The 56,486-nt window shown below is 67.4% G+C and carries 54 protein-coding genes, 1 tRNA gene and 2 riboswitches (1 of these 57 running past the window's edge); of the genes, 35 read left to right on the forward strand and 20 right to left on the reverse strand.

Translation table 11 applies throughout. The features are described from left to right. The coding region (locus tag AS031_RS17265) for an L-serine ammonia-lyase (protein ID WP_176716567.1) at positions 1–1,413 on the forward strand (1,413 nt) is incomplete at its 5' end. Positions 1,414–1,437: 24 nt separating this feature from the next. Here AS031_RS17265 and AS031_RS17270 read toward each other — a convergent pair. Continuing rightward, positions 1,438–1,983: a TspO/MBR family protein gene (locus AS031_RS17270; protein ID WP_058269403.1), complete on the reverse strand. Its 546-nt coding sequence runs from the start codon at positions 1,981–1,983 to the stop codon at positions 1,438–1,440. 206 nt (positions 1,984–2,189) lie between these two features. Here AS031_RS17270 and AS031_RS17275 point away from each other — a divergent pair, with 206 nt between their 5' ends. The 3 genes from AS031_RS17275 (at position 2,190) to AS031_RS17285 (ending at position 6,279) form a co-directional block, all read left to right on the forward strand. Continuing rightward, complete coding sequence (locus tag AS031_RS17275; RefSeq protein WP_058269404.1) at positions 2,190–3,263, forward strand: lipid II:glycine glycyltransferase FemX; 1,074 nt, start codon at positions 2,190–2,192, stop codon at positions 3,261–3,263. Between the two features lie 112 nt (positions 3,264–3,375). Then, entirely contained in the window at positions 3,376–4,689 is a 1,314-nt protein-coding gene (locus tag AS031_RS17280; RefSeq protein ID WP_058269405.1) for a peptidoglycan bridge formation glycyltransferase FemA/FemB family protein, read from the forward strand. A gap of 54 nt (positions 4,690–4,743) precedes the next feature. Beyond that, the gene (locus AS031_RS17285; RefSeq protein ID WP_058269406.1) at positions 4,744–6,279 is read left to right on the forward strand and encodes a threonine/serine exporter family protein; all 1,536 of its coding nucleotides are present in this window, start codon (positions 4,744–4,746) and stop codon (positions 6,277–6,279) included. 61 nt (positions 6,280–6,340) lie between these two features. Here AS031_RS17285 and AS031_RS17290 read toward each other — a convergent pair whose 3' ends face one another. Both AS031_RS17290 and AS031_RS17295 read right to left on the reverse strand, forming a co-directional pair. Further along, complete coding sequence (locus AS031_RS17290) at positions 6,341–7,177, reverse strand: siderophore-interacting protein (RefSeq protein ID WP_058269407.1); 837 nt, start codon at positions 7,175–7,177, stop codon at positions 6,341–6,343. Between the two features lie 9 nt (positions 7,178–7,186). Continuing rightward, positions 7,187–7,960 carry a uracil-DNA glycosylase gene (locus tag AS031_RS17295; protein ID WP_058269408.1) on the reverse strand — a complete coding sequence of 258 codons (774 nt, stop codon included), beginning with the start codon at positions 7,958–7,960 and terminating at the stop codon, positions 7,187–7,189. A gap of 141 nt (positions 7,961–8,101) precedes the next feature. Between AS031_RS17295 and AS031_RS17300 the strand changes: the two genes are divergently transcribed. The 5 genes from AS031_RS17300 (at position 8,102) to groL (ending at position 12,719) form a co-directional block, all read left to right on the forward strand. Continuing rightward, the gene (locus AS031_RS17300; RefSeq protein WP_058269409.1) at positions 8,102–8,455 is read left to right on the forward strand and encodes a DUF3263 domain-containing protein; all 354 of its coding nucleotides are present in this window, start codon (positions 8,102–8,104) and stop codon (positions 8,453–8,455) included. A gap of 45 nt (positions 8,456–8,500) precedes the next feature. After that, a complete protein-coding gene (locus tag AS031_RS17305) occupies positions 8,501–9,148 on the forward strand; it encodes a LytR C-terminal domain-containing protein (RefSeq protein WP_058269410.1) in 648 nt (215 codons plus the stop codon). Between the two features lie 165 nt (positions 9,149–9,313). After that, entirely contained in the window at positions 9,314–9,520 is a 207-nt protein-coding gene (locus AS031_RS17310; protein WP_141688859.1) for a cold-shock protein, read from the forward strand. Further along, positions 9,520–10,800 carry an ABC transporter substrate-binding protein gene (locus AS031_RS17315; RefSeq protein WP_058269412.1) on the forward strand — a complete coding sequence of 427 codons (1,281 nt, stop codon included), beginning with the start codon at positions 9,520–9,522 and terminating at the stop codon, positions 10,798–10,800. The genes AS031_RS17310 and AS031_RS17315 overlap by 1 nt, the downstream gene beginning before the upstream one ends. A 290-nt stretch (positions 10,801–11,090) precedes the next feature. Next, positions 11,091–12,719, forward strand: coding sequence for a chaperonin GroEL (gene groL / locus AS031_RS17320; RefSeq protein WP_058269413.1), 1,629 nt, complete (start codon positions 11,091–11,093; stop codon positions 12,717–12,719). Between the two features lie 105 nt (positions 12,720–12,824). Here the strand turns inward: groL and AS031_RS17325 are convergent, their stop codons facing one another. Further along, on the reverse strand, positions 12,825–14,135 hold the full coding sequence (locus tag AS031_RS17325) for an ABC transporter substrate-binding protein (RefSeq protein WP_058269414.1): 1,311 nt from the start codon (positions 14,133–14,135) through the stop codon (positions 12,825–12,827). Positions 14,136–14,351: 216 nt separating this feature from the next. On the opposite strand from AS031_RS17325, the gene AS031_RS17330 reads away from it, so the two are divergent. Beyond that, positions 14,352–15,395, forward strand: coding sequence for a ribonuclease HI family protein (locus AS031_RS17330; protein WP_058269415.1), 1,044 nt, complete (start codon positions 14,352–14,354; stop codon positions 15,393–15,395). Positions 15,396–15,413: 18 nt separating this feature from the next. Here AS031_RS17330 and AS031_RS17335 read toward each other — a convergent pair whose 3' ends face one another. From AS031_RS17335 to AS031_RS17345, 3 genes are all read right to left on the reverse strand, one after another. Next, positions 15,414–15,701, reverse strand: a complete 288-nt coding sequence (locus tag AS031_RS17335; RefSeq protein ID WP_058269416.1) for a WXG100 family type VII secretion target — start codon at positions 15,699–15,701, stop codon at positions 15,414–15,416. A 108-nt stretch (positions 15,702–15,809) separates the two neighbouring features. Beyond that, on the reverse strand, positions 15,810–17,285 hold the full coding sequence (locus AS031_RS17340) for a sensor histidine kinase (protein ID WP_058269417.1): 1,476 nt from the start codon (positions 17,283–17,285) through the stop codon (positions 15,810–15,812). Between the two features lie 2 nt (positions 17,286–17,287). Further along, positions 17,288–17,998 carry a response regulator transcription factor gene (locus AS031_RS17345; RefSeq protein ID WP_058269418.1) on the reverse strand — a complete coding sequence of 237 codons (711 nt, stop codon included), beginning with the start codon at positions 17,996–17,998 and terminating at the stop codon, positions 17,288–17,290. 323 nt (positions 17,999–18,321) lie between these two features. On the opposite strand from AS031_RS17345, the gene AS031_RS17350 reads away from it, so the two are divergent. Continuing rightward, positions 18,322–19,059, forward strand: coding sequence for a polysaccharide deacetylase family protein (locus AS031_RS17350; protein ID WP_058269419.1), 738 nt, complete (start codon positions 18,322–18,324; stop codon positions 19,057–19,059). Between the two features lies 1 nt (position 19,060). On the opposite strand, the gene AS031_RS17355 is transcribed toward AS031_RS17350, so the two are convergent. After that, a complete protein-coding gene (locus AS031_RS17355; RefSeq protein WP_058269420.1) occupies positions 19,061–19,561 on the reverse strand; it encodes a DUF427 domain-containing protein in 501 nt (166 codons plus the stop codon). A 231-nt stretch (positions 19,562–19,792) separates the two neighbouring features. Between AS031_RS17355 and AS031_RS17360 the strand changes: the two genes are divergently transcribed. Then, positions 19,793–20,050: a hypothetical protein gene (locus AS031_RS17360; RefSeq protein WP_058269421.1), complete on the forward strand. Its 258-nt coding sequence runs from the start codon at positions 19,793–19,795 to the stop codon at positions 20,048–20,050. Between the two features lie 5 nt (positions 20,051–20,055). Next, entirely contained in the window at positions 20,056–20,925 is an 870-nt protein-coding gene (locus AS031_RS17365) for an FHA domain-containing protein (protein ID WP_058269422.1), read from the forward strand. 19 nt (positions 20,926–20,944) lie between these two features. On the opposite strand, the gene AS031_RS17370 is transcribed toward AS031_RS17365, so the two are convergent. Genes AS031_RS17370 through AS031_RS17380 form a run of 3 tightly spaced genes read right to left on the reverse strand, consistent with a single transcriptional unit; the run spans position 20,945 to position 25,326 of the window. Continuing rightward, the gene (locus tag AS031_RS17370) at positions 20,945–22,591 is read right to left on the reverse strand and encodes a DNA repair helicase XPB (RefSeq protein WP_058269423.1); all 1,647 of its coding nucleotides are present in this window, start codon (positions 22,589–22,591) and stop codon (positions 20,945–20,947) included. Between the two features lie 13 nt (positions 22,592–22,604). Further along, positions 22,605–25,082 (reverse strand): helicase-associated domain-containing protein, encoded by a 2,478-nt coding sequence (locus tag AS031_RS17375; RefSeq protein WP_058269424.1) that lies wholly within the window; start codon positions 25,080–25,082, stop codon positions 22,605–22,607. Between the two features lie 10 nt (positions 25,083–25,092). Beyond that, positions 25,093–25,326 carry a hypothetical protein gene (locus AS031_RS17380; RefSeq protein ID WP_058269425.1) on the reverse strand — a complete coding sequence of 78 codons (234 nt, stop codon included), beginning with the start codon at positions 25,324–25,326 and terminating at the stop codon, positions 25,093–25,095. 203 nt (positions 25,327–25,529) lie between these two features. Between AS031_RS17380 and AS031_RS17385 the strand changes: the two genes are divergently transcribed. Both AS031_RS17385 and AS031_RS17390 read left to right on the forward strand, forming a co-directional pair. Then, the gene (locus AS031_RS17385; RefSeq protein WP_058269426.1) at positions 25,530–25,913 is read left to right on the forward strand and encodes a cold-shock protein; all 384 of its coding nucleotides are present in this window, start codon (positions 25,530–25,532) and stop codon (positions 25,911–25,913) included. A gap of 6 nt (positions 25,914–25,919) precedes the next feature. After that, a complete protein-coding gene (locus AS031_RS17390) occupies positions 25,920–26,609 on the forward strand; it encodes a DUF3027 domain-containing protein (protein ID WP_058269427.1) in 690 nt (229 codons plus the stop codon). A 164-nt stretch (positions 26,610–26,773) separates the two neighbouring features. Here the strand turns inward: AS031_RS17390 and serC are convergent, their stop codons facing one another. After that, positions 26,774–27,904 carry a phosphoserine transaminase gene (gene serC, locus AS031_RS17395; protein WP_058269428.1) on the reverse strand — a complete coding sequence of 377 codons (1,131 nt, stop codon included), beginning with the start codon at positions 27,902–27,904 and terminating at the stop codon, positions 26,774–26,776. A gap of 284 nt (positions 27,905–28,188) precedes the next feature. Here serC and AS031_RS17400 point away from each other — a divergent pair, with 284 nt between their 5' ends. The 10 genes from AS031_RS17400 to AS031_RS17445 all read left to right on the forward strand — a co-directional run bounded on the left by AS031_RS17400 (position 28,189) and on the right by AS031_RS17445 (position 39,347). Further along, entirely contained in the window at positions 28,189–28,884 is a 696-nt protein-coding gene (locus AS031_RS17400) for an iron-dependent transcriptional repressor DtxR (RefSeq protein ID WP_058269429.1), read from the forward strand. A gap of 159 nt (positions 28,885–29,043) precedes the next feature. Then, positions 29,044–29,255: riboswitch (cyclic di-AMP (ydaO/yuaA leader) on the forward strand. A gap of 10 nt (positions 29,256–29,265) precedes the next feature. Then, positions 29,266–30,096, forward strand: coding sequence for a M23 family metallopeptidase (locus tag AS031_RS17405; protein ID WP_058269549.1), 831 nt, complete (start codon positions 29,266–29,268; stop codon positions 30,094–30,096). Between the two features lie 128 nt (positions 30,097–30,224). Next, positions 30,225–30,404: riboswitch (cyclic di-AMP (ydaO/yuaA leader) on the forward strand. A gap of 70 nt (positions 30,405–30,474) precedes the next feature. After that, the gene (locus AS031_RS17410; RefSeq protein WP_058269430.1) at positions 30,475–31,143 is read left to right on the forward strand and encodes a C40 family peptidase; all 669 of its coding nucleotides are present in this window, start codon (positions 30,475–30,477) and stop codon (positions 31,141–31,143) included. Positions 31,144–31,297: 154 nt separating this feature from the next. Then, complete coding sequence (locus AS031_RS17415; RefSeq protein ID WP_058269431.1) at positions 31,298–32,068, forward strand: NlpC/P60 family protein; 771 nt, start codon at positions 31,298–31,300, stop codon at positions 32,066–32,068. 249 nt (positions 32,069–32,317) lie between these two features. Beyond that, on the forward strand, positions 32,318–32,818 hold the full coding sequence (locus tag AS031_RS17420) for an HNH endonuclease (RefSeq protein ID WP_058269432.1): 501 nt from the start codon (positions 32,318–32,320) through the stop codon (positions 32,816–32,818). Positions 32,819–32,869: 51 nt separating this feature from the next. Further along, the gene (mobA, locus tag AS031_RS17425; RefSeq protein ID WP_058269433.1) at positions 32,870–33,514 is read left to right on the forward strand and encodes a molybdenum cofactor guanylyltransferase; all 645 of its coding nucleotides are present in this window, start codon (positions 32,870–32,872) and stop codon (positions 33,512–33,514) included. Between the two features lie 34 nt (positions 33,515–33,548). Next, complete coding sequence (locus tag AS031_RS20220) at positions 33,549–33,842, forward strand: DUF6457 domain-containing protein (RefSeq protein ID WP_058269550.1); 294 nt, start codon at positions 33,549–33,551, stop codon at positions 33,840–33,842. After that, positions 33,839–35,221: a molybdopterin molybdotransferase MoeA gene (locus AS031_RS17435; protein ID WP_058269434.1), complete on the forward strand. Its 1,383-nt coding sequence runs from the start codon at positions 33,839–33,841 to the stop codon at positions 35,219–35,221. The genes AS031_RS20220 and AS031_RS17435 overlap by 4 nt, the downstream gene beginning before the upstream one ends. 93 nt (positions 35,222–35,314) lie before the next feature. Next, positions 35,315–36,193, forward strand: a complete 879-nt coding sequence (gene fdhD / locus AS031_RS17440) for a formate dehydrogenase accessory sulfurtransferase FdhD (RefSeq protein WP_058269435.1) — start codon at positions 35,315–35,317, stop codon at positions 36,191–36,193. A gap of 121 nt (positions 36,194–36,314) precedes the next feature. Further along, complete coding sequence (locus AS031_RS17445; RefSeq protein ID WP_058269436.1) at positions 36,315–39,347, forward strand: alpha-mannosidase; 3,033 nt, start codon at positions 36,315–36,317, stop codon at positions 39,345–39,347. A gap of 222 nt (positions 39,348–39,569) precedes the next feature. Here the strand turns inward: AS031_RS17445 and AS031_RS17450 are convergent, their stop codons facing one another. Then, positions 39,570–40,307, reverse strand: a complete 738-nt coding sequence (locus AS031_RS17450) for a hypothetical protein (RefSeq protein WP_058269437.1) — start codon at positions 40,305–40,307, stop codon at positions 39,570–39,572. Beyond that, positions 40,304–41,041 carry a hypothetical protein gene (locus AS031_RS17455; RefSeq protein WP_058269438.1) on the reverse strand — a complete coding sequence of 246 codons (738 nt, stop codon included), beginning with the start codon at positions 41,039–41,041 and terminating at the stop codon, positions 40,304–40,306. The genes AS031_RS17450 and AS031_RS17455 overlap by 4 nt, the downstream gene beginning before the upstream one ends. Positions 41,042–41,278: 237 nt before the next feature. On the opposite strand from AS031_RS17455, the gene AS031_RS17460 reads away from it, so the two are divergent. Further along, on the forward strand, positions 41,279–42,934 hold the full coding sequence (locus AS031_RS17460) for an ABC-F family ATP-binding cassette domain-containing protein (RefSeq protein WP_058269439.1): 1,656 nt from the start codon (positions 41,279–41,281) through the stop codon (positions 42,932–42,934). 33 nt (positions 42,935–42,967) lie between these two features. Then, on the forward strand, positions 42,968–44,881 hold the full coding sequence (locus AS031_RS17465; protein ID WP_058269440.1) for an ABC transporter ATP-binding protein: 1,914 nt from the start codon (positions 42,968–42,970) through the stop codon (positions 44,879–44,881). Positions 44,882–44,883: 2 nt separating this feature from the next. Here the strand turns inward: AS031_RS17465 and AS031_RS17470 are convergent, their stop codons facing one another. From AS031_RS17470 to AS031_RS17480, 3 genes are all read right to left on the reverse strand, one after another. Then, entirely contained in the window at positions 44,884–45,315 is a 432-nt protein-coding gene (locus AS031_RS17470; protein WP_058269441.1) for an NUDIX hydrolase, read from the reverse strand. Beyond that, positions 45,312–45,761, reverse strand: coding sequence for a DUF6314 family protein (locus AS031_RS17475; RefSeq protein ID WP_058269551.1), 450 nt, complete (start codon positions 45,759–45,761; stop codon positions 45,312–45,314). The genes AS031_RS17470 and AS031_RS17475 overlap by 4 nt, the downstream gene beginning before the upstream one ends. Position 45,762: 1 nt before the next feature. Next, positions 45,763–45,835 (reverse strand) — tRNA-Arg (locus AS031_RS17480). An 83-nt stretch (positions 45,836–45,918) separates the two neighbouring features. Between AS031_RS17480 and AS031_RS17485 the strand changes: the two genes are divergently transcribed. Beyond that, positions 45,919–46,677 (forward strand): DUF998 domain-containing protein, encoded by a 759-nt coding sequence (locus tag AS031_RS17485; RefSeq protein WP_058269442.1) that lies wholly within the window; start codon positions 45,919–45,921, stop codon positions 46,675–46,677. A 48-nt stretch (positions 46,678–46,725) separates the two neighbouring features. Here the strand turns inward: AS031_RS17485 and AS031_RS17490 are convergent, their stop codons facing one another. Next, entirely contained in the window at positions 46,726–47,370 is a 645-nt protein-coding gene (locus AS031_RS17490; protein ID WP_058269443.1) for a hypothetical protein, read from the reverse strand. A 32-nt stretch (positions 47,371–47,402) separates the two neighbouring features. Between AS031_RS17490 and AS031_RS17495 the strand changes: the two genes are divergently transcribed. The 5 genes from AS031_RS17495 (at position 47,403) to sucD (ending at position 53,941) form a co-directional block, all read left to right on the forward strand. Next, positions 47,403–48,233, forward strand: coding sequence for an inositol monophosphatase family protein (locus AS031_RS17495; protein ID WP_058269444.1), 831 nt, complete (start codon positions 47,403–47,405; stop codon positions 48,231–48,233). A gap of 83 nt (positions 48,234–48,316) precedes the next feature. Further along, the gene (gene pcrA / locus AS031_RS17500; RefSeq protein WP_371325998.1) at positions 48,317–50,821 is read left to right on the forward strand and encodes a DNA helicase PcrA; all 2,505 of its coding nucleotides are present in this window, start codon (positions 48,317–48,319) and stop codon (positions 50,819–50,821) included. A 95-nt stretch (positions 50,822–50,916) separates the two neighbouring features. After that, positions 50,917–51,633: a hypothetical protein gene (locus AS031_RS17505; RefSeq protein WP_228379665.1), complete on the forward strand. Its 717-nt coding sequence runs from the start codon at positions 50,917–50,919 to the stop codon at positions 51,631–51,633. 224 nt (positions 51,634–51,857) lie between these two features. Further along, positions 51,858–53,027 (forward strand): ADP-forming succinate--CoA ligase subunit beta, encoded by a 1,170-nt coding sequence (sucC, locus tag AS031_RS17510; RefSeq protein ID WP_058269447.1) that lies wholly within the window; start codon positions 51,858–51,860, stop codon positions 53,025–53,027. 11 nt (positions 53,028–53,038) lie between these two features. Beyond that, positions 53,039–53,941, forward strand: coding sequence for a succinate--CoA ligase subunit alpha (sucD, locus tag AS031_RS17515; protein ID WP_058269448.1), 903 nt, complete (start codon positions 53,039–53,041; stop codon positions 53,939–53,941). Positions 53,942–54,117: 176 nt separating this feature from the next. Here sucD and AS031_RS17520 read toward each other — a convergent pair whose 3' ends face one another. After that, positions 54,118–54,600 (reverse strand): SRPBCC family protein, encoded by a 483-nt coding sequence (locus AS031_RS17520; protein ID WP_058269449.1) that lies wholly within the window; start codon positions 54,598–54,600, stop codon positions 54,118–54,120. Beyond that, positions 54,597–54,956, reverse strand: coding sequence for an ArsR/SmtB family transcription factor (locus tag AS031_RS17525; protein ID WP_058269450.1), 360 nt, complete (start codon positions 54,954–54,956; stop codon positions 54,597–54,599). The genes AS031_RS17520 and AS031_RS17525 overlap by 4 nt, the downstream gene beginning before the upstream one ends. 172 nt (positions 54,957–55,128) lie before the next feature. Between AS031_RS17525 and AS031_RS17530 the strand changes: the two genes are divergently transcribed. Both AS031_RS17530 and iolC read left to right on the forward strand, forming a co-directional pair. Continuing rightward, entirely contained in the window at positions 55,129–55,533 is a 405-nt protein-coding gene (locus AS031_RS17530) for a tautomerase family protein (RefSeq protein WP_058269451.1), read from the forward strand. Between the two features lie 174 nt (positions 55,534–55,707). Further along, positions 55,708–56,486, forward strand: the 5' portion of a protein-coding gene (gene iolC, locus AS031_RS17535; protein ID WP_058269452.1) for a 5-dehydro-2-deoxygluconokinase. Its footprint extends 250 nt past the window's final position; the window shows 779 of its 1,029 coding nt (coding positions 1–779); it begins with the start codon at positions 55,708–55,710; its stop codon lies beyond the right edge, outside the window.

Genomic DNA, 56,486 nt, shown 5'->3' on the forward strand with positions numbered 1-56,486 from the left:
TCTCATACGGTGGGGCCGATGCGGGCTGCTGCTGTGTTTGCGGGGGAGCTCAAGAGCCTTGGCGTCCTGGCCGGGGTGGCGTCGTTGCGGGTGGATTTGTATGGGTCGTTGGCGGCGACGGGGCATGGGCACGGGACGATGACCGCGGTGCTGTTGGGGTTGGAGGGGTTCCATCCGGAGTTGATCCTGCCCGAGGAGGTGGAGGAACGCCTCACCGCGATCGCGGACACCGGGACCCTGAACCTGGCCGGCGCGGTGGAGGGTTCCGGCGGCGGTGTGGCGCTGCCGTACGGGGTGGGGGACATGGTGTTGCGGCCGTTGACGGTGCTGCCCCGGCACACCAACGGCATGACCTTCACCGTCACCGACGACGCGGGTGAGGTGTTGCATGCGGCGACGTTCTTCTCCGTTGGAGGCGGGTTCATCGTCCGTGAGGGTGAAGAGGACGCCGCGCAGCAGGAACTGGAGGCGTCCAAGAAGGACCTGCCGTTCCCGTTCCGGACCGCCGCGGAGCTGCTGGAACACTGCCGGGACACCGGGCTGGGCATCGCGGACATCATGTCCGCCAATGAGAAGGCGTCCCGGGACGAGGAACAGATCCGGGCCGGGTTGCTGCACATCTGGTCCGTGATGGAGAACTGCGTGGCCACCAGCCTGAAGCGGACCGGGGTGTTGCCGGGCGGGTTGAAGGTCCGCCGCCGCGCCCCGGACTGGTTCGACCGGTTGAAGAAGGAATGCGCCCGCCCCGGCGACAACAGCCAGGACCTGGACTTCATGGAGTGGGATTTCCATGACCCGAAGTACTGGCAGGAGTGGGTGAACCTGGTGGCGTTGGCGGTGAACGAGGAGAACGCCTCCGGCGGCCGGGTGGTCACCGCGCCCACGAACGGGGCGGCCGGGATCATCCCGGCGGTGCTGTACTACGCCCTGCATTTCGCCCCGGGCATGGACACCGCCACCGCGGAGGACCGCGACGCGGTGGTGGTGCGGTTCCTGCTCGCCGCCGGCGCCGTCGGGGTGCTTTACAAGGAACAGGCCTCGATCTCCGGGGCCGAGGTCGGCTGCCAGGGCGAGGTCGGGTCGGCGTCATCGATGGCCGCCGCGGGCCTGGCCGAGGTCATGGGCGGCACCCCCGCCCAGGTGGAAAACGCCGCCGAAATCGCGATGGAACACAACCTGGGCCTGACCTGCGACCCGATCGGCGGGCTGGTCCAGGTCCCGTGCATCGAACGGAACGCGATCGCCGCCGCGAAAGCGATCAACGCCGCCAAAATGGCGCTCTGGGGCGACGGAACCCACCGCGTCTCCCTCGACGAAGTCATCATCACCATGCGCGAAACCGGCAAGGACATGAGCGACAAATACAAAGAAACCGCCATGGGCGGCCTCGCCGTCAACGTCGTCGAATGCTGAACCCCAACAGCCGGCCGGAGCGCGTTAGTTGTTGAACGCCGCCCAGGCATTCAAGGTGGTCGCGTACACCAGCCACGCAACGTACGGCAGCAACAGCAGCCCGGCCGTCCGGCTGACGGGGCCGAAGTACAGCACCGTGACCACCACCGCTGCGATCAGCGCCACGATGATGACGAGCGACAGCCACAGGGCGGCCGTGCCCAGCGCAGGGTAGAGCCCGAAGAACATCGGGGTCCAGGCCAGGTTCAGGACCAGCTGGACGGCGTAGGCCACCATGGCCGGACGGGTGCGGTCTGTCCGCCGGCGCCACACGAGCCAGGCGGCCACCGCCATCGCCGTGTACAGGACGGTCCACACCGGCCCGAAAACAAAGTTCGGCGGCGTCCAAGGGGCTTTGTCCGCGGTGGTGTACCAGCCGTCGACGTTGTTTGCCGATGCCGTACCGCCCAATGCGGCCACCAGGAAGGAAGCGGCGAGGAAGCCCGCGAGGGCTGCCACTTGCACGCCCGTCCGGTACGGCCTGCTCTGAGGGGTTTCCTGTACGGTCTGATGTCCCGGATTCGGCTCCATCTTCCCACCCTTCCGAAGCGGGGTACCCGAGTCAAGGACGCCACTCCGTGGCGGTGCGGGCCGGGCGCGGAGACCGCCGCGGGCTGTCCTGGCGGACGGTCTGCGGCGCGGCAGGCTTTAGACTTGAGGTTGCATGTCCGCACCTAGCCACGAGTACAGCAGCCCCGAGAACCGCAGAGCATCAACCCCGATTGGACACGGCCCCCTTGCGAGAATTCACCGCGCGTTTTGCCACAGCCGAGGAAATTGAAAACTGGGACAAGCACGTTACGGCGAACCCGAACGGCGGCAACATGCTGCAGTCCGCCGCCTATGCGTCCGTGAAGAACGGCAGCGGCTGGAAGGTCCGGTTCCTGGTTTTTGAGGGGCCCGGTATTGCCAGCTACAACCTGGTACTGGAAAAGAAGTTCCCCCTGCTCGGCCGGCTCTGGTACCTCATCAAGGGCCCCGACCTGGCGGACCCCGGCCAGCTCAAACCGGCCCTGGAGGCCTGCGCCGCCCTGGTCCTGGAACACAAGCTGAACGTGTTCACCATCAAGATCGAGCCCGACATCGTTGACACCGCGGACGCCCGGGCCACGCTCTCCGGCGCCGGACTGGTGAAGGCCCCCAACATCCAGTCCAACGACTCCACGGCGGTGCTGGACATCTCCGGCACCGGCGAGGAGGTACTCAAGGCCATCTCCTCCCGTGCCCGCAACGCTGTCCGCCGGGCCGAACGCGAAGGCTGCGAAGTGGTGCGCAAGGAACAGGGACCCGAAACCTACCGCGCCCTCTACGACCTCATGGCCGACACCGTCAAAGCCAAGGGGTCCATGCCGCTGCGCAGCTATGACTACTACGCGCAGTTCTGGGATGAGTTTTGCAACCGGGGCCAGGGCAACTTCTTTTTCGCCTATGAGGACGGCAAGCCCAGCGTGGGCGCTTTCGTGATCAACTACGGAGCCAAAGCCACCTACAAGGACGGCGGATCCACCCAGAACCGCAAGCAATACGGCGATTCGCACCTGGTGCAGTGGACTGCCATCACCAGGATGCAGGAGCTGGGCTGCACGGAGTACGACTTCTGCGGCACGCCGCCGGCGGCACGGATCAAGGACAAGAGCCACAACCTGTACGGCATGGGGATGTTCAAGACCAGCTTCACCAAGACCGTCACCGACTTCGTGGGATGCCACGACTACGTCCTGGCCCCGCTGCGGCACAGGCTCTGGGTCAAGGGCGGTGAGCGGGTGTTCCGCCGGATCGACACCGCACGCACCGGCCAGCAGTTCTACTGACAGCAGCGCCGGCCACCGTTGCCCGGCCACCCCGGGCAACACTCCCGACGACGACGCTCCCGCCCCAGCGCCTGCCCGCCAGGTTGCGACAAGCTCCAAAGAAGGTAATCCCTTGAACCAGGTTTCCACCGCCGCCGCCCTTGAATACACAGTCCTTTCCGAGGACCAGTTCGCCGACTTCGCGGTAAAGCACCCGCAGAACAGCTTCCTGCAGTCAGCCGACTTCGCCCGCTTCCAGCGCGCCCGGGGGCAGGAGGTGGAACTGTTCGGAGTCCGCCGCGGCGGCGAGCTCGTGGCGGCCGGGAAACTGAACTTCACCACCACCCGCCTTGGCTACACCGTGTGCGAATGCGCCAAGGGACCACTGATGGACTACAGCGACCCCGCCCTGGTCCGTGACGTCGTCGTCCTGCTGCGCCAACGGGCCGCCGCGCGCAAGGCCGCTGAGCTGCGCATCTCGCCGAACCTGAAATACATCGCCAGGGACGAGGACGGGGCGGAGCATCCCGAGATCCTGGACAACCGTCCACTGGTTGCCCGGCTGGACGGCTTGGGATTCCGGCACCAGGGCCTGGACATGGACTTCGTCAACGTCAACTGGATGTTCATCAAGAACCTCGAGGGCATCGCGGATGCCGAGGAACTGATCATGGGCACCAGCTACCGCACCCGCAAAGCCATCCGGAAGGCTGAAAAGAACGGCGTCTTCCTGGAACAGGCCACGCTGGACACCCTTGACGACTTCTACGGTGCACTCAGCAAAGCCGGCGACGAGAAGGGCTTCGTCTACCGGGAACGGGACTACTACGAGCAGCTGCTGCGCACCACGTCTCCCGAATTCACCAAACTGATGATGGCCAAGATCGACATCCCGGCCTACCGCAAATCCATCACTGACCGCCTGGCCACCGAATCGGCTACCGCAGCAGACCTCCGCCGCGACGTGGAGGAAACGGGCAGCAAGAAGAAGGCCAACAGGCTCAAAGTGGTCCAGGACCTCGTGGACAGCTACGAGCGGAGCCTCAAGGACATTGAGCGGTTCCCCGACTCCGTGGGTGTAGCCACCGTCGCCGCCATCCACTTTGTCTGCTACGGCGACGAAGTGGTGTGCGTCATCGGCGGCACCGTGCAGGACTACATCTACTTCAACGGCGCCACCTCGCTGTACTGGGGCATGATGCTGCACGCACTCGAGAAGGGGTATCCCAGGTACAACTTCTACGGCACCTTCGGCATCTCCGGGCAGGACGAGGAAGGCCACGGCGGCTACGAATTCAAGAAGGGGTTCGGCGGCGACGTGGTCCAGCTGGTGGGCAGCTTCGCCATGCCCGTCCGGCCCGCCGTGTTCCACGCCAACAGGCTGGCCAGATCAGCGGCTGCAGCAGCACGCACCGTGCTGGGCAGGCTCCCGCTGAAGCGGGCCTGACCGGCGACCCAGAACCAGCAAAGAACACCCCGGCGCAGCAGGGAGGAGCAGATCATGGCCGATCGGCGCGATCACCCAAAAATTCACCCATCCGGAGCCGCGGACCGGCCCCCCACGGGGCCGGCCACCCCGCTGCCGCGCACTGACGCCCTCCCCAAAACGGAACCGCTCACGGCCGCGCAGGTCCGCCAGAACGCCGCGGCCAAGAAAATGCTGCGGCGCCTGGTGCAGGGCGAAAACCCGCCCACCGCCCCGATGAGCATCGTGGACCGGCTGACGGGCAGCCCCTACGCCAACCCCACCATCCAGGTGGGCGGCGTGGACGCTTCCGCCCGCAAGACCCTTGACTTCGTGCTCCACCTCGCCGAAACCATGTTCCGCTACGGCGCCGGCGCCCTCGAAGTCGAAACCAGCATCATCGCCGTCACCGCGGCACTGGGGCTGAAAAACGTCGAAGTGGACATCACCAACCAGTCCGTCGGCATCAACTACGCCCCCAAGGACCAGCCTCCCATCGCGCTGCTGCGGGTGGTCCGGTCCTGGACCAACAACTATGCCGGCCTGGCCAAGGTCCACCAGCTGGTGACCGACATCGTGGCCGGGGGAGTGGGCCGTGACGAGGCCATCCGGCGGCTCAACGAGGCCATCACCAGCCCCAAGCCTTTCCCGCGCTGGATGGTCACCGTGGCCTTCGGCGTCTTCGCGGCCGTGTTCGTCGGTGTCCTGGGCGGCGGTCCCGTGTCCTCAGCCATCGCGTTCGCGGCCAACATCGGCATCAGCCTGCTGGCCCGGCAGATGGGCCGGTGGCGGGTCCCCGACTTCTTCGTGACCGCCAGCTGCTCGTTCGTGGTCACCCAGCTGGCCCTGCTGCTCTGGCAATTTGGCCTCACCACCTCACCGGCCATCGTGGTGGTGGGCGGCATCCTGCTGCTGCTCCCCACGGGACGCCTGGTTTCTTCCGTGCAGGACGCCATCAACGGGTTCCCTGTAACGGCAGCCGGCCGGTTCCTTTCCACCCTGCTGACGTTCGGCGCCATCGTGGCGGGCATCGCCGTGGCCTTCGTGGTGGGTGAGCTGCTCGGCCTGCAGCGGATCGACGTCACCGAAACCTTCCCGCCCGCCTACGACCTCTGGGTCCTCATCCTCTTCGTCGCCATCGCCGTGATGGCCATCGGCATCACCGAGCAGACCAGCTGGCAGCTCCTGCTGCCCACTGCCGCGGTTGGCGTCTTGGGCTACCTGGTACTGCTGGGCGGGGGCCTCCTGGGTATCGGTGACCGGTTCGCGCCGGCACTGGCCGCAGTGGTGATCGGCCTGCTGGCCCGCGTGGTGGCCCTGCGGATGGGCGCCCCGCAGCTGGTGGTGGCGGTTCCGGCGGCCCTCATCCTGCTTCCCGGCCTCACCATCTTCCGGTCCATGTATGCCCTGACCATTGAGGAGTCGGAAATCCTGCTCGGTGCCGGGGGAATGCTCAGCGCGGGTGCCATTGTGCTGGGCACTGCCGGCGGCATCGTCCTGGGCGACACCCTGGCCCGGCCCTTCACCAGGAGCCTGGCCAGCAACGAGCGGCGCCGCGCCCGGCGCCGCTAGCAGGCCCGCGAACCCGGGATGGATCGGCGCGGGCCGCCGGGGGATGCCGCGGCGGGTGCCGTCAGACCTTGCCTACCGGAAGCTTCTTCTCGGCCTGGAAAACGTCCTCCACACGGCCCTGCGCCCAGTATCCGGACAGCGACACCTGGCTGCGGTCAAGGCCGCGCTGGGTGAAGAAGACCTCCCGCAACGCCTTCATGTAGCCGCGTTCCCCGTGGGCAAAGACGTCCACCCTGCCGGCAGGCCAATGGGCGCCCGCCACCGCGTCCACCAGCAGGCGGCTGGAACCGGCCGGTTCCCCGTTGCGGGTCAGCCAGCTCACCTGCACCCCTTCCGGGGCGGAGAGGGGCTGGACATCGGCATCCGAGTCCACTTCCAGGAAGGCAAGCCCCGCCGCGTCGGCAGGCATCGCCTCCAGGGCTGCCGCGATGGCCGGCAGCGCGGCTTCATCACCGGCGAGCAGGTACCAGTCGGCGTCCGGGCTGGGGCGGTAGGCGCCGCCGGGCCCGGTGAAGGTCAGTGTTTCACCGGGACGGGCCCCGGCCGCCCACGGGCCGGCGAGCCCCTCGTCGCCATGCACTACGAAGTCGATGGCAAGCTCCCGGGCAGCTTCATCCACCCACCGCACGGTGTAGGTGCGGGTGGTGGGCCACTGCTCCCGGGGCAGCGCCTCGCGGGCCGTGGCCAGGTCAAAGGGTTCGGGGTAGGTGACGCCGGGCTGCGGGAAAATGATCTTGACGTAGCTGTCGGTGAAGCCGTTGTCGACGAAGTCGCCGAACCCCTCGCCGCCGGCCACGATCCGCACCATGTGGGGGGAGAGCTGCTCTTTCCTCAAGACCGTGAGGGAAACTTGGGGACGGTTTTTCCTGGGGGCGGCAGCGGCGGGAACAGAGCTCATAAGGCAAGCCTAAGCGAGCGGTGTTGGGGGAAGCTCCCAGGTTACGTCCCCGGACCCCTGGTCCCGCAGCAAACGGTTCACCTGGCTGAAGGGCCGGGAGCCGAAAAAGCCCCGCGACGCCGACAACGGGCTGGGATGGGCGCTGGAGACAACCGGAAGGCCCCCCAGCAGCGGGCGCACCGACTCCGCGTCCTTGCCCCACAGCACGGCAACCAGCGGCAGGGGCGACCCGTCCGCGGAGGTGCGTGACGCCAGCGCGGTGACTGCCGCCGTCGTAATCTTCTCCCAGCCCTTGCCCCGGTGGGATCCGGCTGCCCCGGCACGGACGCTCAGGACCCGGTTCAGCAACAGCACGCCCTGCCCGGCCCACGCGGAGAGGTCCCCGTGCACCCGCGGCGGCAGGCCCAGATCAGATTCCATCTCCCGATAGATGTTCGCCAGGCTCCGGGGTATGGGCCGGACGTGCCCGTCCACGGCGAAGGACAGGCCTATGGGATGGCCGGGGGTGGGGTAGGGGTCCTGGCCAATGATGAGGACCCTGACGTCCCGCAGCGGTTGCCGGAAGGCCCTGAGCACGTTCGACGGCGACGGCAGGACCCGGTGCCCGGCGGCCTCCTCCGCTGCCAGGAACCTGAGCGCCTGCCGGAGACCTCCCTCGGCGTCCGCCAGGGCCACCGCCCAGTCCGGCGCCATGAGCTCTTCCAGCGGCCTGTCCGCAAGGCCGGCGAAACCTCCGTCCGACGGTTCCTGCTCCAGCTCGAACAACGCATCTGATTCAGCCACCGGCCCATTCTCGCAGCAAGCGCCCTGCGCCGGCCCGCGGCCGGAAGCCCCGACGAACCGTGCAGCGGCCAAATGACAAGGATGTTATTCGTCCGTAGCATGGAGGGGTGACATTTTCCGTAACCAGCGAAGGAGTATGCCGTGGCTGAACCGGCCCGGGAACATCTGACCGGTTACCTTCCGGAAGAGGGCACAGCGGGTGCAGCGGCTGCTTCCCTCCTCGCGGATTTCACCCCCAGGGATTCTTCCCTCACGGAGCGCGAACAGCAGATGCTCGCCCTGGAACGGCAGTGGTGGAAGTACGCCGGCGCCAAGGAACAGGCAGTCAGGGAACTGTTCGACCTCTCCGCCACGCACTATTACCAGCTGCTGAACGCCCTGATCGACAGGGAGGATGCGCTGGCCCATGATCCCATGCTGGTGAAGCGGTTGCGTAGACTACGTACGTCGCGCCACCGTGCACGCACCGCGCGGCGCCTGGGCTCCGACGCCTAGCGCGCCCCCGCCTCCCCGCAGCAACCAGCAAGGATCCACCCCGCCATGACCAAATACGCCCGCGATGAATTCGACAAGGTCCCGGAGACCGCGTCGCGACAAGGTGTCCACCGTACGGCGTCCACGCCGCAGTCGCGGGGACGGCTGTGGCCCATCCTTGCCGTGGGTGTGGCCGCGCTGGCCATTGGCCTGGTGTCCTTCCTGATCCTCCCCAAGCTCGGCCTGGGCGGGGCGGACAGCCAGGCCTCCGCCGTCGTCTCCGAAGCGCCGTTGGCTGAAACGGGTACTTCCCCGTCCGCCGTTGCCGGGCCCACGCCGGGCCCGTCGGCTACGGCCGGTCCCACCGAAGCTGCCGGTAACGAACCCACCACGGAACCCGAACCGGTGCCCAACACGACGACGGCCCCCGGCGCGGTGCTGGACAAGACCCAGCCCGTAGCCGTGTACAACGCCGCTGGAACCTCCGGACTGGCCGGGCGCGTTGGCGGCACCGTCCAGGCGGACGGCTGGACCCTGGGGCAGGTGGGGAACTGGGCCGGTGCGCCCCAGCAGGGCTCCACGGTGTTCTACTCCGGCGCGGACCAGCTGGCCAACGCCCGTGCCCTGGCCAACCTGCTCGGCGTGCCGTCGGTGGTGGCTAGCACCGAATTTCAGGCGCCCCTGGTCGTGGTCCTGGGACCTGGCTACCGGTAATCCCCGGCAGGCGGTCACGCCTGAGTAACGTTTGCCGCCGCCCCTGTCCGCCGTCCGCAGGCCTGGGCCGGCGTTGACTAGAGTGGCATCAAGGCTTCTGTACCGGGCCTTCGCAGCGCACCGCGGCGCGGGCCACCCGGGTCTCAACGGAAAGAGTTGGTCATCATGGCACTGGGAACCGTCAAGTGGTTCAACGCCGAAAAGGGCTACGGCTTCATCACCGTGGACGGGTCCGGGGACGATATCTTCGTCCACTGGTCCGCCATCCAGGGCGAAGGCTACCGTGCCCTCAACGAGGGCCAGCGGGTACAGCTTGAAGTCGGTGAAGGCGACAAGGGCCCGCAGGCCGAAAGCGTCCGGCCCGCCGAGTGATGCACCCCCGCCGCCCCGCGGCCCGACGCCGTCCCGTGTCCGCCGCGTTCCTCGCCGCTGCCCTGGTCCTCTCCGTGTCCGCCTGTTCCGGCGTCACCGGCAACGCCCGGGTGGAAACAGTTGAGGCCTCCGGCGACGGCATCCTCCGGGTCGGGCTGATCCTGGACAACACCGGCGACAGCAGCTTCCTCAACGATTCCCAGCGTGCTGCGGCCGAGCTTGCGGTCAGGGAGATCAACGCATCCGGCGGCCACAAGGGCCGGCCGGTGGAGCTCCTGCCCGTCCAGGCGGACCAGGACACCGCCATGCAGGCCCACTCCCTGGTCTCCGACAAAGCCGACGTGGTCATCGGTCCCACCGACTCGAGCCATGCCACCGAGGCCATCGACGTCCTGTCCAGGGCCAGGACCCCGCTCATCTCCCCGGCCAACACCGCGTCCGCGCTCAGCAGCGCCGAGTCCGGCGGCTACTACTTCCGCACCGCTGCCGCGGACGTGGCCCAGGGACCGGTCCTCGCCAAGCTCGCCAAGGATGGCGGCGCAGCCACCCTGTCGGTCCTCCATGAGGAGGGCTCGTACGGGAAGGACGTTTCAGCCGCCGTCGCCGACTCAGCCCGCCAGATCGGCCTGCGCGTGCTGGACAACACCGGGTTCACGCCCGGTGAGGCCGGAACCGCCGCCCGGACAGCCGCAGGCGCGGCGCCGGATGCCGTCGTCGTGATTGCCCGCGAAGGTGCGCAGGGGGCCTTGGCCGAGCTGAACAATGCAGGGCTTTCCGGGGCGCGGCTGCTGCTCAGTGACGGCGCCTTCGCCCGGTACGGTTCGAAACTCGGTGCAAAGGCCTTGGACGGGGCCAAGGCGGTGGTGCCCGGGCACCTGCCCTCAGCCGGCTTCCAGGCCCGGCTGCTTGAGGTGGACCCGGACCTCAGGGACGTTTCCTTCGCAGCCGAAACCTACGACGCAGTGACCCTCGCGGCCTTGGCCGCGGCGCGGGCGCAGGACGACGCGGGCCGTTCCATCGCCGCCAACCTGGTGGCCGTGTCCGGCGGAACCGGCGCGGACAACTCTTCCGGCGGCGCCCCGGCGCCCTGCCTCTCCTACAAGGCCTGCGTTCCCGGGCTGGCCTCGGGCGGGGAGGTCAATTACGACGGCGAGTCCGGCCCGGTTGCCTTCGACAGCAAGGGGGACATCACCACGGCAACATTCACGGTGTTCACCTACGGCAGCGACAACATTCCCGCCGCTACCGGACGCGAGACGGCGGGCCGCGGCGGCAGCTGATCGCCCTCGGCGAAGCGCAGCCCGCAAACCCGCGGAAGGGCGCCCCGGTCGCTTGCACTCTCACCGGGGGAGTGCTAATTATTGACTTAGCACTCTGACGCACCGACTGCTAAAGCGGCGCCCGGTTCCGGCCGGCGGCGCAAGGCACCGGCCGAGGAGCGAAGAAACACCTTACTGGAGTGAGGTTCCCACCCGGGGGCATACAGAGGCCGCCGGCGAAGGACCGTCCGTCGCGGGCACTGCAGCTGAGGTTCATTCTTAACGACTGTCCCGAAAGGACTACTGCCGTTATGGCCAAGATCATTGCATTTGATGAAGAGGCACGCCGCGGCCTTGAGCGGGGCCTGAACACCCTCGCCGACGCCGTTAAGGTCACCCTCGGCCCGCGTGGACGCAACGTCGTCCTCGAAAAGAAGTGGGGCGCCCCCACGATCACCAACGATGGTGTTTCCATCGCCAAGGAGATCGAGCTGGACGATCCCTACGAGAAGATCGGCGCCGAGCTGGTCAAGGAAGTTGCCAAGAAGACGGACGACGTCGCAGGCGACGGCACCACCACGGCAACCGTGCTGGCCCAGGCCCTGGTCAAGGAAGGCCTGCGCAACGTTGCTGCCGGCGCCGACCCGCTGTCCCTCAAGCGCGGCATCGAGAAGGCCGTTGACGCCGTCACCGCCGAACTGCTGAACACCGCCAAGGAAATCGAAACCAAGGAAGAGATCGCCGCCACGGCATCGATCTCCGCCGGCGATGACGAAATCGGCGCGCTGATCGCCGAGGCCCTGGACAAGGTGGGCAAGGAAGGCGTCATCACTGTCGAGGAGTCCAACACCTTCGGCCTGGAGCTCGAGCTCACCGAGGGCATGCGCTTCGACAAGGGCTACATCTCCGCCTACTTCGTCACCGACGCAGAGCGCCAGGAAACGGTCCTCGAGGATCCGTACATCCTGATCGTCAACTCCAAGATCTCCAACGTCAAGGAACTGGTTGCTGTCCTGGAAAAGGTCATGCAGTCCAACAAGCCGCTGCTGATCATTGCCGAGGACATCGAGGGCGAGGCCCTGGCCACCCTGATCGTCAACAAGATCCGCGGTACCTTCAAGTCCGTTGCCGTCAAGGCTCCGGGCTTCGGCGACCGCCGCAAGGCCCAGCTCGCTGACATCGCCGTCCTCACCGGCGGCCAGGTCATCTCCGAGGAAGTCGGCCTGAAGCTGGAAAACGCCGGCCTGGAACTCCTGGGCAAGGCACGCAAGGTTGTCGTGACCAAGGACGAGACCACCATCGTCGAGGGTGCAGGCGACGCCGACCAGATCGCCGGCCGCGTGGCCCAGATCCGCGCCGAGATCGAGAACTCCGACTCCGACTACGACCGCGAGAAGCTGCAGGAGCGCCTGGCCAAGCTGGCCGGCGGCGTTGCAGTCATCAAGGCCGGTGCCGCCACGGAGGTTGAGCTCAAGGAGCGCAAGCACCGCATCGAAGACGCAGTGCGCAACGCCAAGGCTGCCGTCGAAGAAGGCATCGTCGCCGGTGGCGGCGTGGCCCTCATCCAGGCCGGCGCCAAGGCTTTCGCCAACCTGCAGCTGTCCGGCGACGAGGCAACCGGCGCCAACATCGTCCGCGTTGCCATCGACGCTCCGCTGAAGCAGATCGCCTTCAACGCAGGCCTCGAGCCCGGCGTTGTGGTGGACAAAGTCCGCGGCCTGCCCGCGGGCCACGGCCTGAACGCAGCCACCGGTGAATACACCGACCTGCTGGCCGCCGGCGTCAACGACCCCGTCAAGGTGACCCGCTCCGCCCTGCAGAACGCAGCTTCCATTGCCGGCCTGTTCCTCACCACCGAGGCTGTTGTTGCCGACAAGCCCGAGAAGAACGCTGCTCCGGTTGGCGGCGGCGACGAGATGGGCGGCATGGGCGGCTTCTAAGCCTCCCGGCCGGGACCTGTCCCGCCAGTAGCACCACCAGAAAGCGGCCCCCTCCTGGGAGGGGGCCGCTTTTTGGTCTGCCGGGTAATGCCGGGTACCGCCGGGCTACTTCCTGGCGCTGGCGAGCATCCCTTCGACTTCCTGCTTGAAAGCCTCCGCCGCGGCCTGCGGCGTCAGGCGGTCATACAGGACTTCATCGGTGTAGCGCTTGATGACGTTCTGTACGCTGCCGGCACCGACGGGTGGAACCGGCGGAGCGTCCTTGATGTCCGGGGCGATCTCCTTCAGGAACGACACCACGGTGGTGTCGGCCGGCTTGAGGCTGGGCGTGATGCTTTCGACGATCGCGGAGTTGGTGGGGACGCCACGGTCCGTCATCAGGATGGCTCCCGCCTCCGGGCTGTTGGTGAGGTAGTCGATGAAGGTGGCGGCTTCCTTGGCGTGCTTGGACCGCGACGAAGCCGACCAGAACATCGTGGGCTTGTAGTACATGCCGTTACCTGCCGCGGTACCGTCCCCGCTCGGGGCGCGGAGCATCTTGATGGGGCTGCCCGTGGTGGATTCCAGGGAGCCCAGCTGGTTGGTCCACCACCAGGCCATGCCCACCCGGTTGGTGCCGAACAGGCTTTCCTCCAGGCCGGCGCCCGCGTCTTCGGTGGCTATGGTGGCCGGAGGGCTGGCCTTGGAGTCCCGCTGTTCCCTCAGCCGCTCCCAGAAGGACGCGGCGGTTGCGGTGTCGAAGTCCAGTTTTCCGTCGTCCGAGTACAGGTTCTGCCCGTGCTGCCGGAGCCAGATGATGAGGTCAGCCTCGTTGGAGCCGTAGGCCGCACCATACGTCTTGCCGTCGCCGGATGCACTGATTTTCGCAGCGATGTCCTTGAAGTCGTCCCACGTCCACTTCGTGTCATCGGGCAACGGCACGTTTGCGGCCTCGAAGACCTTGGTGTTGGCCATGATCACATATGCGTTCTGGCCGGTGCTCAGGCCATACTGCGCGCCGTCGTACTGGCCCGAGGCGAGGGCTTCCTTATCCAGCTTGGAGGTGTCGATGCCGTCCTGCTTGGACAGGTCCAGGAGGGCTCCGCGGCCGCCGTACTCGGCAATGTACTTCTGGTCCATCTGGATGATGTCCGGAGCATCGTTGGCCGCGGTCTTGGTGGCCAGTTTGTCCCAGTAGCCGCCCCACTCGCCGGGTTCTGACTCGATCTTGATGTTGGGATGGGAGGCCTCGAAGGCGTCGATGACCTTTTCGGTCTGGGCGTTGAGGTACTCGTTTCCCCACCAGGCGAAGCGCAGCGTCACCTCGCCGTCGCTGCCGGAGCCGCCGGATGCGCCGCAGCCCGTCGCCAGCAGGGAGATGGCCAGGGCTGCGGCACCCAGCTGGAACCGCCGCCGGCTTACGGTTGGAATCGTCATTGATGTGCCTTCCACGAAATATCGGATGCGCTGTCCACGGGTTCCGGAGGCATCCTTGCTGCCGGCCACCCGTATGAGAAAGCGTTTTCTCATTGTGTATAAGTGATTCTGTCCCTGCCGGGTGCTGGCAGTCAAGGCTTTTCGGTAAACGCTTTCCATGGAAGGCTGCGCAGGGGTGGCACCGGTATTGCCGGTCCTGTCTGGCAGGATGGATTGGTGACGATTACTGCAGCGGCTGACGGTTCGGCCTTGGGAAACCCCGGCCCGGCCGGATGGGCCTGGTATGTGAATGACGATTGCTGGCGGGCCGGCGGCTGGCCGCATGGAACCAACAACCAGGGCGAATTGATGGCGGTCCTTGACCTGCTCCGTGCCACTGCGCATGTACCGCAGGAGGACCTGCGGATCCTGTGTGACAGCCAGTACGTCATCAACTCCATCACCAAGTGGATGCCGGGCTGGAAGCGCAAGGGCTGGCGCAAAGCCGATGGCAAGCCTGTGCTCAACGTTGAGCTGCTGAAGGAACTGGACCGGGAACTCTCCGGACGCAAATACACCTTCGAATGGGTCAAAGGCCACGCCGGCCACGACCTGAACGAAGCTGCCGACGAGCGCGCCCGGGCTGCAGCAACCGCTTACCAGCAGGGCGTGGCCGCCCGTTCGGGCCCGGGGTTCCAGCCGGCCCGCCCGGAGTCTGCACGGCCGGCGGCCGCCGCCCGCCCGGAGGCCGGCCCTGGGCCGCTCGCGGCCGGCGAATCACACACCAGCGCCAGCCCCGCCCGGCAACAGCCGGTGGCCCCGTCCCGGAACGCCGTGGCGGAACCGGACCTCTTCAGCCAGCCGGATCCCTTCAGTGAACCGGACCTTTTCAGTGAGCTGGAAAGTGAAGCCTTCGCAGGTGAAGCGGGCTCGGCTGATGCCCCGGCAGAGGCCCAGGTTGAGGAGTTGGAGCGGGAACTGCTTGGCCCGCTGGTCCGCGGGGACATCGGGCGCACCGCCGTCCTGCTGCACCCCGACTTCATGGAGATTGGCAGCTCGGGCCGGGTCTGGACCCGGGATGCCATGATGATGGCGCTGGAGGAGGACCCGGGGGAGCGGACAGACATCGAGATCCTCGGCGCGGACCGCATAGGCACCAGCGCAGTCCTGCTGACGTACCGCAGCTTTGCCCGCGCCGGCACGACCCTCCGCAGTTCACTCTGGGTGCTTGACGGTGGCCGCTGGCGGCTGCGGTTCCACCAGGGCACGCCAGAGGCATAAGCCGCGCGGCACAGCCGCTCAGCTGAAGCGCTGGGTGTTGCCCTGCTCCGCTTGGGCGTAGGTTGCCGCCGCGGATGCAAGGGCGGCATTGATGGAAGCGAGGGAGGCCTCCACCCTGCCTTGGGTGATGGTCCATTCGGTGATCAGCGCCTGGAAGTTCGTGGCTGCTGCGCCGCGCCAGGAGCCCTGCAGTTCATCCAGTCCCCGCTTCATGGCCTGCACGTCGGTGCTGATCCGGTCCACGGTGGCCTGGACGTTGGCGGACTTCAGTTGAAGGAGTTCGGTGTCAACGGAAATGATGCTCATGGCCGTGCCTTTCGCTCTCAGCGGGCAGCCCTGCCGCCCCGGCCCGGCCTTTCCGGACCTCTGACACGAGCCTAGGGACGGCCCGGCGGGGCGGACCACGGGCACAGGTTATATGTGGATAACCCTGCCGTCGGCCTCCTCGGCGGGGGCCGCTGCCGGTGCCTCGCTGCGGTGCGGAAGGCTGACCACCATGGTGGCGCCGCCGCCGTCGGTCTCCTGGACACGGACCGAGCCGCCGTGCGAGCCGACGATGGCAGCAACGATGGCAAGGCCCAGCCCGCTGCCCCCGGTGTCGCGGGTGCGGGAAGTGTCGGCACGGTAGAAGCGCTCAAAAACCTTGGAAGCGTCCTCCTCGGAGATGCCCGGGCCATGGTCCCGCACCTCCAGCACCGAACGTTCAAGCCCGTCCAGGGTGCGCACGCCGACGGCAAGCTCAATCGGGCTGCCCTCCGGGGTGTAGCGCAGGGCGTTGCCCACGAGGTTGCCCACCACCTGGCGCAGCTTGGCTTCGTCGCCGAGTACCGGGGCCGGTGACGCCTGGCGTCCGTCCAGCCCCGTCAGGGTGATGGTCCGGGAGCGGTCGCTTGCCTGGGTATCCACCACGGCATCATGGGCGATCAGTTGCAGGTCCACGGGCTTCTGCTGCAGGGGACGCTGTTCGTCCAGCCGCGCCAGCAGGAGGAGGTCCTCCACCATGGAGCCCATCCGCTTGGCTTCGCTCTCGATCCTGCCCATCGCGGTGGCAACATCCTCATCCGTGGTGAGCGCTCCGTGGCGGTACAGCTCGGAGAACCCGCGGATGGTGACCAGCGGTGTGCGCAGCTCATGGGAAGCATCCGCGGCGAACCGGCGCATCCGGGCCTCCGACGCCGTGCGGGCGGCAAAGGCGGTTTCGATGTGGGCGAGCATGGCGTTAAGCGAGCTGCTCAGCCTGCCCAGCTCTGTGGCCGGGTTCTCCACGTCGACGCGGCGTGAGAGGTCGCCTGCGGCAATGGCGGCGGCGGTCTTCTCCACCCGCGCCAGGGGGCGGAATGCCCGGGACACGGTCCAGCTGGCAATCAGTGAGGCCAGGAGCAGGGTGAGCAGGCCGACGCCGGTGACCACCAGCGTGGCATGCTTGAGGACGTCGTCCACGCCCTCCAGCGGCAGGCCGATCAGTACGACGGCGGGCTGGCCGTTGGCCTGGACGTCCACCGCGACGACCCGCCAGTTCTCGCCGTCAGTTCCGCCCACCTGGAAAGGTACGCGGCCGCGGGCCTGGGCCTGTTCAGGGGTGATGGAACTGACAGCGGGATGATTGTCCGGATCGCCGCCCAGCCTTAGGGCCTGCTGGCCCGGGCTGAACAGGAGCAGGGAGTAATCGGTGGGAACCTCGGGGCTGGTGGCTTGGAGCTGGGAGAACGACTGTTGCTTGACAGCCAGCACCACGGCGGCGTTGAGCTTGTCGTCCACCTGCCCCTGGAGGTAGCTGTGCAGCAGCGTCAGTGTTCCCGCCCCGGTCACTGTCAGGGCGACAATCAACAGTGCCATGATCATGGCCACCAGCTGTGTCCTCAAGGACGAGGACTTCCACCGTTCCAGCAAGGTCAGCGCTTTTCTGCCGTCCGGAGCACGTAACCGACGCCGCGCTTGGTCTGGATCAGGGCCGGGGCCTCGGGGTCGATGTCCACTTTGCGGCGCAGGTAGGAAATGTAGGATTCCACGATCGAGGCATCACCGTTGAAGTCGTACTCCCAGACGTGATCGAGGATCTGGGACTTGGACAGGACCCTGTTGGGGTTGAGCATCAGGTAGCGGAGCAGCTTGAACTCGGTGGGGGAGAGCTCAATGACCGTCCCGCCCCGGCGCACCTCGTGGGCGTCGTCGTCGAGCTCCAGATCGCCCACCCGGATGACGGCGTCGTCGTCCAGGAGCGGCTGGGTGCGGCGGAGGACCGCGCGGATGCGGGCCACTACCTCGTCAAGGCTGAAGGGTTTGGTGACGTAATCGTCCCCGCCGACCGTCAGGCCGGTGACCTTGTCCTCGGTATCGTCCTTGGCCGTCAGGAAGAGCACCGGGAAATGCTTCCCGGAAGCGCGCAGTCTGCGGGTCACGGTGAAGCCGTCCATGTCCGGGAGCATGACGTCCAGGACGGCAAGGTCCGGAGCATGCGTATCCGCAGCGGCCAGTGCGTCCCGGCCGTTGGCGGCGGACACCACTTCGAAGCCGGCGAACCGCAGGGAGGTGGAAAGCAGTTCGCGGATGTTGGGTTCGTCATCAACAACGAGGAGCTTCGCTTCGGGGCCGTTCTTGTTCATGCTCCCATCATGCTCCCAGTCTCTGGGAGTTGTCTGGATGTTCCATGGAAGAATGTTGCGTATTGCTGCGGCCCTCCCCGCCGGTTTAGGTAGCCCCTGCAGCACCGGCAGACCTGCCCAGGCCGGGCCGCCGCAAGGGTTGCACGCCCCCTGCATTTCCGGCGCCGCCCCCTTATTCCGGCCTCCGCCGTCCGCCTGCTACCCCGGCTGGCCGGCGGCTTCCCCCCAAGCGGCGGAAGCCGTTTACTTCGGTTCCCTGGCGGCCATAGTGTTCAGGTCCGGGCGGATTTTCCGCTGCCTGCGGGACTGGGAGGATGAGCACGATGAAGAGCAAAACAGCATCAGTGGCAGCGGCCGCGGCGGCCGTGGTCTTCACCCTGCTGGCCGGGCCCGCCCCCGCGGCCACCGCCGCCGACGAACCCCTTGTGGGCCTGACGTTCGACGACGGGCCCTCACCCCAGCGCACCGCTTTCGTCCTCGACGTCCTCCGGGATAAAGGCGTCAAGGCCACGTTCTTCCTCCAGGGTTCGCAGGCGCAGGCCTACCCCGAACTGGTGCGCAGGATCAAAGCCGAGGGGCACGTCATAGGGAACCATTCCTGGGACCACCCGGACTTCCCCACCATCAGCCAGGCAGAGCAGAGGCAGCAGATCGACCGCACCAACGAGGCCATCAGGGCAGCCACGGGACAGGCGCCCCGCCTGATGCGCTTCCCGTTCGGCAACAGCACGCCGTATGCGGTGGACTATCTCCGCACCGTCGGCATGACCGGCGGGATCCTTTGGCGCTGGCACATCGGCCAGCCCGGTGACTTCGAGTGCCCGGGCGCCGCAGGCGTGCAGAAATACGTCCTGGACGAGGCCGCACCCGGCGCGATCATCCTTCTCCACGACGCCGAGGATGTCCTGAGCTGCCCGGCGTCCCAGTGGGATTACCTGCCCGCCACCATCGACGCCCTGCGCGCCCGGGGCTACGGGTTCGGTGTGGTGGCCCCGTCGGCTACGGCCAACCCCTTGAATGAGGGTTCGCCCGCCGTCGTGGTGGCACCGGCCGGACAGTAAGCTACCAGCCGGCAGTTCCGGGACCGCCCTTGAACGGGCCCGCCACCCGGCTGGTGATCCAGCCGCCGTAGTACCCGCCGGGCTGTGGCTGTACCTGCTCTCCGTCCACCTCACAGCGGTCCATCGACCCGGGGTAGACGGCAATCCTGTCCGCCAGGTCCGCGTAGCCGGGCGACGGTTCCGGGTAGAACCAGGCGGCGCGCTCGGCAACCACCCCGCCTCCCCGGACCGCAAGGTACTTGGCGGTGCCTTTGTACTCGCAGAAACTGCTCCCGGGGGCAGGCTCCAGTGCCCCCGGGATGAATGCTGACCGGGGCAGGTAGTAGACCGGAGGGTGGCTGGTTTCCAGCACCCGGAGCGAATCCGTGGTGTCGAGGATCAACTCCCCGCCCAGGAAAATCCTGATCCGCTGGGAAGCGGGTTCGACGCGCGGCGGCCGCGGATAATCCCACACGGACTCCTGCCCGGGGCCGGGCTCTGCCGGCACGATTTTTTTACGCATGTGTCCAGTGTGCGGCCGGGCGGACCCATCCGCACCCGGGAACTCAAATCGCGGCAAGAACGTTAGCCCGCGGGCATCTTCCCCGGTTCGGGAAGCGGGCATACAGTGATGCTTGCCGGGCCAGGGCCCGGCACCAACGGACCACCGGGAGACCTTTCCTGTTGCCGGTGGCCCCTTCATACAACGGCAGTACCCCACACACTTCCCGGCCATCGAAGGGGATCGACCATCATGACTGACCTGAGCGCCACCGACAACACCACCGCGGGCGACCGCACCATCCGCGACTGGGCGGACCTTGCCGAGGAGATGTGGTCCTACCTCACCGGCAAAGGCGCCGCCATCAACTACCAGTTCATTGACATGACGGTGGAAGTTCCCCGGGACATCGGCCCTGATGCGCCGCGCGCCACCTGGAAGCTCAACGGCACCCTCCGGGTCACCACCAGCGACCGGGATGCGGCCGGTCCGGACGCGGACCGCGGCTGACCGCTATGCCGGAGAACCGTCTGGACATTGATCTGGACTTTTCAATCACCGACGAGTCAGGCGCGGTCACCACGGGGCGGGCCGAAGCAGCCGGCACCGAAGTCACGGTGTCCCTGGCCGGCGTCGGGCCATTGTCCGGCGGCGGACTTACGTCGCTGGAAGCCATCAAACCGCTGGCCGAGTTCCTGGCACGCCAGGGGATCAGTGTCACCCTGGCGGGACCGGACGGAAACATTGTCAGCCTCGGCAAGGTGGACAGCCCGGCGGCGCAGCGGCTGGTCACGCGCTCGCCGCACATCAAGCTGGGCAAGCTGGGGTCCCTGCTGCCCCTGGTCCGGCAGGGGCGGCGACAGCCCGGGGGCACGCCGCTGCTGCCGCCGGTCACTCCCTTGCCGCTGTTTCCCACCGTCCAGCGGAAGGTCGTCCGCCGCGTCACCACGACGCACTACGCCAGGGGCGGCGGCCGTCCACGGCTGATCTTCGTCCAGGACGCCGCTTCCTGGACCGGCCAAATACCCCGGGAAGTGGCCCTGACGGAGGACATCACCACGATCGGCAGCAACCCCGGCTCAGGCCTGGAGCTGGAGGGGCTGGAGGCGCTCCACGCCGAGATCCGGCACGACGACCAGGACGAGTACGTCCTGGTGCCGCACGGCCCGGTCAGCGGCAGCGTTGCGCGGTCCGGGCCATCCGTCCTGCGGACCGGTGCGAGGATCCAAATGGGGGAATGGTGCCTGGCGTTCTTCCGGGAGGAATTCGCCGACCACGGCCGTCCCTTCGGCGGACGCAGCGGCGGCGAGCTGGCCTACGAGCGCCCCCAGTTGGATCCGCGGACAGGAACCATGGAACGGGACAGCTCCGAAGGCGTGTGGTGATGTATGTGGGCGCCGCCCGTCACTCGGGGGCGTCCACGTCCTTGGCATCCATGATCCGGTACGCATAACCCTGCTCGGCCAGGAACCGCTGCCGCTTGGCGGCGAACTCCTGGTCCAGGGTGTCCCGGGCCACCAGCGAGTAGAACCGTGCCGCCCGGCCGTCCTTCTTGGGCCGCAGCAGCCTGCCCAGGCGCTGCGCCTCCTCCTGCCGCGACCCGAAGGAGCCGGACACCTGGATGGCCACGGAGGCCTCCGGCAGGTCGATGGAAAAGTTGGCCACCTTGGAGACCACCAGCGTCCGGATTTCTCCCGCCCGGAACGCGTCGAAAAGCTTTTGGCGGGCCTTGACCGGGGTGTCTCCCTTGATGACAGGTGCCTGCAGGCGCTCGCCGAGCTCATCGAGCTGGTCGATGTACTGGCCGATCACCAGCAGCTGTTCACCGGTGTGGCGTTCCACCAGTTGCTCCACGACGAGGGTCTTGGATTCGGACGTCGAGCAGAGCCGGTACTTGTCGGCGTCGTCTGCCATGGCATAGGCCACCCGTTCGTCCTTGGGCAGGTCCACCCTGACCTCCACGCAGTCCGCGGGTGCGATGTAGCCCTGCGACTCGATGTCCTTCCACGGTGCGTCATACCGCTTGGGTCCGATCAGGCTGAAGACCTCGCCCTCACGTCCGTCTTCCCGGACCAGGGTTGCGGTCAGCCCCAGGCGGCGGCGGGCCTGCAGATCGGCCGTCATCCGGAAGATGGGGGCCGGGAGGAGGTGGACCTCGTCGTAGATGATCAGTCCCCAGTCGTGCCCGTCCACCAGCTCCAGGTGCGGGTACAGGCCGCCGCGCCTGGTGGTCAGCACCTGGTAGGTGGCGATGGTGACCGGGCGGACCTCCTTCAGCGCTCCCGAGTATTCGCCGACCTCGTCCTCCGTCAGCGACGTCCGCTTCAGCAGTTCGTCCTTCCACTGCCGGGCCGCCACCGTGTTCGTTACCAGGATCAGGGTGGTGGTGGAACCGGTGGCCATGGCCGCGGCGCCCACCAGCGTCTTGCCGGCACCGCACGGGAGGACCACCACGCCGCTGCCGCCGGACCAGAAGTTCTCGCTGGCCAACCGCTGGTAGGGGCGCAACTGCCAGCCGTCCTCGTTCAGCGCGATCAGGTGCGGCGTGCCGTCGACGTACCCTGCGAGGTCTTCCGCCGGCCAGCCGATCTTCAGCAGGAGCTGCTTGAGCTGGCCGCGCTGCGAGGCATGGACCACCACCGTTTCGCCGTCAATCCGCGGCCCCAGCAACGGCTGGATCTTCTTCGCCCGGATTACTTCCTCCAGGACCGGATAGTCGTCGGTCCGCATGACCAGTCCGTGTTGCGGGTCCTTTTCCAGCCGCAGCCGGCCGTACCGGGACATCGTTTCCTCGATGTCGATGAGGAGCGAATGGGGTACCGGGAAGCGGGAGTACTTCAACAGCGTGTCCAGCACCTTTTCGGCGTCCAGGCCGGCGGCGCGCGCATTCCACAGGCCAAGCGGGGTCAGCCGGTAGCTGTGCATGTGTTCCGGTGCGCGCTCCAGCTCGGCGAACGGCGCAATGGCATGGCGCGCCTCGGTGGCAAGGCTGTGGTCCACTTCGAGCAGGATGGTTTTATCGCTCTGGACGATCAGGGGTCCGTCATTCACGCAGGACAGTCCTTCACTGGTGCAGTTCTTCTGCAGCTTCGATGTCGATGATGCGGTGGATGGACAGGACCCGTTCGGTATCCCTGGCGGGGTCGAAGACCCGGACGCGTCCACCGCTTACGGATAACGGAACAACGGTTTCCAACGTGGCATTCCCGACGCTGTCCACCACGTTCATGCTGATCCGCTGTTTCAACCGGATGGCGCGCTGCAGCGCTTCCAGCCCCAGCTGGGTGGCCGCCTCCGCGTCCCGGCCCGCACCAGGGTGAGGCGCGACGCCGGCGCCGGCCTGCCGCAGCACGGCCAGTTGGGCGTCCACGTCCTCAGTGGAGGGAGCCATCCGCGGTGCCGTGTAGACAGGCCGCGGATTCTCCGGCGGTTCGGCGCTGCGCCGCAGGCGCACGGCCGGGTCCTCCGCGCCGTCGACTGCGGGGGAGAGGCCCAGGCTCCGCAGCACCTGGACCGTTTCCCGCGGCGCCGAGGACGAGGCCAGGACGGTGGGGGCAAGCCGTACCAGCCCCAACGCCGCTGCGCGGGGACCGGCCATCAGCTCCTCGAGGGCGGCTTCGTCGTCGCTGTGGATGAAGCTTGCGGCGGAGCCCACCCGGAGCTGCCCGTGGCGGGACGCGGTGTCCTCGATCAGGTACTCGAGGGGCTGCGGCACGGCAGTGGCGGAATGTTCGCGCAGGAAGGCCAGCAGGCGGCCGGCATCGTGCCCGGCATCCAGCGCCCGCCTCACCGACGCTTCCGAGAACCGGTAGATGGTTGCCGGTCCCTGGCCTTCGGCGTCCGCCATGGCCAGGAGCTTTTCCGCCAGGTCGGGCGACAGGTAGCCGGGGGCCACGGCGGTGAGGTCGGCCTGGAGCAGTACGTGGTTCAGCGCTGCCGGCAGGTGTTCCCCCAGGAGGGTAAGGGCCTGGTCAGGGTGGTCCGCGGCCAGGGCCGCGCCCAGCTGGCTGAGGGCACCGGACCCCACGAGGCCCAGCAGTTCGGCTTCGGCCAGGACGCCGCGGATCAGGGAGCTGAAGCGCCGTGCCATCCGCGGCTGCGCCCATTCGGCGCGCTGGAGGACCGCTGCGGCGTCGAGGACGGGCGCCGTACCGTCGGCGGACGCAGCCTCGCCGGTGAGCTCCAGCAGTATTTCCAGGATGCGTTTGCGGATGACCGGGGCGTCCGGGCGCTGCGCTTCGGCGGACAACGGGACGATGGAGCCACCGGCACCGGACCGGTGCGCGGCAGGGACCCCGGACGCACCGTTGACCGGTTGGCCCACCAGGGACGGGACACGCTCACTGGACAGCCACGCGTTGACCAGCCAGAGCCACTGTTCCTGCCGGGGCAAAACCAGCCATTCCAGCTGCGGCGGCTGCACCCAGGAGGAGGAATCGACGTCGAGGCGGATGAGTCCGGCCAAGGCGCAGAGTTCCAGGAGCACTCCCACCTGGGGCTGTCCGATCCGCAGCATGTCGGCAAGCCGCCGCGTCTCCCGGACGCCGACCCCGCCGCTGCGCAGGGTGGCCAGCGGCTGGCGCTGCACCGCGTGGAGGAGTTCTCCCACCAGGCGCAGGGTGTCCGAGATGGCGCTCAGGGCGGCGTTCCGGCGGAGGGCCGCGGAGGTGCTGCCGAGCTCCGGGACCGGAGGCGTCAGCGTGAAGTCGTTAATGATGGCGCCGCCGCGCAGGGACAACCCCACGCTGTGGGGCAGTTCCACGTGGGCGGCGTCCAGCGGGACCAGCAGGCCCCGCGCCAGGAGCCAGTCGATGGGGCCGGCGTCGGCGCCCTCGGTGAGCACTGACGCCTTGCGCTGTGCCTGGGGGACGGCACCCATGGCCCAGTTCCGGAACCTGGCGAGCAGCGCCGTCGTCCGTTCCGGGGCGTGGGCCAGGATCTGCTGCAGGGCTTCCGGCGATGATGTCCAATGCTGCAGCGCCAGTGCCGCTTCCATCGGTGTGGTGGCGTCCTGGATGTCCACACCGCTGCGGTGCAGTTCGGAGACCACCTGGACTGCCCGCTGCGCGAACGCGGGCTGGAGCCGGACCAGCTCCGTGTAGCTCCGCCCCAGGCCGGCCGGATAGATGCCCACGACGTCCTTGAGGCTGCCCACCGGGAGGTAGAAGCGCTGGCGGCCGGCGGACGTGCCGGGCGGGGGATCGGCGCGGTGCACCAGGGCAAGTTCCTGCAGGCGGCCCAGGATGCCTTCAAGCGTGGCCTGGGATGAACCGGTGATCAGCTTCCGGAGCGTGGCCGCCGTGGCGCTGTGCCCGGTATCCGTGTTGGTGCACAGATGAAGGGTCTCCAGAACCTGCATCTGCGGCCGGTTGAGCCGTTCAAGGGCCCGCTGGACGCTGACCCGCGAACTTGCCCGGGCGGCGAGGGCGGGGAAATCCGGCACGGAAGGGGAGAGCAGATCCGGCCGCGCGTCGAACAGCTCCCGCAACGAGTCGTCGCTGCGGGCCGCCAGGTCCTTGCTGAGCGCGCGAATGAGGGACATCAGTCCAACGTTACCGCTGGTCAGCTTTTCCTGCCCGGCGCCGACCGGCAACACTGTCCAGGACGAGGAAGAGCATGAGGACAAACGCGGCTGGGAGTCCGTACAGCGCGGCATACGTTACCCAGGCCGGAGCCACCGCGCCCGCGAAGGCGAAGGCCATCACCGCTGCCACGGCGGCCAGGGAGAGCACTGCAATGACGGCGGCGGCAATCATGAGGGGCCGCCGGTAGCGCGAGGGTGTCATGGACGTAACGCTACCGTTCCTCCGCCGCGGTGCGTGAACCCTGCCGTCCGGCCCCCGCAAGGCGTGAATGTGCCGCCGGGCAGGATAACCTTGATGACAGACCAACACGTGCACGGCCGCCATGCCTTGAACCCGCACAACGGCGCGGATGCGGTGGCCGCCGGCCGTGTCTCATGAACAGCAGAACGAAGAAGGTTGATTACATGCCTACCGGCAAGGTCAAGTGGTACGACAAGGACAAGGGCTTCGGGTTCCTCGCAGGCGAGGACGGCCAGGAAGTCTTCCTCCCCAAATCGTCGCTGCCCGAGGGCGTGACGGAACTTAAAGCCGGCACCCGGGTGGAGTTCGGCGTGGCCGACGGACGCAAGGGCGCCCAGGCCCTGGGCCTGCGGGTCCTGGACAAGACCCCCTCGATCGCCAAGGCCAAGCGGCCCAGCGCCCGCGACCTTGCGCCGCTGGTCCAGGACCTGGTGACGGTACTGGACAACCTCTCCGGCACCCTCTCCAAGGGCAAGTACCCGGACGGCAACAAGGGCAAGGCCATCGCTGCCGCCCTGCGTAAGGTTGCCGACGAGCTGGACGTTTAGGCGCCCATGAACCCGGAAGCTGAACAGGCCAACGCAGGCGTGCAGGCACCAGCCCAGGAACCGGCCGGCGCCGCCGCCGGACGTCCCGCGCCGTCCCGTGCAGCCGCGAAGCCGGCCACCAGGCGCAAGGCGGGCGTCCCGGTATGGCGGACAGGAAAGCCGGACGCGTTCCTGGCCGCCGCCGCGGACATTGCCCGTACCGCCATTGAAGGCATCACCGACGCCTCGCACATAGGCCCGCACCTGGCCGCCAAGAGCGAAGGCGACCGGCTGGTGACGCACCTGTTCGAGTCCAGGCTGCCCGGCTACGCGGGGTGGCAGTGGTTCGCCGTGCTGACCCGCAACTCCCGCTCCAAGGTGGTCACGGTCAGCGAACTGGGCCTGTTGCCGTCCGAGGACTCCATCCTGGCGCCGGAGTGGGTGCCGTGGGCGGAGCGGGTCCGGCCGGAGGATGAGCAGGAGCAGGACGCGGAGCAGGAGGCGTCCGCGGAACAGCCCGGCTCCGCATCCGGACAAGGGGACCCTGCGGGACCGGCCGCTCCGGAAGAAACTCCTGCCGGACAGGATTCCGCCGGTCAAAATTCTTCCGGGCAGGACTCTGCCGGGCCGGACACAACAGAAGCGGACCCCGGCGAGCAGGACACAGCGGACGTGGACTCTGCCGATGACGGCGGCCGGCCGGCAAAGGCTGACTGACGGCGCAGAGCGGCGCCGTCCGGGATGAACCCGGGCGGCGCCGTCGTGCTTAAACGTTCTGTCCTGCTGACGTGCCCGGGAAGGCAAAGGCCTGCCCGCAGGCCGGAGCCCGGAAGGCTCCGGCCCGCGAACAGGCCCCTGACTAACCAGGCCGACGGCGGGAGCTACTTGCGCAGCTCGCCCACCACGTAGTCGATGCTCGCCAGCAGGGCGGAGACATCGTCCGGCTCGATGGCGACGAATGTGGCAATGCGCAGCTGGTTGCGGCCCAGCTTGCGGTACGGCTCAGTGTCCACGATGCCGTTGGCCCGCAGGACCTTCGCCACCACGGCTGCGTCCACCGACTCATCAAAGTCCACCGTGGCGATGACGTTGGAACGCTCTTCCGGGTTGGTGACGAACGGGGTCGCGAACGCTGACGCTTCGGCCCACTGGTACACGCGCCCGGCGGAGTCGGCTGTGCGGCGGGCCGCGAAGTCCAGGCCGCCGTTGGCGTTCAGCCACTGGACCTGCGCGTCGAGGGTCACCAGCGTGGACAGGGACGGGGTGTTGTACGTCTGGTTCAGCTTGGAGTTGTCGATTGCGGTCTGGACGTCCAGGAAGTCGGGGATCCAGCGGCCGCCGGCCTTGATCCGGGCAGCACGCTCCAGCGCGGCGGGGGAGAACAGGCCGAGCCACAGGCCGCCGTCCGAGGCGAAGTTCTTCTGCGGAGCGAAGTAGTAGACGTCGCTCTGGGACACATCAACGTCCAGGCCGCCCGCGGCGGACGTGGCATCAACCAGGACCAGCGATCCTTCGTCTGCTCCGTCAACGCGCTGCACGGGGGCGGCCACGCCGGTGGACGTTTCGTTCTGCGGCCAGGCGTAGACGTCAACGCCTGCTTCAGCCCGGGGCGACGGGCGGGTGCCCGGCTCGGAGGTGATGATGGAGGAGGCATCCAGGAACGGTGCCTTGTTGGTGGCGGCGGCGAACTTCGAGCCAAACTCACCAAAGGAGAGGTGCTGGGCCTTCTTCTCCACGAGGCCGAACGCTGCAACGTCCCAGAATGCCGTGGAACCGCCCACACCGAGGACCACCTCGTAGCCGTCGGGGGCGCGGAAGAACTGGCTCAGGCCCTCACGGACCGAACCCACGAGGTTCTTGACGGGTGCCTGCCGGTGGGACGTGCCCAGGATGGTCTTCGATGCCGCCGAAAGCGCATCGATCTGCTCCTGCCGGACCTTGGACGGGCCGGCGCCGAACCGTCCGTCCCGGGGGAGGAGGTCGGCGGGAATAGTGATGCTGGATTCGCTCACAGGTGCTCCAATGTCGGCGTGGAAGTGGCTCGTGCCCGGGCGGGCAGGCAGGGTGCCTGCCGCAGGTCGGCGTGACCGCGGTGCAGGCCTTCCCATTCTGCCCGAACAGGGGCTGCGGGCGGGAACCGAAGCCGCCAAAGTCCATTCATTGAGACAGGCTGGCAGCCCGCCGGAACTATTCGGACTAAGTCAAAATAGGCTAAGCTTGCCTCCGGACCACGCCGCGCTGAAGGCGGCGACACGGCGGGAACACGCAGGGTATTGCGCTCGAGGAGCTGAGCTGGATGACGGATCTGATCGACACTACGGAGATGTACCTTCGCACCATTCTGGAGCTGGAGGAAGAGAACATCGTCGCCCTGCGTGCCCGTATTGCCGAGCGGTTGCGCCACTCCGGGCCCACAGTGTCCCAGACCATCGGCCGGATGGAGCGCGACGGGCTGGTGGTGGTGTCCGGCGACCGGCACCTGGAACTGACCGAAACCGGCCGCAAACGCGCCACGGAGGTCATGCGCAAGCACCGGCTCGCCGAGCGCCTGCTGGCCGATGTCATCGGCCTGGACTGGGCCTATGTGCACGACGAAGCCTGCCGCTGGGAACACGTCATGAGTGAGCGCGTCGAGCGCCGGATCTACGAAATGCTCGACCACCCCACCGAGTCTCCCTACGGCAACCCGATCCCGGGCCTCGCGGCGCTGGGCGGCCAGCCCGGCCAACCGGCCGGCGACGACGCCATCAGCCTCCTGGAGGCCATGAAGTCCTACGCCGCGGCGTCCACCGTGACCATCAGCAGGCTTGCCGAGCCCATCCAGGTGGAACCGGAGCTGCTGGCCCAGCTGGACGAGGGCGGCATCCGCCCCGGCGCGGGTGTTTCCCTGGAACGCGTGGGGGACTACATTTCGGTCCGCGTGCCCGGCATCGAAGGCGCCCTCGAGCTGCCTCCTGAAGTGGCCGCCCACGTGTTCGTCGCCGTCCGCTGAGGGACGAAACAGCACCGAACGCCTGGTGTCCATACCCCGTGAGGGCTGCATCACGCAAAGATAACGGAATTGTTACTAAGGGACTTAAGCCCCTATAGTTGAGTCCAAGCGTTGATACTTAAGCGTTACCTGATCCGGAGCCGAGCTCTGCCAGCGGATCGGGCGTACAAGCAATTACTGGCAGAGGCGGGGGAACCACAACAGGCAGCGGGGGACTGCCTTGGGGTGAAGTCCGTCAGCAGCAAGCCTCTTCCAGTGAAGGAACCTTCCGGGGATATCTCTGTGCCGCAGCTTGCCAACGGCGGACCGGGTCTTTGTGCTCTCTGACCCGAATCCGACAGCTAACTTCGCAGGCTATCCAGAGAGGAACCCTTCTTGACCATGCAGACCCCCCGGGGCCGCCGGCGAGCGGCTGGCCCCGCTGCGACGCCGCGTGCTGTCGACGTCGCCCCCGCAGGTGACTCCACGCGCCCCCGCGATATCCACCGTGATGCGCGCCGCCGTCGGGGTCCGTTCAGGCAGATCACAGAGTTCGCCTCGGCCAGCGGCATCGGCCAGAAAGCCGGCGTGGCCCTGGCGGCCACCGGCCTGGTATTGACGGTCGCCGTCCCGGCAACCGGTCCCGTCATGGCCACCGGCACCGCCGGAACGGGATCCGTGGCGGCATCTTCCGTGACGCCGCAACCGGAGATTTCCGCGGAAGCAGGCGCCCAGATCGACTTCAGCCGCTCCGCGGTGGTCACCCAGGCGGACCCTGACGGCAAGCTCAAGCAGCTGCTCAGTGCCCAGTCTGCCGGGTCCGTTTCGCGGGCCGCGTCCGCAGGGACCCTGGGTGCCCCGCTGGCCAGCATGGCCACGGCCTCCCCGTTCGGCTACCGGGTCAGCCCCATTACCGGCGGCATGGGCGACTTCCACCGCGGCCAGGACTATGTGGCACAGTGCGGCACCTCGGTGATGGCTGCTGCCACCGGGACGGTAACGTTCGTGGGCTGGCACCAGTACGGCGGCGGCAACCGCGTGGTGGTGGACCACGGCAACGGCCTGGAGACCACCTACAACCACCTCTCGTCATTCAACGTGACAGAGGGCCAGACCGTGTCGCGCGGCGATGTCATAGCCCTGAGCGGGACCACCGGCGCTTCCACCGGCTGCCACCTGCACTTCGAGGTGCAGGTCAACGGTGAAGTCGTTGACCCCACCGGCTGGCTCTAGTCAAATGATGGCGGACTCTCGATTGACCGTGACCCGCCGTGACCTGAATGTGACATTCAAGCAAAAGTCCTGTACCGTCTAACTCGCGTCAACTTTTCCGAAGTTGACGCTCTTGAGTGGATTGCCTAACTCTGCCACCGCTCAAGGTCCGTTCGCATTTCATCGTCTGGCAGGGGCGGGGGAACCAATTTTGGCCTTCTGACCGAAGGCCTTGGGGTTAAGTCACGAAAGCTTCCCAGGAAGCCGTGTGGCCGGGTGACTCCCATCCGAATCCGACAGCTCACCTCGCAGGCATTGGGAGAGGCTACCTTCGTGTCTTCACGCCATAATGCTGCGCGCCACCGTGCGCAAACGGTTCGTACCAACCCTTTGGACGCCGTGTCCAAGGCCGTTAGTGCCAATGCCGGGACAGTGGGTCGCCAGGCTGCAGTAGTTGCAGCTGCATCCGGCCTTGTCCTGGGTATGGGCCTGCCGGCCGTCGCGGACACCACCGCCGGTGTCTCGGCCTCCACCGAGTCGGGTTCGGCACAGACCGCCCTCGCCGTTACCGCGGCACCCACTGCCACCGTTTCCTTCGAGCGCCCCGTGATCAAGACCACGGCCGCCCCGAAGCCCGAGCCGGTGCGTACCCAGTCCACGGACACCGCTGAGCGCGACTCCGCGGCAGACGCTGCCGGCGCTGCGACTGAGAAGCTTGCCGAGACCGTCTCCTCGGCCGCCACTTCGGGCCTGGCCGCCATTGCCTACACCGGCATCGGCCACCCGTACGTCTGGGGCGGCACCACCCCCAACGGCTGGGACTGCTCAGGCTTCACCCAGTGGGTCTACGCCCAGGCCGGCATCAGCATTCCCCGCGTCAACGCCTGGACTGCCATGAAGCCCACCTCCACCCCGCAGCCGGGCGACCTTGTCATGCAGAATGGCGGCGCACACGTGGGCATCTACGTAGGCAACGGCATGATGATCAGCGCACTCAACCCCTCCCAGGGCACCCTGCTCCACGCAGTTGCCGCTACCGGAACCTCCTCGTTCTACACCATGAACTAGTTCCCGGGGCCATTGGCCCCAGGAACTATTTCTTTGCCCCCGATTTTCACCAAATCACATCCCCGTTCGGGACGCGCCGACGTACCCCCAAGATGCCGGCGCGTCCATACCCCCGTGTTGCCCACAGGCCCGGGGACAACGAAAGAGAGAACTGATGACTACTCGTGCTACCGCACGGCATCGCGCCGAAGTCACCAAGACCAGCTCAATCGCCATCATCGCCAAGGCTGTCGGCGACAACGCCGGTGGCGTCGGACGCCAGGCAGCGGTCATCGCCGCAGCCTCCGGCCTGGTGCTGACCAGCGGCATCGCAGCCAACGCGGCTGACGCCAACATCCAGCGCGACTCCGCCCCCGCGTCCACCCTGGAAGTCGAATCAGCCGTTGACGCCCCCATCTCCGCTGCTTCCACCATCAGCATCTCCTTCGAGAAGCCGGCCGTGAGCACCACTCCTGCTCCGGTCGTTGAGGAAGAGCCCGAGGTTGCTGTGCAGGAAGCGGCCCCCGCTCCCGCACCGGCTGCAGAAACCGCAGCGGCTCCGCAGGTCACGGCCACCGTGAACGCGCAGCCCGCCTCCGCTCCGCAGGCGTCCGCCAGCGGCAAGGGTGCAGCCATCCTCTCCGCCGCTTACGCCCAGCTCGGCGTGATGCAGGACTGCACCATGCTGGTGACCAACTCCCTGGCTGCCGTGGGCATCAACTTCCACGACTGGCCCGCAGGGTACCTGTCCCTGGGCCGCACGGTCAGCGCTGCCGAAGCGCAGCCGGGCGACCTCATCTACTACGCGGACGGCGGCGCCGGCATGGCCCACATCGCTGTCTACGCCGGCAACGGCCAGGCCGTGCACGGCGGCTACAACGGCAACCAGACCGTTGTCTTCAGCGCCAACGTCGGTTCCGGCCCGGTCTTCATCCGCGTCAACTGATGTCCCGCCCTGTGGATGACTGAACCGCCATCCACCGCGGAACGACAAGGGCCCCTGCCTTCCACGGCAGGGGCCCTTTCGGCTGTCCGGGCCCGTCCTGCCATGCGGAGCCGTGAGCATGGGATGTGCCGGGATTAGCTGATCCTGCAATTCTTTGTTTACTCTTGTGGTGTCGATCCATAGCCCGGCCATGCCGAGGGCAGCCGGCCCTCGTGCCCCTGACGGGTGCGGCCGTGAAGAGGTACGTGCATGCGCACTCTCGTTCTGAATGCTGGATATGAACCGCTGGCGGTTGTGACTTTCCGCCGGGCGCTGGTACTTGTGCTGACGGGCAAGGCAAGCGTAGTGGCCGAAGGGGATGACCCTGTGGTCGGTCCGCGGGAGATCCTGGGCCGCCCGTCCGTGATCCTCCTCAACCGCTACATCCGCCCCAGATACAACCATGCCACCGCGGTCAGCCGCCGGGGTGTGTTGAGACGGGATGGGCAGAAATGTGCGTACTGCGGTAAAGCAGCGCACACCATCGACCATGTGCACCCCAAATCGCGTGGCGGGGCCGACTCGTGGGAGAACCTGGTAGCGGCTTGCCTGCGCTGCAACAACGCCAAGGGAGACCACACGCCCGCCGAAATGGGCTGGAAGCTGAGGTTCGAACCGGCGCCCCCGCGTGGCACCATCTGGCAGATCAAGGAACTTGAGAAGCCAACCCCGGCCTGGGATCCGTTCCTGCTGCCGGAGCGCGCCGCCTGACCTTCGCGGCACGGGCGTCACAGTACCCGCGCCGCTGGGTACGCTTGGAGCATGCCGGACACCCTGCCGCCCTTTGATGCCCTGATCCTGGCCGGAGGGCGCTCTTCGCGGCTGGGCGGAGTTCCCAAGCAGGGGCTGGTCTTCGACGGCGTTACCCTCCTTGACCGCGCGCTGCTCGCCGCTGCCGGTGCCCGCCGGACAGTGGTGGTTGGCCCGGAACCCGGCCGTCTGCCCGACGGAGTCATCTGCTGCCGCGAGCAGCCGGAATTCGCCGGACCGGCCGCCGCGATCGCCACCGGACTTGGGGCCCTGGGACCGGACCCTGCCCCTTACACCCTGGTGCTGGCCTGCGACATGCCCCTGGCGTCAGGCGCGGTGAACATCATCAAGCAGTTCCTGCCGGTGGAGCCTTTACCGGAATCAGCCCCGGAAGCGCTGGTCGCATGTTCCGCTGACGCCGACGGGCAGGGGAAGGCCCAACCCCTGGCCGCTTTTTATGGCACAGCTGTGCTGGATAAGTCGGCGCGGGAACTGGCGGCCGCCGGGCGGCTGGTCAACGGATCGGTGCGGTCACTCCTTGCTAGTCTGGACGTGCAGCTCGTGCCTGTCCCTGCCGCCTTCACGGCGGATGTGGATACGTGGGATGATGCCGCCGCACTGGGGATAGCCGGCCGCCAGGACGTGCAGGGACAATGACCGGCGCAGCGACAGCTAGCTTGGGAGGCATGTGGTGAAGAGCCAGGACGAAACGCTGGAGGAGTGGTGCAGGTCCCTGCTCCAGGCCTACGAACTGGAGGACGTCCAGGTGGATATCAACGCCATCCTGTCCCTCGCAGGGGTCGCGGCGCACTCCGTGGTCCGGCCCGCCGCCCCGCTCACCACCTTCATCGCCGGGTATGCGGCTGGCCTCGCCGCCGGGTCCGGCTCATCTGCAGAAGCCGGTTCCATGGACAAGGCCCTCGCGGTGGCGCGCGCGCTGGCTTCCGACTACGACGCTGAAGCCGCCGGGACCCCCGGCGAATGACAGAAGCCCCCGGACCGGAGGCAGCCTCACCCGGCCTGCCGCAGGAGGGCCAGGACCACCACCACCTGGACCACACTTGGCAGGAGGCACGGCGGGCCGCCTTTGACGCCGCCACTCCCATACCGCCAGGGCCCGTGCCCCTGCAGCATGCCCTGGGCCGGAAGCTCGAAGAGGACATCGCCGCGCGCCAGGACATGCCGCACTACGCTTCCTCCGCCATGGACGGCTGGGCGGTCAACGGCTCCGGACCCTGGATCCTGGTGGAGCCCGGCACCCGCCTGGCCCCGCACCAGGCCAGCCCCATCGTCACCGGCGGCGTCATCCCGCCCGGAGGCAAGGCTGTCCTGCGCAGCGAAAGCGCAGTCCTTGCCGAAGACGAGGACGGGCTGCCGTTGCTGGTCACCGGCGGAACCGCCCGGCCGGGCGAACCCCGCAACGGCCAGCACGTCCGCAGGGCCGGGGAGGAGGCCCATGAAGGCGATCTGCTGGTCCCGTCCGGCGTGATCCTGAATCCCGCCCACCTGGCACTGGCAGCACTGGCCGGCTACGACGAACTCCAGGTCCAGGGCAAGCCTCTGGTGCGCCTGCTGCTGACCGGAGCCGAGGTGGTGATGCACGGAGTGCCGGAGCCGGGCAAGGTGCGGGACACCTTCGGCCACCAGCTGCCGGCCGTCGTCGGAATGCTGGGCGGCATTCCGGGGGGCCAGCAGCGCATCGGCGACTCCTACGAAGAATGGCTCGGTGCACTCGAGGACGTGGTCCCCGACGATCCGGCCGGACCCGGCCAGCCGGCCGACGTCGTCATCACCACCGGCGGAACCGGACGCTCCGGCACTGACCATCTCCGACGGGCCGTTGCGGAGCTGGGTGGACGGCTGGTTGTTGACGGTGTGGCGATGCGTCCCGGGCACCCGGCGGTGCTCGCGGAACTGCCTGACGGGCGGTTCGTCCTGGGCCTGCCCGGCAACCCGCTGGCAGCCATGATGGCCCTGTGCACGCTCGGTGCGCCCCTGCTGGCGGCACTCGGACACGGCAACCTCCCTGCCGTCCAGGAGGTGGCGTCAGGAGCCCTCATCGAACCCGACCCCGGACGAACGCGGCTGATGCCCTTCCGGCTGCTGTACGGGATGGCAGCACCGGCCCAGCACACCGGGCCGGGCATGATGCGGGGGCTCGCCACTGCGGACGGCGTCATGGTGGTGCCGCCGCACGGGGTGCAGCTGGGAGAGCAGGTTCCTGCCTTCGCGCTGCCGTGGGGTCCACCCATCGCTGTGCCAACAGACCGGGACAAGCCGAAGCCGCGCAGCGGGCGCACGTCCAGGCAGGCCGGGAAGCCCGCGCCGAAAGGCCCCGTGGACTGGAGCGCGCTGCTGGACTAGCCGGCCGCTGCAGGTCCGGACGGCGGCCTCCTCCGGAGTTGAGCCGCGTCCCCGCGGTTGCGATGATGGTGGAATGAACAGGCAGGCCGGCCCATGGGACGAGTAACGCAGCGCCGCAAAGTGCATAAGTATGTACTGGACGGTTCGCCCGGTGCACTCGAATATCCGGTCCGCTACCGGGAGGATGTCCTGGCGGTAGAGGAACCGCTTGAGATCAGGCTCGGCAGCCTCTCCTACTCGGTGACCATGCGCACCCCGGGCGACGACTTCGACCTGGTGGCAGGGTTCCTGGTGTCCGAAGGCGTCATCTGGGAGCCTTCCCAGCTGGTGTCGCTGCGCTTCTGCGCCGGCGAGGACGAAAACGGTGTCCAGACCTTCAACGTGGTGGAAGCCCAGCTGCGGCCCGACGTCCCGCTCCCCGAAACCGGCCGCAACGTCTACACCTCCAGCTCCTGCGGCATCTGCGGGACCGATTCCATCGAAGCGGTGCAAAAGTCCTCGCACCACAGCCCTGCGGACGATCCCCTTGCCCTTGACGCGCACGTCCTTGCATCGCTTCCGGCGCTGCTGCGGAAGTCCCAGCGCGTCTTCGACGACACCGGGGGAGTGCACGCGGCAGGCCTCTTCCGGATCACGGACGACGGCGGCGCGGAGCTGATGTGCCTGCGTGAAGACGTGGGACGGCACAACGCCGTGGACAAGGTCGTTGGCTGGGCGCTGCGCGAAGGCCTCCTGCCGCTGCGCGGCACCGTGCTCCAGGTCTCCGGCCGGGCGTCGTTCGAGCTGGTCCAGAAAGCCGCCCAAGCCGGTATCCCGGTCCTGGCCGCCGTCAGCGCGCCGTCCAGCCTCGCCGTGGAGCTCGCAGAAGCCAGCGGCCTCACACTCGCCGGCTTCAGCCGCGGAACCAGCCTCAACGTCTACGCCGGCGCCGCCAGGATCACCGGCCCCAGGGTTCCGACCGCGGCCCCCTGAGGCCGCCGCACCACCTCCGTGCTGCGGGGCAAAGGGTTGGTTTGCCGGCCGCCAGCGGGTAGATTTGTCCACCGAATGGACACCATGGTCCAGTTCTTCCAAGCGCTAAAGAGGGCCCACATTGCATGACGACCGCAGGATCACGGAAGTCCGCCTGGCAAGGTTCGTGCGTGAGCGCATCGACCCCGCCGTCTACGGCCGGACCCTTCCACTGACCCTGAGCAGCTGGGACGTGCCGGATGAGCCGGTCCCCGCCCTGGAAGCCATGCGGCAGCAGTTCCACCCCCAGGAGCACGGTGCTGCCTGGGGACACCCCTGGAGCACCAAATGGTTCCGGCTGCAGGGCGAAGTGCCCGAGTCATGGGGCACCGGACCGGACACTGGCGTCGAAGTGGTGGTGGACCTTGGATTCACGGTGCAGACCCCCGGTTTCCAGTGCGAAGGGATCGCCTGGCGGCCGGACGGCACCATCATCAAGGCGATTTCACCCCGGAACCAGTACATCCCCCTGAAACTGCTGGGCACCGGCATGGCAGTGGATTTCTATGTGGAGGCCGCCGCCAACCCCGACCTGGCGCAGGCCTGGACCTTCGCTGCCACTCCCTACGGCGACAAAGCCTCCGCCGGGACGGCCCCGCACTACCGCCTGGGCACCATCGCGATCGCCGAGTTCAACCAGCACGTCTGGGAACTGCAACAGGACGTCTGGACCCTGGGCGGCCTGATGGAACAGCTGCCGCCGGAGCTGCCCCGCCGCCACGAAATCCTCCGCGCCCTGGAACGCATGATGGACGTGATGGACCCCGACGACGTCGCGGGAACGGCCGCAGCAGGGCGGGACCAGCTCGCGGAGGTCCTCTCGCGTCCTGCCTACGCCTCAGCGCACCAGCTGGTGGCCACTGGCCATGCCCACATCGACTCGGCCTGGCTTTGGCCGGTCCGCGAGACAGTGCGCAAGTGTGCCCGGACTTTTTCCAACGTGGTGGCACTGATGGATGAAAACCCGGACTTTGTCTTCTCCTGCTCCTCCGCGCAGCAGCTTGCCTGGATCAAGGAAGGCTACCCGGAGCTTTTCAGCAGGATCCGGGAAAAGGTCCGGGCCGGACAGTTCGTTCCGGTGGGCGGCATGTGGGTGGAGTCAGACACCAACATGCCCGGCGGCGAGGCCATGGCACGCCAGTTCATCGAGGGAAAGAGCTTCTTCCTCAACGAGTTCGGCGTCGAATGCCGGGAAGCCTGGCTTCCGGACTCGTTCGGCTACTCGGCCGCTCTTCCCCAGATCGTCAAGGCTGCCGGAAGCCGGTGGTTCCTGACACAGAAGATCTCCTGGAACCAGACCAACCGGATGCCGCACCACACGTTCAACTGGGAAGGCATCGACGGCACCCGGCTGTTCACGCATTTCCCTCCGGTGGACAGCTACAACGCCGAGCTCAGCGGCCGGGAACTCGCCCACGCGGAACGGAACTACCGGGACCACGGGCGCGGCACGGTGTCACTGGTGCCCTTCGGCTACGGCGACGGCGGCGGCGGCCCCACCCGGGAGATGCTCGCCGCCGCTGCCCGCACGGCAGACCTGGAAGGATCACCCAAGGTCCGGATCGGATCCGCCGAGAGCTTCTTCCGCCAGGCAGAGGACGAATACCCGGCGTTGCCCGTGTGGGTGGGCGAGATGTACCTGGAGCTGCACCGCGGCACCTACACCAGCCAGGCCCGGACCAAGAAGGGAAACCGGCGCTGTGAACACCTGCTCCGGGAAGCGGAACTGTGGTGCGCCACCGCCGCTGTACGGACCGGGGGAGGGTTCGCCTACCCGGCCGAGGAGCTGAAGCGGCTCTGGCGGCTGGTCCTGCTGCAGCAGTTCCACGACATCCTGCCCGGCAGCTCCATCGCCTGGGTCCACCAGGACGCCGAACGGAACTACCTGGCCATTGAGTCCGCACTTGAGGAGCTGATCAGCCAGGCGGCCGCGGCAGCACTGGGAACAGGGGAGCGAACCTTCCTGCTCAACTCCGCTCCCCACGGCCGCAGCGGGGTCCCGGCCATGGCTGCGGCGGAAGTGGAGGCGCCGGCCGGGCAGGTACGCGCCGATGCCCTCGATGGCGGCTTCGTCCTGGACAACGGGCTGGTCCGGGCTGTCATCGACGCTGACGGACTCCTGTCCTCGCTGCTGGACCACCCCTCCGGACGCGAAGCCATAGCTCCGGGACAGCGGGGGAACCTGCTGGAACTGCACCGCGACACCCCCAACGAATGGGACGCCTGGGACATCGACGAGTTCTACCGCCGGAACGTCACGCCGCTGACGCGGGCTGAATCGATCCGGCTGGAGGAAAGCCCGGGCGGTGCCGCCGTGGTGGTGGAGCGGCTGGCCGGAGCGTCACCGCTCACGCAGCGCATCAGCCTCGCCGCCGGCAGCCCGTCACTGGAGATCACGACGTCGGTGGACTGGCAGGAGCGCGAGAAGCTCCTGAAGCTGGGTTTCGCGCTGGACGTCCGCGCGGACCGGTCGGCGTCCGAAACCCAGTTCGGGCACGTCTTCCGGCCCACGCACACGAACACGTCCTGGGAAGCGGCCAAGTTTGAGATTTGCGCCCACCGCTGGATCCACGTCGGGGAACCCGGCTACGGCGTGGCGGTGTCCAACTCCTCCACCTACGGACACGACGTGTCAAGGAACATCAGGGAGTCCGACGGCGGCACCACCACCACCGTGCGGCTGTCCCTGCTGCGGGCGCCCAAGTTCCCCGACCCCCAGGCCGACCGCGGCAGCCACGAACTGACGGTGACGGTGCGCCCCGGTGCGGACATCGCCGCCGCCGTGGAAGACGGCTACCGGACCAACCTCGCACCGCGCATTGTCCGCGGTGCCGCGCCGGTGGAGGCGCTGTTCTCCGTGGACAATCCGCAGCTGGTCGTCGAAGCGGTCAAGCTGGCCGAGGACGGTTCCGGTGATGTGGTGGTGAGGCTGTACGAGTCGCTGGGCCAACGCTCGGCCGGACGGATCACGGCCAACTTCCCGGTGCGGGACGTGGCGGCCACCGACCTGCTGGAGCGGCCGGAGCAGGCACCGGGGGTTGCGCCGGACCGGGAGGGCGCAGCACTGAACCTGCGTCCTTTCCAGCTGGTGACCCTGCGGTTCTCCCGCCCCTGACGGCCGGGCCGGCAAGCCCGCCGGCGCGGCGAAAGGGCCGTTAAATAGGCTGAGTGGGGGCGGTCCCCAACGGCCGCCACCACTCATCCCCCCAATGCGTGCAAAGGCCCCCGAAGCAGGGCTGCGTCCAAGAATTTATCCCCGTTCAAAAACGCGCCGTGCCTCACCTTCACACATTCATGATTGTTTCATATTCTAATGATTTTGTGAAAGCCGTTTAGGTTACTTTTCGGTAAATGACGAGGTGCTGCCCGCACGCTTGTCCTGGCGGATCCGTGCGGCCCAAATCAGGGCCAGTCCCAGCACGAAGCACAGGACGGCCGTGTAGTTCACCACGAACTCCAGGGCACCGAGTTCCGGCGGGATGACGGGGAAGAGCAGCGAAAAGGCGATGGCCACCCCGCCCAGGCCCAGCAGGCCTGCGGCAATGCGGACCAGGACAGGAAGGCGGCCCGCCACGGCGCGCGTCATCGCCGGCAGGAGCACGAGCGAGACGAACGCAGGGTAGGCGCGTCCTGCCGCCCCGTAGTACTCCACCAGCGCATAGTTGCGGGGATCCTTGCCCGAGACGGAAACCAGCCCCGCCGAAGACCCCGCTGTGTCCATGAGCAGGAAGACTACGACCACCAGGGCGGAGAAGATCAACAGGGCGAGCCTGCCCGTCCTGCCGGTGATCAACCGATATGCGCCGGTGGCGCCAAAAGCTTTGGAGATGCGGATGCCCAGGAAGAAGATGGCGCCAAAGATCACAAACCGCAGCAGCAGGTTGGCCATGTTGATGCCACCCATCGCCTGGTCGATGGCGACGTAGGGTTTCTCGATGCTGAGCAGGATGGCCAGCGCCATCAAGGCGAAAATGTAGAACAGCGAGGTATTCCGGCCCTTCAGGGCTTCGGGAATACGGGCGACGGCTACCAGGCCGCATACTGCCAGTGTGGTCCACTGCAGGATTTCGATCATCCCAGGTTCTCCCAGATCTTTTCCGTCTGCGCCTGGTCCTGTTCCTGGCGGCGCAGGACCTTGCCCAATGCCTGAAGCCTGTCGCCGGCCAAGGCGGTCAGGTCGCCGTCGGACATGCTGTCCAGGGCGTCCTGGCGGGCGCCGGGCGGCCAGCCCGCCTCCTCCTCGGTGACCAGGCCGGTGGCCACCAGGCCGCCGGCCGGTCCGACCCCGGCTGCCAGGGCCGTGGCCACCGCCAGCTCAGGGGTGAGCCTGTTGGCCGTCAACTGGGCCGAGTAATTCTGTGGTGCGATTCCGGTGGCAGCGGAGACCCGATGCCGGACCTCGCCGTCGTCGATGGCATCCACCCAGTTCTTGACCGACGTGGCGTGCGGGGCGGGGCTGAGCGGCGCGGGCGCTGCTTCTTCGCGGCCGAAGGCACCCATGGCCGGCCGTGCCAGGACGGCGCGCAGGAGGTCCGCCGTGGAAACCTGGCTGACCAGTTCGCACCGCGTGGGCGGCTGCGGCGGCCCGGCCAGGACGCGGTAGGCCTCGAACTCCCCGAGCGCACTCACGGGGTTGATGTTGTAGGCCCGGCTGATGCTCACGACGGTGCTGACCGACACCTTGCCGCGCACCAGCTGCTGGGCAAGGGTGGTCCGCTTGATTCCGGAGACCCGGCAGACATCTGCCGTGCTGGCATCAGGGGCGATGCCTTGCAGCCAGCGCTGGAACGCCTTGGCGGAAAGGGTCATGGAATGCTCTCTGCTGAACGGACAGTACGTCGATTTTACCGCGCCGGCCGGCCCCGATTTTACCCCTGCACCTGTTTCGACTATGCTTGATGGTCGAGCCCGTTGGTCCGTACACCCCCCAAGTCCGGACCAGCGGGTTCTTTCATGCCCGCAGAATGCCCCGCCTTCCCCGGCGCGGGATCCGGGCCTGCCCCTGCACGGCGGCGCATGGCACCGCGCGGGTGAAAGGACGCACCAATGACCGCGACCCTCGTTGCCAAGGACATCTCCGGCGGCCACGGACACCGCAGGCTGTTCGAAAGCCTCTCCTTCACCGTCGCACCCGGGGATGTCATAGGGGTGGTGGGAGCCAACGGCGCCGGCAAGTCCACGCTTTTGCGCCTCCTCGCCGGCGTGGACCAGCCCCAGGCGGGGTCGGTCAGCCTGGCACCCTCCGACGCTTTTGTGGGCTGGCTGCCCCAGGAGCACGAACGCGTGGCCGGCGAGACCGTAGCGGGGTACATCACCCGCCGGACGGGATGCGCACAGGCCACGAAGGACATGGAAACCACCGCGGAGGCACTGGGCTCGGGTGCGCCCGGGGCTGATGACGCCTACTCCCGGGCCTTTGACCGGTGGATGGCTTCAGGTGCCGCCGACCTCGACGAACGCATGCCCGGCGTCCTGGCCGGGCTGGGCCTGGACACGGGAGCGGACGCCCTGATGACCGGGCTTTCCGGCGGCCAGGCCGCCCGGGTGGCGCTCGCCGCGCTCCTGCTGAGCCGCTTCGACGTGGTGCTCCTGGACGAGCCCACCAATGACCTGGACCTCGCCGGGCTCGCCACCCTGGAGGAATTCGTCACCGGCCTGCGAGGCGGCGTGGTTCTCGTCAGCCACGACCGGGAGTTCCTGGCCCGCTGCGTCACCACCGTCGTGGAGCTGGACCTGGCCCAGAACGCAGTGGCCGTGTACGACGGCGGCTACGATGCCTTCCTGGAAGAACGCGCCGTTGCGCGCCGCCACGCCCGGGAACGGTATGAAGAGTTCGCAGCCACCAAGGCGGACCTGGTGTCCCGGGCCCGGACCCAGCGGGAATGGAGCTCGCAGGGCGTGCGGAACGCCATGAAGAAGAACCCGGACAATGACAAAATCCGGCGCGCGGCCAGCGTCGAGTCCTCGGAGAAGCAGGCCCAGAAAGTCCGGCAGATGGAATCCCGGATCGCCCGGCTGGAAACGGTGGAGGAGCCCCGCAAGGAATGGCAGCTCCAGTTCTCCATCGGCCAGGCGCCACGGTCCAGCTCAGTGGTGTCCACACTCCGTGATGCTGTCCTCCGGCAGGGCGACTTCACCCTCGGGCCCGTGAACCTGCAGCTCAACGCAGGAGAACGGATCGGCATTACCGGACCCAACGGCGCCGGGAAGTCCACCCTGCTCCGGCTGCTGCTGGGGGCGGTGGAACCGGACTCCGGCAACGCGGCCATGGGCGCCTCAGTTGCCGTAGGCGAAATCGACCAGGCACGCGGCCTGCTGCCCGGGCACCTTCCGCTCGCTGCCGCCGTCGAACACGTCCTGCCGGACATGGGCCAGGCGGACGTCCGGACGCTGCTGGCCAAGTTCGGGCTGAAGGCGGACCACACGTCGCGGACCGTTGATTCCCTCTCGCCGGGCGAGCGGACCAGGGCTGCCCTGGCTCTGCTCCAGGCCCGCGGCGTGAACCTGCTGGTCCTGGACGAACCCACCAACCACCTGGACCTTCCGGCCATTGAACAGCTCGAAGAGGCGCTCGAAAGCTACGACGGCGCGCTGCTCCTGGTCACCCACGACCGCAGGCTCCTCGAGAACGTGCGCCTGGATGTACGTTGGAATGTCGACAACGGCCGGGTGGTTGAAGAGCGGGTCGGCAGCAATAACTGAAGCACCACTACACACGAACGCGGAGCAGCACACATGAGCATGGATCGGGTTGCCTGGGGATCCCTCCACACCATCACCCGGGCCAAGAGCGGCTCCAAGCCGTTCTCCAAGGCCACCCTGAAGCGTGTCATGGCATTCGCCCGCCCGTACCGGGTCAAGCTGCTGGCCTTCGTGGGCATGTCCGTGGCCATGGCCTTCCTGGCCGTTGCCACCCCGGTCCTGGCCGGGCAGGTGGTGGACGCCATCGTGGCCAAGGCCGACTCCGCCGAGGTGATCCGGCTGGCCCTCCTCATCGCCGCGGTTGCCGTCGCCGAAGCGGGTTTCGGGCTGCTGAACCGGTGGTTGTCCTCCAACATCGGCGAAGGCGTGATCGTGGACCTGCGCACCCGCGTGTTCGACCACGTCCAGAAGATGCCCATTGCGTTCTTCACCCGGACCCGCACGGGAGCCCTGGTCAGCCGCCTGAACAACGACGTGATCGGTGCGCAGTCGGCCTTTGCCGGCACCCTGTCCGGCGTGGTGAGCAACATTGTGGCCCTCATCCTGACCCTCATCGTCATGCTCGGCACCTCCTGGCAGGTGACTGTCCTGGCCATGGTCCTGCTGCCGGTGTTCCTCATCCCGGCCCGGCGCATGGGGTCGCGGCTCGCTGACCTGCGCCGCGAAGCGGCCGAGCACAACGCCGCCATGAGCACCCAAATGACGGAGCGGTTCTCCGCCCCCGGCGCCACCCTGGTGAAGCTGTTCGGCCGGCCCGACGAAGAGTCCCGGGAATTCGCCGTCCGTGCCGGCCGCGTGCGTGACATCGGGATCCGCACCGCGATGCTGCAGTTCACCTTCGTGACGGCGCTGACGCTGGTGTCCGCCCTTGCGCTGGCGCTCGTGTACGGCCTGGGCGGCTGGTTCGCGATCACCGGGCAGCTGGCCGCCGGCGACGTGGTGGTGCTTGCCCTCCTGCTGACCCGCCTCTACGCCCCGCTCACGGCGTTGTCCAACGCCAGGGTGGAAGTCATGAGCGCCCTGGTCAGCTTTGAGCGGGTCTTCGAAATCCTCGACCTGCAGCCGCTGATCCGCGAGAAGGAGGACGCCCGCGCGGTGCCGGCTGGTCCCGTCTCGGTGGAGTTCGACGACGTCCGGTTCGCCTACCCGTCCGCGGACAAGGTGTCGCTCGCCTCGCTGGAAGAGGTGGCCACCCTGGACACCCGCGGCGGGGAAGAGGTGCTGCACGGCATCAGCTTCCGGGTGGAGCCGGGCCAGACCGTGGCCCTGGTGGGCTCCTCCGGTGCCGGAAAGTCCACCATCGCCCAGCTGCTGTCCCGCCTGTACGACGTCGACTCCGGCGTGGTCCGCCTGGGCGGCAGCACGCCCGGAACGGGGCTGGACATCCGCGACGCCACGTTCGAATCGCTCCGCGACACCATGGGGATGGTCACGCAGGACGGCCACCTCTTCCACGAGACCATCGCCTCCAACCTGCGCCTGGCCAAGCCGGACGCCACGGAGCACGACATATGGGAGGCCATCCGGAAGGCACGGCTCGAATCGATGATCCGTGCCCTGCCCGATGGCCTGGACACGGTGGTGGGGGAGCGCGGCTACCGGCTGTCCGGCGGCGAACGCCAGCGGCTCACGATCGCCCGGCTGTTGATCGGCCATCCGAGGGTCGTCATCCTGGACGAGGCGACCGCGGCGCTGGACTCCACGAACGAGGCCGCCGTCCAGGCTGCCCTGGGCGCCGCGCTGGAAGGACGGACCGCCGTCGTGATTGCGCACCGGCTCTCCACCATCCGGGCCGCTGACGCCATCCTGGTGGTGGAAGACGGGCGGATCGTGGAGCGCGGGACGCACAGCGAACTGTTGGCGGCAGAGGGCCGCTACGCGGAGCTTTACCGGACCCAGTTCGCCGAGGCCGCGGCCGTGGCCCAGGACGCGGTCCCGGAACTGTAGCGTTACCCTTCTGCCGGGTCCGCCGCAGGGTCCGCCAGGACTGGCAGGATGTGGTCCGTCAGCAGGGGCGCGAGGTCGCCGGGCAGGGCGGCACTGTCCGCCCCGTCGATGGGCAGCCAGCGGATCTCGGCGATCTCCGCCGACGGGTGCGCCTCCCAGGTCCCTGAAGCCACGTAGACGGTTGCCTCGATGTCGGTGTCGGCCTCGTTGGCGGCGTCGGCGATCCAGACCCCCAGCAGCCGGAGGTCCTGCGGGGGGATGGCGATGCCCACCTCCTCCTGCAGTTCGCGGGACGCCGCCTGGACGGCGGTTTCGCCGGGTTCGGGTTTGCCGCCCGGGTGCATGAACATGCCGGTGCCGCGTTTGCGGACGGTAAGCAGGCGGCCGGCGGCGTCGAACACGCAGACGGCGGACACCACGATCCTGTGCTTCATGCGGTTGCGCTCCGGGTCAGGTGCGAGGTCAGCAGCAGGTCCTTTCGGGGTCCGGCCACGTCCCAGCTGTAGCTGAACCGGTCCGGACCCTCGAAGGCATAGGCCACGCGGTAGGTATCCGGATCGCACCAGTGGTTGTCCAGGTTGGCCTCCGGGCTGAAACTCATGTGGTGGAACGGGCGCCCGTCCGGGAAGAAGACCGCCATTTCCTCCGGACGGCTGCCGGACCTGAGGACGTAGTCACGGGTGGCGGGTCCGGTGAAGGTGGGCCAGCGCATGGTGCCTTCCTCATGCAGGTCCAGGCCGCCGTCGGGCGTTGGCGTGAAGAGGACGACGCCGGAAAAGGTTCCGCGGGTGCCGGACGCCCGGTCCAGCAGGTCCCGTTCGACGGTCCACCGGCCGGCGAGATAGGCGCGCAGGTCAAACGCGGGGGACCGGTCATTCAAGTGCCCTCGATTGGAATCGAACCAACGACACCGGCTTTAGGAGAGCCGTGCTCTATCCACTGAGCTACGAGGGCGGGCATCCAGGGGACCGGCGGGGCCGGTCCGGACGGACACGCATACCAGCATACAAGGTGTGGGGCCGTACTACGCTCAAGGCATGAGTTCAGCCCCGTCCGCCGCGCCCGCTGCCGCTTTCGTCCCGGACACCGCGTCCACGCGGCAGTACATCGGCGCGTGGTCCGTGTTGAGCGTGCTGCAGTATTTCGCGGCGGAGGCCGCGGTGGTCATGGCCTGGGCCGGGCCGCGGCCGTACGACCTGCGGACCGGCTACATCAGCGACCTCGGTGCGCTCAACTGCGGCATCTACGACGGGCGGCAGGTGTGTTCGCCGCTGAACTGGCTGATGAACGCCTCGTTCGTGGTCCAGGGGCTGGGGATGATCCTGGGGGCGGTGCTGCTGACGTCCGGCCTGCTGTGCGTCGCCGCCCGCCCCGGAGCAACGGTGCAGCCGGGCCGCCGCAGGCCCTGGTTTGCGGCGGCAGCCGTGCGGGTGCTGAGCGGCGCCGCCGGCGCCGGGACAGTGGTCGTGGGGTTGGTGCCCGAGGACGCAGGATCACCCTGGCACTTCATCGGGGCGGTCACGTACTTCCTCACCGGGGCGGCGGCCCTGCTGGTGCTGGGAGTGCTGTGGCTCCGCAAGACCCGGATGGCCTGGTTCATCCTCGCCTGCGGCGCAGTGTCGCTGGCCGCGCTCGCCACCGGCGGCCTGACCGGGATGGCGGTTCCCGAACCCGGCACGCTGGAACGGCTGATGGGCTACCCGGTCACGGTGGGCATGGCCATGGCCGGCATCGTGATCGCGCGCCGCGTGCACCGGCACCGGAAACACCTGAGGGCTTCAGCGATTGCTCCGTAACTGCCGTTTTGGGGGTCCAAAAGGGCAGTTACGGAGCAACGGTTAGCGTCAACCGGCCTTCGCGGCCGTTGCTGCCTTGCGTTTCCGCGTTCCCATGACCACGGCCGCCGCTCCTGCGATGAGGCTCAGGACCAGCAGGACCCAGCCGGCAATGGTGAGGCCGGACGCCAAAGCCACCTGTCCGGCGTCGGGCGCCTCCGCGGCCAGCACGCCGTCAACGGCCACGTTGGCCCACAACCGGACCACGACAAACAGCAGCGGCAGCGCCCACAGCACCCAGCGCAGCGCCTTCCGGGCCACGTTGGTGCCGATCAGCAGCAGCCAGGTGAACCCGAAGATCAGCGGAAACAGGGTGCCCGCAGTCTTGTGCACGTAGTTGAGCTGGCCGCGGGCATCGTCATCCATGACGCCGCGCAGTTCAGAGATGTACGCGGCGTCGAAGCCGCCCACCAGGGAATCGGGCATCGGCCGGCCGCTGGTCAGCTGGGTGAGCTGGTCCAGGGCCAGCAAATGCAGGTACCAGAAGAGGAACAGGCTGGCCACCACGCCGGCGATCAGGATCAGGTTGCTGTTGCCCTGTGCCTTCTCCGGGGTGCGGGCGGTGGTGGGGTTCAGCACCGGGGGGAGGTGGTGCTGCGGCACCGCCGCCTTCGCGCCGTGCTTCTTGATCCGCTGGGCAGGGGTTTTGGCCATGGCTCCATTATCCCGCCCCCTAGACTGAAGCCATGACCATCGGCCGACACAGCGCAGCTGACCTTGACCCCGCACTTGACGATTACCAGCTCGCGGCAGCTCTGGTCCGGGAAGCCGGGCAACTGGCCCTCCTCATGCGGATGGCGGGCCTGCAGTCGCGGCAGAAGACCTCGGTCTCGGACGTGGTGACCGCAGCGGACCACGCGGCGGAGGAATACGTGCTGGAGCAGCTGCGCCGTTGCCGCCCCGGGGACGGCATCCTGGGGGAGGAGGGCGCCTCCGTGGCAGGAACCAGCGGCCGGACCTGGGTCATCGATCCGGTGGACGGCACCTACAACTTCCTGCACGGTTCCACCTACTGGTGCTCGGCGATCGCGCTCAAGGACGAACGCGACGTGCTGCTGGGGGCCATCTTCCAGCCTGAGGAGGACAAGTTGTGGCTGGGCGGCACCAGCCGTCCCGCCACGCTCAACGGAGACACCCTCACCGCCTACCGCGACAACCACGGGGAACGCAACGCAACCCCGGCCGCCCAACTGGGCGCCGCCACCTACATCCACCCCACCTGGCTGATGGACCCGCTCTGCGCCATGCCCTGGCACGCCGCAGCAACCTCCGCGGCAGCGCTGCGCATGCTCGGTTCAGGCTCCTGCGACCTGGGCAGGGTGGCCGACGGGCAGCTCGGCTGCTGGTTCCAGCACAGCTGCCCCGAGTGGGACTGGCTCCCCGGCAAGGCGATTGTCCGTGCCGCCGGCGGCGCCGTGGACACCGTCCGCGTCAACGGCCTGGAGTGGTTCATGGCGGGAGGAACGACGGCGGTCCGCGAGTTGCGTGCCGCGCTTGAATCCGGCTCGGTGGCCTGAGTCCGTCCCGGTTTCCGGCAGCGTCATCCACAGGCCGGGAGTGGGTGTCGGTCCCACCGCCTAGACTTGTAGGCACCATGGATATGTTGTTTGACCCGTACTCTGACGGACCGTTCAAGGCTGCCCCCGCCACCGCTGCCCGCACCAGGACCAGCCCGGAAGGCGTGGCAACTGCGGCAGGACCGGGCGGCATGGTGCCCGGCGGGCACTCCGCGGACCAGCACGGGTCCGGACAGCGCCACGGCGGACGCATTGACCCCGGCAAACTCCTGGAGGGGCTGAACCCGCAGCAGGAAGAAGCCGTCAAACACGCCGGATCAGCCCTGCTGATCGTGGCAGGTGCCGGATCAGGCAAAACGCGCGTGCTCAGTAACCGCATCGCCTACCTGATTGCCACCGGCCGCGCCCACCACGGGGAAATCCTGGCCATCACCTTCACCAACAAGGCGGCTGCCGAGATGCGCGAACGCATCGAGGCGCTGGTGGGAGGCCGGGCCAAAATCATGTGGATCTCCACGTTCCACTCGTCCTGCGTGCGCATCCTCCGCCAGGAGGCCGCCAACGTGGGGCTGAAGTCCAACTTCTCCATCTACGACTCCGCCGACTCGCTGCGCCTGGTCACGCAGGTGTCAAAGGCCCTGGACCTGGACCCCAAGAAGTTCGCGCCCAAGGCCATCCAGCACAAGATCTCGGCGCTCAAGAACGAGCTCATCGACGCCGATTCCTACGCCTCCGCCGCGAACTACAACGATCCGTTCGAACAGGCCGTGGCGGATGTCTACAAGGGATACACGCAGCGGCTCCGCCAGGCCAACGCCATGGACTTCGACGACCTCATCGCCGAAACCGTCTACATGTTCCGGGCGTTCCCGGCGCTCGCAGAGTCCTACCGGCGGCGGTTCCGCCACGTCCTGGTGGACGAGTACCAGGACACCAACCACGCCCAGTACGCGCTGGTCCGCGAAATCGTGGGTGAAGGCCCGGGGGCGTCGGAGCTGACCGTGGTGGGCGACTCCGACCAGTCCATCTACGCCTTCCGCGGCGCCGACATCCGCAATATCGTGGAGTTCGAGAAGGACTACCCTGAGGCGCACACCATCAAGCTGGAGCAGAACTACCGCTCCACCCAAAACATCCTCACCGCCGCCAACTCCGTCATTTCGCGGAACCCCAACCGGCCCGAGAAACGGCTGTGGACGGCCGAAGGGGAAGGCCACAAGATCATCGGGTATGTCGGCGAAAACGAGCACGACGAAGCCCAGTTCATTGCCAAGGAGATCGACCGGCTCCAGGACGAGGAAAACCTCCGCCCCGGGGACGTCGCCATTTTCTACCGCACCAACGCCCAGTCCCGCTCCATTGAAGACGTACTGGTACGGGTCGGCCTCCCGTACAAGGTGGTGGGCGGCACCCGGTTCTACGAGCGCAAGGAAATCAAGGACGCCCTCGCGTACCTGCGCGTCCTGGTCAACCCGGACGACGACGTCAACCTGCGCCGGGTGCTCAACGAGCCAAAGCGCGGGATCGGCGACCGCGCGGAAGGCGCCGTGGCGGCGCTGGCGCAGCGGGAACGCATTTCCTTCATGGCCGCGGCACGCCGGGCCGACCAGGCACCGGCCATGGCCACCCGGTCGGTCAACGCTGTCCTGGGCTTCGTGAAGCTGCTGGACGACCTCGCCGAAGTTGCTGCGGGTTCCGGAGCAGCCGCCGCACTGGAAGCGGTCCTGGAGCAGACCGGCTACCTGGCCGCGCTGCGTTCCAGCACCGACCCCCAGGACGAGTCCAGGGTGGAAAACCTTGCCGAGCTCGTGGCAGTGGTCCGCGAATACGAACGCGACAACCCGGAAGGCTCCCTGGAGGCCTTCTTGGAACAGGTGTCCCTGGTGGCGGATGCGGACCAGATCCCGGATGCGCCGGGGGCCGACATCGATTCCGCCGTCGCGGAGGCAAAACGGCTGGGCGTGGTGACCCTGATGACGCTGCATACGGCCAAGGGCCTGGAATTCCCCGTGGTGTTCCTGACCGGCATGGAACACGGACTCTTCCCGCACCAGCGCTCTGCCACGGACCCCAAGGAACTCGCCGAGGAACGCCGGCTCGCCTACGTAGGCCTGACGCGCGCCCGAAAGCGCCTGTACGTCACACGGTCCGAGGTCCGGAGCATGTGGGGCCAGAGCCAGTACAACCCTGCCAGCCAGTTCCTCGAGGAAATACCCGCGGACCTGCTGGACTGGAAACGCGAAGGGACCACCAGGCAGGCGGGCAGTTGGGGCGGCGGATCGATAAGCTCCGGCCGTTACAGCGGCTCCTTCTGGGGTGCAGGCACCGCCCGCGGAACAGGAGCCGACCCCTCGGCAGGCTTCAACGCGGACGTCCCGGCGGCCATTGCACGGAACCGGGTGCAGCCGCAAAAGGAGATTATCGCCGTCAGCGTGGGGGACAAGGTCAACCACACCAGCTTCGGCAATGGCACCGTGCTGGCGGTGGAAGGTGCGGGTGACAAGACCGTGGCCAAGGTGAAGTTCGACGTCGGGGAGAAGCGCCTGCTGCTGCGTTACGCGCCGCTCACCAAGCTCGACGCGCAGTAGGCTTCAAAGCCCCCGCGGAGGAACCCGGCGGCGCCGCCGGCATTGTGGAAGGCGCCGGGCCGCCGTCGTCCGCCTGAAGCCCGCCATGAAGCATAATGGAGGCCATGCGACGGACTGTATGGGGGATGCTCGCCGCCCTGCTGCTGGTGGGTGCCACGGCCTGCAGTGTCACCACTGAGGACCCTGACTACGTTCCGCCGGCGCCACTGGCGCCCCTGGAACAGCTGAAACAGGCCGCCCTGGCCAACCCCGGCGATTTCACCAACGGTGACGACGTCCTGTCCTTTGCCACGGAAGACCGGAACATCGTCTGCTCCCTCACCTCGGCCCGCGGCGAGCACGTCAACCTGCCGTACGAGCCGAACAACTTCAGCGACACTGCCAACAACAAGCTCGCCACGGTGCCCGTTGCCCACTGCGAACTGGCCGCATACCCGCAGCCGGCCCGGGAGGACGTCAAAGACGACTGCGCCGGGACCAACCTCGGCTACTTGGGCGGCGTGGCCTTCCTGACCCCGGACAGTGCCCGGTACGGCGAATGCCGCTCCGGGCTGACGCTGACCGAAGCAACCTACGGGTCCAACGGCAGCAAGGCCGGGCCCCTGCAGCAACTGCACGTCCTGGCCGACGGACAGAACCTCGAACGCAACGGGCTGCGCTGTTCGGCCTACAACGGCGGCGTGGCATGCGGAAACGTCTCGGCAGGGGTGGGGTTCTTCGTTTCCGGACAGAAATATGAACTCTTCGCCCCGGTCGCTCCCGGCCCGGCGGGCAGCCCTCCGGCGCTGGCAGAGCCCTCAAAAACCCCGTAATTCCGCGGTTTTTCTACGCTCCATAGAATAGTGTCGTTACTCACATAAGAGGTAGTCTGGGACGGCCCGGTCCTCCCAAAGGACTAGAGTTCCCCATGGAGCATTACGCCGCGTGGCTCGTTTCCAGACAGGCCGCCGGTGCGTGCAATCCGCAGCCCGGTCACCCTCATATCGTTGGTGTCCGGCTGTAAAGAAACTACTTCGACGTAGAAGGACACTAAACCGTGGACCTGTTTGAATACCAGGCGCGCGATATGTTCGAGGCGCACGGTGTACCCGTGCTGGCCGGCATCGTGGCGCACACCCCTGAAGAAGCAAAGGCAGCTGCCGAAAAGATCGGCGGCGTTACTGTCGTCAAGGCACAGGTCAAGGTTGGCGGCCGCGGCAAGGCCGGCGGCGTCAAGGTCGCAAAGTCCGCTGATGAGGCACTTGAGCACTCCACCAACATCCTGGGCATGGACATCAAGGGCCACACCGTCAACAAGGTGATGATCGCCCAGGGTGCGGACATCGCCGAGGAATACTACTTCTCCGTCCTGCTGGACCGGGCCAACCGCAACTACCTGGCCATGTGCTCGGTTGAAGGCGGCATGGAAATCGAACAGCTCGCCGTCGAACGCCCCGAGGCCCTGGCGAAGATCGCCATTGACCCCGCGGTCGGCATCGACCAGGCCAAGGCCGACGAAATCGTCGCAGCCGCCGGCTTCGCTGAGGAACTGCGCGGCAAGGTCGCCGATGTCATCCTCAAGCTCTGGGACGTCTTCAAGAAGGAAGACGCCACCCTGGTGGAGGTCAACCCGCTCGTCAAGACCGGCGCCGGCGACATCGTCGCACTGGACGGCAAGGTCTCCCTGGACGAGAACGCCGAGTTCCGCCACGCCAAGCACGCCCAGCTTGAAGACAAGGACGCCGCAGATCCGCTTGAGGCCAAGGCAAAGGCGCAGGACCTCAACTACGTCAAGCTCGACGGCGAAGTAGGCATCATCGGCAACGGCGCAGGCCTGGTCATGTCCACCCTGGACGTCGTTGCCTACGCCGGCGAAAACCACGGCAACGTCAAGCCCGCCAACTTCCTGGACATCGGAGGCGGCGCCTCCGCAGAGGTCATGGCCGCAGGCCTGGACGTCATCCTGGGCGACGAGCAGGTCAAGTCCGTGTTCGTCAACGTCTTCGGTGGCATCACCGCCTGCGACGCGGTCGCCAAGGGCATCGTGGGCGCACTGGCCGAGCTCGGCCACACCGCCAACAAGCCGCTGGTAGTCCGCCTCGACGGCAACAACGTCGAGGAAGGCCGCCGCATCCTGAACGAGGCCAACCACCCGCTGGTTACCCTGGCCGCCACCATGGACGAGGGCGCCGACAAGGCCGCCGAGCTCGCCAACGCAGCTAAGTAAAGGGACGCACCATGTCTATCTACCTCAACAAGGACTCCAAGGTCATCGTCCAGGGCATCACCGGCGGCGAAGGCACCAAGCACACCGCCCTGATGCTCAAGGCCGGCACCAACATCGTGGGCGGCGTCAACGCCCGCAAGGCCGGCACCACTGTCCTGCACGGCGACAAGGAAATCACCGTCTTCGGCACCGTCAAGGAAGCCATGGCGGAAACCGGCGCGGACGTCTCCATCGTCTTCGTCCCGCCGGCATTCACCAAGGCAGCCGTGGTTGAAGCCATCGAGGCAGGCATCGGCCTGGTCGTGGTCATCACCGAAGGCGTCCCGGTCCAGGACTCCGCCGAATTCTGGGCACTTGCCCAGGCCACGGTAGACGCCGACGGCAAGCAGGTCACCCGCATCATCGGACCGAACTGCCCCGGCATCATCACCCCCGGCGAAGCACTGGTGGGCATCACCCCCGCCAACATCACCGGCAAGGGCCCCATCGGCCTCGTGTCCAAGTCCGGCACCCTGACCTACCAGATGATGTACGAACTGCGCGACCTGGGCTTCTCCACGGCCATCGGCATCGGCGGCGACCCCATCATCGGCACCACCCACATCGACGCCCTGGCCGCCTTCGAGGCTGACCCCGAAACCAAGGCCATCGTCATGATCGGTGAAATCGGTGGCGACGCCGAAGAACGCGCAGCCGACTTCATCAAGGCGAACGTCACCAAGCCGGTTGTCGGCTACGTGGCCGGCTTCACCGCCCCCGAAGGCAAGACCATGGGCCACGCGGGCGCCATCGTCTCCGGTTCCGCCGGAACCGCCCAGGCCAAGAAGGAAGCCCTCGAAGCTGCCGGCGTGAAGGTCGGCAAGACGCCGTCCGAGACCGCCAAGCTGCTGCGCGAGGTCTACGCAGCCCTCTAGGGTCCCACCCGCCGCAAAGCGGCACCTCCGCCGTCCTTCGGGACAGCGGGGGTGCCGCTTTTTGCTGTTAAGGCAGTGTTGCCAAGCACGACGGCGGTCCCGCGCCCGGGCGCCCACGGCCGCCCGCCGCCGTCGTGCTGCTGCTCCGTCGTCGCTGGGCCTTGGACCTGGTCCTGTCAGACTTTGGCCGCGTTGAGCAGTTCGTCCAGCCGTTCATACCCTTCCGTCATGCCACCCTCCATGCCGGACTGTGCCATGCCGTCCCGCGCTTCCAGGCTGGGGTAGACCGAGTGCCCGCGCAGCCTGCACCGGCCGCCGCCGAGGTCCTCGAACGTCATGTATTCCAGGCTCACGACATCGGGGTACCCGCCGAATTCGAAGGTCTGCAGGGCAAATTCATTCTCGCGGACGGTGTGGAAGACACCTTTGAACTCGTAGGGGATGCCCTCAGTGCCGGTGTGGATGTACCGGTACGTTCCGCCGCTGCGGAAGTCGTAGTGGTCCATCTCCATTTTCATGCCGCGGGGCCCGAGCCACTGGGTTATCAGGTCCGGCTCCTTGTGGGCGCGGAACACATCCGCGACGGGGAAGTCGAACTCGCGCTCGTAGTCAATGAAGGGCAGGCCTTCGGGAACCGTCAGTTTCAGGGGATTGTTCATGATGTGTCCTTCGACGTGGCGCCGCTTCGCCCGGCGCTGGATTGAAGCACGGCATCCAAGGTGCGGAACTGCGCCTCGCGGACCAGCCGGTATTGGTCGATCCACGCCGTCAGCGCCTCGAGCCGTGCGGGGTTCAGGTGGACGGGCCTGCGCTGGGCATCCCGGGTCCGGGTGACCAGTTGAGCCTGCTCGAGTACCTGGATGTGCTTCGAGACCGCCTGTTTGGAAATCTCGAAAGGCTCCGCCAGTTCATTCACGGTGGCCGGCCCCCGGCTCAGCCGGGCGATGATGCTTCGGCGCACGGGGTCGGCCAGGGCCAGGAAGGCCACGTCCAGTGCCGCGTCGTCGGGCCCCATGCCGTTCCCTGCTTTCCGAATGGACCAGCTCTGTAAACAACCAATCAGTTGATCAACTGATTGGTTGTTTAAGGGTACTGCTGCACTCGGCGGTCGGCAAGGAAAATCCTTGTCTTTGTCGACAGCAGTTTGTTAGTATGTCAGTACAAACCCTTCAAAAGGAGATCATTCCATGCCCCTGGTTCGCATTGACGTTAACGAAGGCCGCAGCCCTGAGGAGCTGCAGCGGCTCAGCCGCGGAATCCACGATGCCATCCTTGCCGAGTACGGCATTCCGGAACGTGACTACTTCCACATCCTCACCGAGCACCCGAGGGGCCAGATTGTGGCGCAGGATGCCGGGCTGGGATTCGAGCGCACCGGGGGAGTGGTGATGATCCAGATCTTCACCCAGGGCGGCCGTTCGCAGGATGCCAAGCAGAGCCTCTTTGCCGCCGTCGCGAGCAAGCTGTCCGCCGAGGGGGTGGCCGGCGAGGACGTCTTTATCGGGTACGTCGAAAACACTGCCGGTGACTGGTCCTTCGGCTACGGAAGGGCGCAGTACGTTACGGGCGAGCTTGCGGTTCCCAGGAAGTAGCATCGCGCAAAATTAGCGCGCTCCAAAGTGTTGTAAGTATGTCAGTACAAACCTTTGACAGGACAATTTATCTAAGGCAAAGTAGTGCTTGTGGCCCACACCACGGCCTGCCAGTCCCAGGAACAGCCGCCCTCAAAGGTTCACCGTTCCACACCAGAAAGGTCCACGATTCCCGTGACCCACGAGCTTCTTACGATCGGGCGCATCAGCGTTGATATCTACCCGAACGACATCGGGGTTGGCCTGGAGGACGTCAACTCCTTCGGCAAGTACCTCGGCGGTTCGCCCTCCAACGTTGCTGTTGCTGCCGCCCGGCACGGCCGCCGCACGGGCGTGATCACCCGCACCGGCGACGACGCATTCGGCACCTACCTGCACCGTGAGCTGCACAAGTTCAACGTCGACGACGCTTACGTGACACCGGTCAAGGACTGGCCCACAGCGGTCACCTTCTGCGCCATCAAGCCCGCTACGGACGAGTTCCCGCTCTACTTCTATGGCCGGTTTCCGACGGCGCCGGACCTGCAGATCAAGGCCGAAGAGCTGGACCTCGACGCGATCCGTGAAGCCCGCATCTTCTGGTCCACGGTGACCGGGCTGTGCCAGGAACCGAGCCGTTCCGCGCATATCGCCGCACACGAGGCACGCCCCCGCGCCGAACTCGCTGAGGGCCAGTTCACCATCCTGGACCTGGACTACCGGCCGATGTTCTGGGCCTCCGAGGAGGAAGCCCGGGCCGAGGTCGCGAAGATCCTGCCGCATGTCACTGTCGCGATCGGCAACGATAAAGAGTGCGCCGTGGCTGTCGGCGAAGGGACTCCGGACGAGCAGGCGGACCGCCTGCTGGCCGCCGGCGTTGAAATCGCCGTCGTCAAGCTCGGCGCGGAGGGCGTGATGGCCAAGACCCGCACCGAACGCGTTGTCTCCGCGCCGGTCCCGGTGGAAACCCTCAA

The organism is Pseudarthrobacter enclensis, assembly GCF_001457025.1.
Lineage (GTDB): Bacteria > Actinomycetota > Actinomycetes > Actinomycetales > Micrococcaceae > Arthrobacter > Arthrobacter enclensis.

Bases quoted from the DNA above. Each gene is read 5' to 3' on its own strand.
- AS031_RS17270 (WP_058269403.1), bottom strand. From the start codon at position 1,983: ATGGAGCCGAATCCGGGACATCAGACCGTACAGGAAACCCCTCAGAGC.
- AS031_RS17285 (WP_058269406.1), top strand. From the start codon at position 4,744: ATGGCCGATCGGCGCGATCACCCAAAAATTCACCCATCCGGAGCCGCG.
- AS031_RS17290 (WP_058269407.1), bottom strand. From the start codon at position 7,177: ATGAGCTCTGTTCCCGCCGCTGCCGCCCCCAGGAAAAACCGTCCCCAA.
- AS031_RS17305 (WP_058269410.1), top strand. From the start codon at position 8,501: ATGACCAAATACGCCCGCGATGAATTCGACAAGGTCCCGGAGACCGCG.
- AS031_RS17310 (WP_141688859.1), top strand. From the start codon at position 9,314: ATGGCACTGGGAACCGTCAAGTGGTTCAACGCCGAAAAGGGCTACGGC.
- AS031_RS17315 (WP_058269412.1), top strand. From the start codon at position 9,520: ATGCACCCCCGCCGCCCCGCGGCCCGACGCCGTCCCGTGTCCGCCGCG.
- groL (WP_058269413.1), top strand. From the start codon at position 11,091: ATGGCCAAGATCATTGCATTTGATGAAGAGGCACGCCGCGGCCTTGAG.
- AS031_RS17325 (WP_058269414.1), bottom strand. From the start codon at position 14,135: ATGACGATTCCAACCGTAAGCCGGCGGCGGTTCCAGCTGGGTGCCGCA.
- AS031_RS17335 (WP_058269416.1), bottom strand. From the start codon at position 15,701: ATGAGCATCATTTCCGTTGACACCGAACTCCTTCAACTGAAGTCCGCC.
- AS031_RS17345 (WP_058269418.1), bottom strand. From the start codon at position 17,998: ATGAACAAGAACGGCCCCGAAGCGAAGCTCCTCGTTGTTGATGACGAA.
- AS031_RS17350 (WP_058269419.1), top strand. From the start codon at position 18,322: ATGAAGAGCAAAACAGCATCAGTGGCAGCGGCCGCGGCGGCCGTGGTC.
- AS031_RS17355 (WP_058269420.1), bottom strand. From the start codon at position 19,561: ATGCGTAAAAAAATCGTGCCGGCAGAGCCCGGCCCCGGGCAGGAGTCC.
- AS031_RS17360 (WP_058269421.1), top strand. From the start codon at position 19,793: ATGACTGACCTGAGCGCCACCGACAACACCACCGCGGGCGACCGCACC.
- AS031_RS17365 (WP_058269422.1), top strand. From the start codon at position 20,056: ATGCCGGAGAACCGTCTGGACATTGATCTGGACTTTTCAATCACCGAC.
- AS031_RS17375 (WP_058269424.1), bottom strand. From the start codon at position 25,082: ATGTCCCTCATTCGCGCGCTCAGCAAGGACCTGGCGGCCCGCAGCGAC.
- AS031_RS17380 (WP_058269425.1), bottom strand. From the start codon at position 25,326: ATGACACCCTCGCGCTACCGGCGGCCCCTCATGATTGCCGCCGCCGTC.
- AS031_RS17385 (WP_058269426.1), top strand. From the start codon at position 25,530: ATGCCTACCGGCAAGGTCAAGTGGTACGACAAGGACAAGGGCTTCGGG.
- AS031_RS17390 (WP_058269427.1), top strand. From the start codon at position 25,920: ATGAACCCGGAAGCTGAACAGGCCAACGCAGGCGTGCAGGCACCAGCC.
- AS031_RS17400 (WP_058269429.1), top strand. From the start codon at position 28,189: ATGACGGATCTGATCGACACTACGGAGATGTACCTTCGCACCATTCTG.
- AS031_RS17405 (WP_058269549.1), top strand. From the start codon at position 29,266: ATGCAGACCCCCCGGGGCCGCCGGCGAGCGGCTGGCCCCGCTGCGACG.
- AS031_RS17415 (WP_058269431.1), top strand. From the start codon at position 31,298: ATGACTACTCGTGCTACCGCACGGCATCGCGCCGAAGTCACCAAGACC.
- AS031_RS17420 (WP_058269432.1), top strand. From the start codon at position 32,318: ATGCGCACTCTCGTTCTGAATGCTGGATATGAACCGCTGGCGGTTGTG.
- mobA (WP_058269433.1), top strand. From the start codon at position 32,870: ATGCCGGACACCCTGCCGCCCTTTGATGCCCTGATCCTGGCCGGAGGG.
- AS031_RS17435 (WP_058269434.1), top strand. From the start codon at position 33,839: ATGACAGAAGCCCCCGGACCGGAGGCAGCCTCACCCGGCCTGCCGCAG.
- fdhD (WP_058269435.1), top strand. From the start codon at position 35,315: ATGGGACGAGTAACGCAGCGCCGCAAAGTGCATAAGTATGTACTGGAC.
- AS031_RS17450 (WP_058269437.1), bottom strand. From the start codon at position 40,307: ATGATCGAAATCCTGCAGTGGACCACACTGGCAGTATGCGGCCTGGTA.
- AS031_RS17455 (WP_058269438.1), bottom strand. From the start codon at position 41,041: ATGACCCTTTCCGCCAAGGCGTTCCAGCGCTGGCTGCAAGGCATCGCC.
- AS031_RS17460 (WP_058269439.1), top strand. From the start codon at position 41,279: ATGACCGCGACCCTCGTTGCCAAGGACATCTCCGGCGGCCACGGACAC.
- AS031_RS17465 (WP_058269440.1), top strand. From the start codon at position 42,968: ATGAGCATGGATCGGGTTGCCTGGGGATCCCTCCACACCATCACCCGG.
- AS031_RS17470 (WP_058269441.1), bottom strand. From the start codon at position 45,315: ATGAAGCACAGGATCGTGGTGTCCGCCGTCTGCGTGTTCGACGCCGCC.
- AS031_RS17485 (WP_058269442.1), top strand. From the start codon at position 45,919: ATGAGTTCAGCCCCGTCCGCCGCGCCCGCTGCCGCTTTCGTCCCGGAC.
- AS031_RS17490 (WP_058269443.1), bottom strand. From the start codon at position 47,370: ATGGCCAAAACCCCTGCCCAGCGGATCAAGAAGCACGGCGCGAAGGCG.
- AS031_RS17495 (WP_058269444.1), top strand. From the start codon at position 47,403: ATGACCATCGGCCGACACAGCGCAGCTGACCTTGACCCCGCACTTGAC.
- pcrA (WP_371325998.1), top strand. From the start codon at position 48,317: ATGTTGTTTGACCCGTACTCTGACGGACCGTTCAAGGCTGCCCCCGCC.
- AS031_RS17505 (WP_228379665.1), top strand. From the start codon at position 50,917: ATGGAGGCCATGCGACGGACTGTATGGGGGATGCTCGCCGCCCTGCTG.
- sucD (WP_058269448.1), top strand. From the start codon at position 53,039: ATGTCTATCTACCTCAACAAGGACTCCAAGGTCATCGTCCAGGGCATC.
- AS031_RS17520 (WP_058269449.1), bottom strand. From the start codon at position 54,600: ATGAACAATCCCCTGAAACTGACGGTTCCCGAAGGCCTGCCCTTCATT.
- AS031_RS17525 (WP_058269450.1), bottom strand. From the start codon at position 54,956: ATGGGGCCCGACGACGCGGCACTGGACGTGGCCTTCCTGGCCCTGGCC.
- AS031_RS17530 (WP_058269451.1), top strand. From the start codon at position 55,129: ATGCCCCTGGTTCGCATTGACGTTAACGAAGGCCGCAGCCCTGAGGAG.